General features: G+C 41.1%; 52 protein-coding genes, 5 tRNA genes and 1 riboswitch (2 of these 58 cut by a window edge). Of the genes, 40 read left to right on the top strand and 17 right to left on the bottom strand.

From position 1 onward, the window contains the following. The 3 genes in view from blhA to F2A31_RS14480 are tightly spaced (at most 35 nt apart) and all read right to left on the bottom strand, a layout consistent with a single transcriptional unit that may run on beyond the window. A protein-coding gene (gene blhA / locus F2A31_RS14490) for a cell division protein BlhA (RefSeq protein ID WP_150027199.1) crosses the window boundary here: on the bottom strand, nt 1-548 show its 5' portion. It extends 79 nt beyond the left edge of the window; 548 of the gene's 627 nt are visible here — the first part of the coding sequence; it begins with the start codon at nt 546-548; its stop codon lies beyond the left edge, outside the window. Between the two features lie 35 nt (nt 549-583). Beyond that, complete coding sequence (locus F2A31_RS14485; protein ID WP_150027197.1) at nt 584-991, bottom strand: DNA polymerase III subunit chi; 408 nt, start codon at nt 989-991, stop codon at nt 584-586. 3 nt (nt 992-994) lie between these two features. Continuing rightward, complete coding sequence (locus tag F2A31_RS14480) at nt 995-2,443, bottom strand: leucyl aminopeptidase (RefSeq protein WP_150027195.1); 1,449 nt, start codon at nt 2,441-2,443, stop codon at nt 995-997. Between the two features lie 154 nt (nt 2,444-2,597). On the opposite strand from F2A31_RS14480, the gene lptF reads away from it, so the two are divergent. The 4 genes from lptF to F2A31_RS14460 all read left to right on the top strand — a co-directional run bounded on the left by lptF (nt 2,598) and on the right by F2A31_RS14460 (nt 7,613). Then, the gene (gene lptF / locus F2A31_RS14475; RefSeq protein ID WP_150027193.1) at nt 2,598-3,698 is read left to right on the top strand and encodes an LPS export ABC transporter permease LptF; all 1,101 of its coding nucleotides are present in this window, start codon (nt 2,598-2,600) and stop codon (nt 3,696-3,698) included. Beyond that, nucleotides 3,698-4,768, top strand: a complete 1,071-nt coding sequence (gene lptG, locus F2A31_RS14470) for an LPS export ABC transporter permease LptG (RefSeq protein ID WP_150027191.1) — start codon at nt 3,698-3,700, stop codon at nt 4,766-4,768. Before lptF ends, lptG begins: the two co-directional genes overlap by 1 nt. 124 nt (nt 4,769-4,892) lie before the next feature. Next, a complete protein-coding gene (gene gpmI / locus F2A31_RS14465) occupies nt 4,893-6,437 on the top strand; it encodes a 2,3-bisphosphoglycerate-independent phosphoglycerate mutase (protein ID WP_150027189.1) in 1,545 nt (514 codons plus the stop codon). Nucleotides 6,438-6,446: 9 nt separating this feature from the next. Then, complete coding sequence (locus tag F2A31_RS14460; RefSeq protein ID WP_150027187.1) at nt 6,447-7,613, top strand: S41 family peptidase; 1,167 nt, start codon at nt 6,447-6,449, stop codon at nt 7,611-7,613. Between the two features lie 51 nt (nt 7,614-7,664). On the opposite strand, the gene F2A31_RS14455 is transcribed toward F2A31_RS14460, so the two are convergent. From F2A31_RS14455 to gacA, 3 genes are read right to left on the bottom strand one after another with little or no spacing between them, the layout of a single operon-like run. Further along, complete coding sequence (locus tag F2A31_RS14455; RefSeq protein WP_150027185.1) at nt 7,665-9,092, bottom strand: sigma-54-dependent transcriptional regulator; 1,428 nt, start codon at nt 9,090-9,092, stop codon at nt 7,665-7,667. A 22-nt stretch (nt 9,093-9,114) separates the two neighbouring features. Continuing rightward, nucleotides 9,115-10,680, bottom strand: coding sequence for a sensor histidine kinase (locus F2A31_RS14450; RefSeq protein ID WP_150027183.1), 1,566 nt, complete (start codon nt 10,678-10,680; stop codon nt 9,115-9,117). 18 nt (nt 10,681-10,698) lie between these two features. Then, nucleotides 10,699-11,334: a response regulator transcription factor GacA gene (gene gacA / locus F2A31_RS14445; protein ID WP_150027181.1), complete on the bottom strand. Its 636-nt coding sequence runs from the start codon at nt 11,332-11,334 to the stop codon at nt 10,699-10,701. Between the two features lie 210 nt (nt 11,335-11,544). On the opposite strand from gacA, the gene pbpG reads away from it, so the two are divergent. Next, nucleotides 11,545-12,609: a D-alanyl-D-alanine endopeptidase PBP7/8 gene (gene pbpG, locus F2A31_RS14440; protein WP_150027179.1), complete on the top strand. Its 1,065-nt coding sequence runs from the start codon at nt 11,545-11,547 to the stop codon at nt 12,607-12,609. Nucleotides 12,610-12,668: 59 nt separating this feature from the next. On the opposite strand, the gene thrC is transcribed toward pbpG, so the two are convergent. The 4 genes from thrC to xerD form a co-directional block, all read right to left on the bottom strand. After that, complete coding sequence (gene thrC / locus F2A31_RS14435; RefSeq protein ID WP_150027177.1) at nt 12,669-13,808, bottom strand: threonine synthase; 1,140 nt, start codon at nt 13,806-13,808, stop codon at nt 12,669-12,671. 58 nt (nt 13,809-13,866) lie between these two features. After that, complete coding sequence (locus F2A31_RS14430; RefSeq protein ID WP_026056262.1) at nt 13,867-15,168, bottom strand: homoserine dehydrogenase; 1,302 nt, start codon at nt 15,166-15,168, stop codon at nt 13,867-13,869. A 396-nt stretch (nt 15,169-15,564) separates the two neighbouring features. Continuing rightward, nucleotides 15,565-16,380, bottom strand: coding sequence for a DsbC family protein (locus F2A31_RS14425; protein WP_150027176.1), 816 nt, complete (start codon nt 16,378-16,380; stop codon nt 15,565-15,567). A 129-nt stretch (nt 16,381-16,509) separates the two neighbouring features. Beyond that, nucleotides 16,510-17,430, bottom strand: a complete 921-nt coding sequence (gene xerD, locus F2A31_RS14420) for a site-specific tyrosine recombinase XerD (RefSeq protein ID WP_150027174.1) — start codon at nt 17,428-17,430, stop codon at nt 16,510-16,512. Nucleotides 17,431-17,580: 150 nt separating this feature from the next. Between xerD and F2A31_RS14415 the strand changes: the two genes are divergently transcribed. The 5 genes from F2A31_RS14415 to ftsW all read left to right on the top strand — a co-directional run bounded on the left by F2A31_RS14415 (nt 17,581) and on the right by ftsW (nt 22,690). After that, nucleotides 17,581-17,841, top strand: coding sequence for a FeoA family protein (locus F2A31_RS14415; protein WP_017394530.1), 261 nt, complete (start codon nt 17,581-17,583; stop codon nt 17,839-17,841). Next, complete coding sequence (feoB, locus tag F2A31_RS14410) at nt 17,838-19,691, top strand: ferrous iron transporter B (protein ID WP_150027172.1); 1,854 nt, start codon at nt 17,838-17,840, stop codon at nt 19,689-19,691. Before F2A31_RS14415 ends, feoB begins: the two co-directional genes overlap by 4 nt. A gap of 12 nt (nt 19,692-19,703) precedes the next feature. Next, nucleotides 19,704-19,955 (top strand): DUF6587 family protein, encoded by a 252-nt coding sequence (locus F2A31_RS14405; RefSeq protein ID WP_150027170.1) that lies wholly within the window; start codon nt 19,704-19,706, stop codon nt 19,953-19,955. Between the two features lie 172 nt (nt 19,956-20,127). Next, entirely contained in the window at nt 20,128-21,486 is a 1,359-nt protein-coding gene (murD, locus tag F2A31_RS14400; protein WP_150027168.1) for a UDP-N-acetylmuramoyl-L-alanine--D-glutamate ligase, read from the top strand. 10 nt (nt 21,487-21,496) lie between these two features. Continuing rightward, nucleotides 21,497-22,690 (top strand): putative lipid II flippase FtsW, encoded by a 1,194-nt coding sequence (ftsW, locus tag F2A31_RS14395; RefSeq protein ID WP_150027166.1) that lies wholly within the window; start codon nt 21,497-21,499, stop codon nt 22,688-22,690. Between the two features lie 60 nt (nt 22,691-22,750). Here ftsW and gluQRS read toward each other — a convergent pair whose 3' ends face one another. The 5 genes from gluQRS to thiC form a co-directional block, all read right to left on the bottom strand. After that, the gene (gene gluQRS, locus F2A31_RS14390) at nt 22,751-23,614 is read right to left on the bottom strand and encodes a tRNA glutamyl-Q(34) synthetase GluQRS (protein ID WP_150027164.1); all 864 of its coding nucleotides are present in this window, start codon (nt 23,612-23,614) and stop codon (nt 22,751-22,753) included. A 137-nt stretch (nt 23,615-23,751) separates the two neighbouring features. Next, nucleotides 23,752-24,285 (bottom strand): RNA polymerase-binding protein DksA, encoded by a 534-nt coding sequence (gene dksA / locus F2A31_RS14385; protein ID WP_005083939.1) that lies wholly within the window; start codon nt 24,283-24,285, stop codon nt 23,752-23,754. A gap of 203 nt (nt 24,286-24,488) precedes the next feature. Then, on the bottom strand, nt 24,489-25,304 hold the full coding sequence (gene cpdA, locus F2A31_RS14380) for a 3',5'-cyclic-AMP phosphodiesterase (protein ID WP_150027163.1): 816 nt from the start codon (nt 25,302-25,304) through the stop codon (nt 24,489-24,491). 22 nt (nt 25,305-25,326) lie between these two features. Next, the gene (locus F2A31_RS14375; RefSeq protein ID WP_150027161.1) at nt 25,327-25,938 is read right to left on the bottom strand and encodes an NUDIX domain-containing protein; all 612 of its coding nucleotides are present in this window, start codon (nt 25,936-25,938) and stop codon (nt 25,327-25,329) included. A gap of 75 nt (nt 25,939-26,013) precedes the next feature. Further along, the gene (thiC, locus tag F2A31_RS14370) at nt 26,014-27,909 is read right to left on the bottom strand and encodes a phosphomethylpyrimidine synthase ThiC (RefSeq protein ID WP_150027159.1); all 1,896 of its coding nucleotides are present in this window, start codon (nt 27,907-27,909) and stop codon (nt 26,014-26,016) included. A gap of 92 nt (nt 27,910-28,001) precedes the next feature. Continuing rightward, nucleotides 28,002-28,122, bottom strand: a riboswitch (TPP riboswitch). A gap of 189 nt (nt 28,123-28,311) precedes the next feature. Here thiC and phoU point away from each other — a divergent pair. Together phoU and F2A31_RS15930 are read left to right on the top strand one after the other, a co-directional pair. Beyond that, nucleotides 28,312-29,034 (top strand): phosphate signaling complex protein PhoU, encoded by a 723-nt coding sequence (gene phoU, locus F2A31_RS14365; protein ID WP_150027157.1) that lies wholly within the window; start codon nt 28,312-28,314, stop codon nt 29,032-29,034. A gap of 163 nt (nt 29,035-29,197) precedes the next feature. After that, nucleotides 29,198-29,314 carry a hypothetical protein gene (locus F2A31_RS15930; protein WP_100222740.1) on the top strand — a complete coding sequence of 39 codons (117 nt, stop codon included), beginning with the start codon at nt 29,198-29,200 and terminating at the stop codon, nt 29,312-29,314. Nucleotides 29,315-29,681: 367 nt separating this feature from the next. Here the strand turns inward: F2A31_RS15930 and F2A31_RS14360 are convergent, their stop codons facing one another. Both F2A31_RS14360 and argH read right to left on the bottom strand, forming a co-directional pair. After that, nucleotides 29,682-29,957, bottom strand: a complete 276-nt coding sequence (locus tag F2A31_RS14360; protein ID WP_005083932.1) for an oxidative damage protection protein — start codon at nt 29,955-29,957, stop codon at nt 29,682-29,684. Between the two features lie 10 nt (nt 29,958-29,967). Next, complete coding sequence (argH, locus tag F2A31_RS14355; RefSeq protein WP_150027155.1) at nt 29,968-31,401, bottom strand: argininosuccinate lyase; 1,434 nt, start codon at nt 31,399-31,401, stop codon at nt 29,968-29,970. Between argH and F2A31_RS14350 the strand changes: the two genes are divergently transcribed. The 28 genes from F2A31_RS14350 to rpoC form a co-directional block, all read left to right on the top strand. After that, a complete protein-coding gene (locus F2A31_RS14350) occupies nt 31,392-32,534 on the top strand; it encodes a sensor histidine kinase (RefSeq protein WP_150027153.1) in 1,143 nt (380 codons plus the stop codon). The genes argH and F2A31_RS14350 overlap by 10 nt on opposite strands. A 57-nt stretch (nt 32,535-32,591) precedes the next feature. Further along, nucleotides 32,592-33,329 carry a LytR/AlgR family response regulator transcription factor gene (locus F2A31_RS14345; RefSeq protein ID WP_150027151.1) on the top strand — a complete coding sequence of 246 codons (738 nt, stop codon included), beginning with the start codon at nt 32,592-32,594 and terminating at the stop codon, nt 33,327-33,329. 107 nt (nt 33,330-33,436) lie between these two features. Then, nucleotides 33,437-34,354 (top strand): hydroxymethylbilane synthase, encoded by a 918-nt coding sequence (gene hemC / locus F2A31_RS14340; RefSeq protein WP_150027149.1) that lies wholly within the window; start codon nt 33,437-33,439, stop codon nt 34,352-34,354. After that, a complete protein-coding gene (locus F2A31_RS14335) occupies nt 34,354-35,130 on the top strand; it encodes a uroporphyrinogen-III synthase (RefSeq protein ID WP_150027147.1) in 777 nt (258 codons plus the stop codon). The genes hemC and F2A31_RS14335 overlap by 1 nt, the downstream gene beginning before the upstream one ends. Further along, a complete protein-coding gene (locus tag F2A31_RS14330; RefSeq protein ID WP_150027145.1) occupies nt 35,127-35,951 on the top strand; it encodes a hypothetical protein in 825 nt (274 codons plus the stop codon). Before F2A31_RS14335 ends, F2A31_RS14330 begins: the two co-directional genes overlap by 4 nt. A 5-nt stretch (nt 35,952-35,956) precedes the next feature. Beyond that, the gene (locus tag F2A31_RS14325; protein WP_150027143.1) at nt 35,957-37,150 is read left to right on the top strand and encodes a heme biosynthesis protein HemY; all 1,194 of its coding nucleotides are present in this window, start codon (nt 35,957-35,959) and stop codon (nt 37,148-37,150) included. An 8-nt stretch (nt 37,151-37,158) separates the two neighbouring features. Then, on the top strand, nt 37,159-37,596 hold the full coding sequence (locus tag F2A31_RS14320) for an acyl-CoA thioesterase (protein WP_150027141.1): 438 nt from the start codon (nt 37,159-37,161) through the stop codon (nt 37,594-37,596). A 426-nt stretch (nt 37,597-38,022) separates the two neighbouring features. Continuing rightward, nucleotides 38,023-38,349, top strand: coding sequence for an H-NS histone family protein (locus tag F2A31_RS14315; RefSeq protein ID WP_150027139.1), 327 nt, complete (start codon nt 38,023-38,025; stop codon nt 38,347-38,349). Nucleotides 38,350-38,523: 174 nt separating this feature from the next. Further along, nucleotides 38,524-39,267 (top strand): type II secretion system protein N, encoded by a 744-nt coding sequence (gene gspN, locus F2A31_RS14310; RefSeq protein ID WP_150027824.1) that lies wholly within the window; start codon nt 38,524-38,526, stop codon nt 39,265-39,267. After that, a complete protein-coding gene (locus F2A31_RS14305; RefSeq protein WP_150027138.1) occupies nt 39,267-40,106 on the top strand; it encodes a type II secretion system protein N in 840 nt (279 codons plus the stop codon). Before gspN ends, F2A31_RS14305 begins: the two co-directional genes overlap by 1 nt. A gap of 41 nt (nt 40,107-40,147) precedes the next feature. Further along, nucleotides 40,148-42,358 carry a type II secretion system secretin GspD gene (gene gspD, locus F2A31_RS14300; RefSeq protein ID WP_150027136.1) on the top strand — a complete coding sequence of 737 codons (2,211 nt, stop codon included), beginning with the start codon at nt 40,148-40,150 and terminating at the stop codon, nt 42,356-42,358. A gap of 78 nt (nt 42,359-42,436) precedes the next feature. Further along, entirely contained in the window at nt 42,437-43,045 is a 609-nt protein-coding gene (locus F2A31_RS14295) for an FHA domain-containing protein (RefSeq protein ID WP_150027134.1), read from the top strand. A gap of 110 nt (nt 43,046-43,155) precedes the next feature. Continuing rightward, a complete protein-coding gene (locus tag F2A31_RS14290; protein ID WP_150027132.1) occupies nt 43,156-43,848 on the top strand; it encodes a phosphoglycolate phosphatase in 693 nt (230 codons plus the stop codon). 82 nt (nt 43,849-43,930) lie between these two features. After that, the gene (gene trpE / locus F2A31_RS14285) at nt 43,931-45,424 is read left to right on the top strand and encodes an anthranilate synthase component I (protein WP_150027130.1); all 1,494 of its coding nucleotides are present in this window, start codon (nt 43,931-43,933) and stop codon (nt 45,422-45,424) included. Between the two features lie 99 nt (nt 45,425-45,523). Continuing rightward, nucleotides 45,524-45,599: transfer RNA gene (locus F2A31_RS14280), tRNA-Thr, on the top strand. 52 nt (nt 45,600-45,651) lie between these two features. Then, nucleotides 45,652-45,735: transfer RNA gene (locus F2A31_RS14275), tRNA-Tyr, on the top strand. 33 nt (nt 45,736-45,768) lie between these two features. Then, nucleotides 45,769-45,844 (top strand) — tRNA-Gly (locus tag F2A31_RS14270). A gap of 11 nt (nt 45,845-45,855) precedes the next feature. Continuing rightward, a tRNA-Thr gene (locus F2A31_RS14265) sits at nt 45,856-45,930 on the top strand. A 163-nt stretch (nt 45,931-46,093) separates the two neighbouring features. Then, complete coding sequence (gene tuf, locus F2A31_RS14260) at nt 46,094-47,284, top strand: elongation factor Tu (RefSeq protein WP_150026484.1); 1,191 nt, start codon at nt 46,094-46,096, stop codon at nt 47,282-47,284. Between the two features lie 54 nt (nt 47,285-47,338). Then, nucleotides 47,339-47,414 (top strand) — tRNA-Trp (locus F2A31_RS14255). Nucleotides 47,415-47,490: 76 nt separating this feature from the next. Further along, a complete protein-coding gene (gene secE / locus F2A31_RS14250; protein ID WP_150027128.1) occupies nt 47,491-47,931 on the top strand; it encodes a preprotein translocase subunit SecE in 441 nt (146 codons plus the stop codon). Between the two features lie 6 nt (nt 47,932-47,937). Next, the gene (nusG, locus tag F2A31_RS14245; RefSeq protein WP_004637638.1) at nt 47,938-48,471 is read left to right on the top strand and encodes a transcription termination/antitermination protein NusG; all 534 of its coding nucleotides are present in this window, start codon (nt 47,938-47,940) and stop codon (nt 48,469-48,471) included. Between the two features lie 111 nt (nt 48,472-48,582). After that, on the top strand, nt 48,583-49,011 hold the full coding sequence (gene rplK / locus F2A31_RS14240) for a 50S ribosomal protein L11 (RefSeq protein ID WP_004637639.1): 429 nt from the start codon (nt 48,583-48,585) through the stop codon (nt 49,009-49,011). Nucleotides 49,012-49,014: 3 nt separating this feature from the next. Then, entirely contained in the window at nt 49,015-49,710 is a 696-nt protein-coding gene (rplA, locus tag F2A31_RS14235; protein ID WP_150027126.1) for a 50S ribosomal protein L1, read from the top strand. A 250-nt stretch (nt 49,711-49,960) separates the two neighbouring features. Then, nucleotides 49,961-50,467, top strand: a complete 507-nt coding sequence (rplJ, locus tag F2A31_RS14230) for a 50S ribosomal protein L10 (protein WP_150027124.1) — start codon at nt 49,961-49,963, stop codon at nt 50,465-50,467. 42 nt (nt 50,468-50,509) lie between these two features. Beyond that, a complete protein-coding gene (gene rplL / locus F2A31_RS14225; RefSeq protein ID WP_004637642.1) occupies nt 50,510-50,881 on the top strand; it encodes a 50S ribosomal protein L7/L12 in 372 nt (123 codons plus the stop codon). Nucleotides 50,882-51,190: 309 nt separating this feature from the next. Next, nucleotides 51,191-55,279 carry a DNA-directed RNA polymerase subunit beta gene (rpoB, locus tag F2A31_RS14215; RefSeq protein WP_150027120.1) on the top strand — a complete coding sequence of 1,363 codons (4,089 nt, stop codon included), beginning with the start codon at nt 51,191-51,193 and terminating at the stop codon, nt 55,277-55,279. Nucleotides 55,280-55,435: 156 nt separating this feature from the next. Continuing rightward, nucleotides 55,436-57,671, top strand: partial view of a DNA-directed RNA polymerase subunit beta' gene (gene rpoC / locus F2A31_RS14210; protein ID WP_150027118.1) — the 5' portion only. Its footprint extends 1,958 nt past the window's final position; only the first 2,236 of its 4,194 coding nucleotides appear in the window; its start codon is at nt 55,436-55,438; its stop codon lies beyond the right edge, outside the window.

Raw genomic sequence — 57,671 nt, 5'->3', positions numbered from 1 at the left:
AATACAGTCACGGCTTGTTCAATTAAACTTTCGGCTTCTAATTCGAGTCGAACACGAACACTTTCTAATTCTGAAAGAATTTGCTGGTCATCAATTGTGAGGCGTTGTCCTTGAGCATAATCAATACTTGGTTGTTCAGGATTGCTTTGATAACGTTCGGTTTGTGCATTGATTTCCTGATCAATGTGCTCACGTAATGCCAAGAGATTTTCAGTTTGTTGTTGAAATTGTCGTACTTCATCGGCTTGAAGTTGGGCGGCGTAGGCTGCTTCAGCAGCACGTTTTTCAGCTAAGGCTTTTTCTAAGGCAAGTTGTTTGCGAATACGAGCTTGTTCAATCAGTTCTGCTTTAAGATCTGCATAGGCTTGATCAATGCGTTGCTGAGAGTGCTTTTCTGCCTGTTCTTCTTGCTGACGCCAAGTTTGAATAGAGGTTTGTGGTAATAGCAGATCACAAATTCGTGCTAAATCATCCTGATAGGTTTGACGTACAGCCTCAGGTGTATTTAACCAGCGTTTTTTAAAATCTTGACCTACATTTAATGCCACACCATACTCCTCAAATAATACGCTTGATTGTTGATCTATAATTTAAAAGTTCGAGGTTCGATACCTAAACGACGATACATTTTAAATTTTTCTCGTCCAAGTTGTTTCGCGGTTTCATTATTCTCGATAATTTCGATAATGTGGCGAAAATCTTGAATTTGTTCAAGTGCATGATTGTTAAAATTAAACACGATCCAGTCGTTGGAAGGTGGTAAATGTTCCGAAATACAGACTGGGCTATGACTTTGATTGACGCCATGGGGGATAAAGCTATTGGGATCAAAACTCCATAATTTGTCATCAAGCTCATTTTGGAGCTCTGAATCCGTACAATACCACCAAATTTGTGGATGTTGATTCAGGATCTTTCGGCATAAACGGCAAGCACTTTCGACTTGCCGTTCGGTACTCTTTTCAAAGAGATAAAAGCTGACTTGTGTCATTTTTTAGTTTTTCGCTTCAACACGATTTGCTAAAAACTGCATCAGTAAAGGGACTGGTCGTCCTGTTGCACCTTTGGCGGCACCTGATAACCATGCGGTACCAGCGACGTCCAAATGCGCCCAGCGATAGTCACGGGTAAAACGCTCAAGGAAACATGCTGCTGTGATTGCACCACCATGAGGACCACCAATATTGGCAATGTCGGCAAACGGAGAGTCTAGTAATTCTTGATAGTCTTCCATGACTGGCATCCGCCATACACGATCGAGTGACTGTTCACCAGCTTGTTGTAATGCTTGGGCAAGCTCATCATCTGGTGTAAATAAGCCACTCACGACTTTACCTAATGCAACAACACATGCACCTGTGAGTGTCGCAATATCAATCACCAGTGCAGGATTAAAACGTTTTACATAGGTCAGGGTATCACATAGAATTAAACGGCCCTCTGCATCGGTATTGAGGATTTCAACCGTTTGACCACTCATCGTCGTGACAATGTCTCCAGGGCGAGTTGCACCACCTGAAGGCATATTTTCTGCTGCTGCAATTGCACCCACCACATGAATTGGCAATTGTGCTTCACAAAGTGCTTGCATGGTCCCTAGTACGGATGCTGCACCGCACATATCGAATTTCATTTCGTCCATACCTAAGCCGGGCTTCAATGAAATACCGCCTGTATCAAACGTCACACCTTTACCAACAAGGACGACAGGTGCTTGTTCTGTTTTAGCATTGTATTCAAGCGTGATGATTCGCCCTGGGCGGTCCGAACCTTTGCTAACAGCAAGAAATGCATTCATGCCTAAGTCAGCCATCTGTTGTTCATCCAGTACCGTCACTTTTAATCGGTCTGGATATTGTGCTGCAAGAGAAAGTGCTTGATCTGCTAGATATTCAGGAAAACAAATATTACCAGGGCGATTGCCTAAGTCTCGAGCATAGCTTTGGCCAGATTGAACTGCATGAATCAGATTGAGTTGGGCATCATCTAAAGTCGTCTGGCTCGCAATCAGGTGGATAGTTTCGAGTACAAACTCATTCTTTTTAGATTTAAACTCGTCATAGCCATAAGCAGCTTGAGTTAAACTTAAAGCAAATAGAGCATGAAGTTCTGATGGTAGTGCGGATAAATCAACACAGATTTGTTTAAATTTATTTTGTGATGATTTGATAATCGTTTGTGCAAGTTTTGCTAATTTGGTTGCTTTGAGCTCTGTAGCATTTCCAATTCCGAGTAATTGGGTATTGCTTTGCTCAGCAACTTTTGCAATCAAAGCTAAGCTTTCATTAAAACTCGCTTTAAATTGAGTTGCAGTTAAGACCTCTTCTAATTGACTGATTTGGTAGGAGTTTAGGTTGGTTTGTAGTTGTTCTGAATCCACCAAAATCCATAAAGATTCACTTGCTGTTTGTGTTGGAAAGGCATGATCAAGAGTAAATTTCATTGTTTGTTTAGAACCTAATCGGTAAAAAATAAAGATAATCTCATTAAACACTTTCAGATATGAGGTTGCAATCCGCAACATGCGATAGGTTTTATATTTTTAACATTCGGGTAAACTAGCGATACCCCTCGATTGGTTTTTTGGAAGCATTACTTTGATTATTCGACGTTACCTCGTCAAACAAGTGGTGTCCACCTCTTTGGTTGTGACGGCCTTGCTCACTTTGATTATTATGGGTGGGCAGCTCATCAAAATTTTTGGGCGCGCAGCACAAGGTCGTCTCGATGGTGGCGTACTACTCAGTATTATTGCTTATCGTTTACCTGAATTTTTAACGCTGATTTTACCATTAGGTTTTTTCATTGGTTTAATGTTGGTGTTTGGTCGTTTGTATGTCGATCATGAAATGGCGGTATTGAATGGCAGTGGGGTGAGTCGTAATCAGTTGACACGCTTATTATTGCCGATGACGGTTATATTCCTGATTGTGCAAGCAGTTCTCATGTGTTGGGGGGCTTCAGCGGGTATAAGAGGTTATCAAAGCTTGATGCAAACCCAAGCCGTTAGAGCTGGCTTTGACTTGGTACGGCCTAAAGAATTTATTTCTTCTGGTTCCTATACCATTTATGCAGGTTCGTTGTCTGAGGACCGAAAAAACTTAAAAGATATTTTTTATTACTATAAATCTGATCGTGAAGATAAGCCGGACCAAATGATTCTGGCTAAAGAAGCTACACGTGTTGAAATTGAAAATGATACCGCGAGTGTTGTCGATTTAGTGCAAGGTCGCCGTTACGAGATTTATCCGAATCAGCCAAGATACACGCAAGCCGAATTTCAATCTTATCGTCTACGTTTAGAAAATGACAAAGATGTCAATTTTGAGAGTGAAGATGTTGAAGCTTTATCAATGTCGAAGTTATGGCAAAAACGTGATGATTTCGTGGTAAGAGGAGAGCTAGGATGGCGTATCTTTGGTCCTTTTGTGATGGTCGTGGCGTTATTTCTTGCAGTAGCGCTCTCTGAAGTGAGTCCACGTCAAGGGCGATATTATCGTTTAATTCCGGCTATTTTCATTTTTGCTAGTTTAATCGTATTAATGATTGCCATTAGAACGCGTATCAGTAAAGAGGAACTAGATATTTGGGCTTATCCAGCGGTGCTGTTGATTTATGGTATTGCAGCCGCACTGTTCACGCGTAAACAGAAATTAGCACCTAAAATTAAGAAAAGTATTCAACGAGTGGGGTTGTGATGTTAGCACGTCGAATAGTCGCCAAACATGTAACAAAAACCACGGTACTGGCAATGCTCGGTACGACGTTGGTGCTGTCTTTTTTACAAGTCCTATTTACCTATCTGGGGGAGTTGGGCTCATTAAAGTCAAATTATAATGCGTGGCAAGCATTCTTGTATGTGTTATGGGGAGCACCTCGCTATTTATATGAAATTTTACCTGTCGCTGCTTTGATTGGCTCTGTTTTAGGATTAGGTGCACTGGCTTCTAATAGTGAGTTGATCGTCATGCGTTCGGTTGGGATTAGTCTCTGGCGAATCGTGGGCTGGGTGATGCGGTCGGCTTTATTGCTGATTGTTTTATCCTTTACATTGAGTGAGTGGGTGATCCCCTATACCAATGAAAAAGCACAAAGTATTAAAAAGCAACGTAGCGCAGCAGCATTGGGTGAAGTTAAAGGTTATTGGTCGAGAGAAGGGCAGCGTTTTACCTATATTGATTATGCTAACTCTCAAGGTCAGTTACGTAATATCCAATCCATTGATTTTGATGAAAACTATCGACTACAGTCTTTTGTTACGGCTGAAGAAGGGAATTTTGTTAAAGATGGACAGTGGGCACTTGAACAGTCTCATCAGATTGATTTACTGCCCCAAGGGAATGCCATAAAAACAGATCATGCCAACCAAGCATTAGCATTGGCATTACAGCCAAAATATGTCCATATGGTGACGATAGATCCTGAAGATTTGTCTCCAAGTCAGTTGATCAGTTTTATGCGTTATATGGAAGAGTATAGCCAAGTGCCTAAAACCTATGAATTGGCTTTTTGGCAGAAAGTTGCTTCACCATTTGCCTTGATTGCTTTGGTATTGATTGCGTGTTCATTTATTTTTGGTCCTTTACGTCAACAATCTATGGGATTTAGATTGGTTATTGCACTTTTTACGGGACTCGGTTTCTTCTATTTACAAGATTTCATGGGATACGCGAGTTTAGTTTATGCGCCGTCACCTGCATGGTTCGTACTATTACCGGTAGTGTTGATGTTCATGATCGGAAGTTATTTATTGTATCGAGCAAGATAACCAATTGATCGATGTGCTTGCTCTATCGCGAACATTGGTGAAAGCCATCGTTAAGATCATGGAGAATTGATGTAAATTTCGGTAAACTATGCCGATCAAATGATAGACAAACAGAGAGTCCATTATGACGGATGCAAATGCTGGCAAAATTCCTCACGTTCTTGTAATTATGGATGGTGTAGGACATCGTGAAGCAGTTGAAGATAATGCGTATTTAGCTGCGCAAACCCCAAATTTGACTGCGATGAAAGCCAAGCATCCGAATAGTTTAATTTCTGGCTCAGGAGAAGATGTTGGTCTTCCTGATGGGCAAATGGGTAACTCTGAAGTGGGGCATATGAATCTTGGTGCGGGTCGCGTGCTATATCAAGATTTTACCCGTATTACTAAAGATATCCGTACTGGGGATTTCTTTGAGCATGAAGTATTGGTGGATGCGGTTGAGAAAGCCAAGGCCGCCAATGGTGCAGTTCATGTGATGGGTCTACTCTCAGAGGGTGGTGTACATTCACATGAAGATCATATCGTTGCGATGTGTGAGCTTGCACTAAAACGTGGGGCAACAGTGTATTTACATGCATTCCTTGATGGGCGTGATACACCGCCACGTAGTGCTCAACCCTCATTAGAAAAATTAGATGCTTTATTTGCTCAATACCCAAATCAAGGACGTATTGTGTCAATGATTGGTCGCTATTTTGCGATGGATCGTGACAATCGTTGGAATCGTGTCGAAGAAGCTTACCGTTTAATGACGGAAGGTGAGGCTGTTCGTGTGGCAAATTCAGCAGTTGAAGGTCTAGAGCAGGCCTATGCTGCTGAAGAAAATGATGAGTTTGTCAAAGCAACACGTATTGGCGAGATTGTTAAAGTACAGGATGGCGATAGCCTCGTATTTATGAATTTCCGAGCTGATCGCGCACGAGAAATTACACGTGCCTTTGTGGAAAAAGATTTTGCTGGTTTTGAACGTAAGGTCGTGCCAAATTTATCAAAATTTGTCATGTTGACTCGTTATCAAGCAAGTATTGATGCGCCAGTCGCTTATATGCCAGAAGAGTTAAAAAATTCGATTGGTGAATATTTATCAAGCTTAGGTAAGACACAATTACGTATTGCTGAAACAGAAAAATATGCACATGTGACTTTCTTCTTTAGCGGTGGGCGAGAGGATGAATATGTGGGTGAGAAACGTATTTTGATTCCATCACCGAATGTTGCAACCTATGATTTAAAACCTGAAATGAGTGCCTATGAAGTCACAGATGAATTGGTCAATGCGATTAACTCGGGTGAATTTGATCTATTGGTGGTGAATTATGCCAATGGAGATATGGTCGGGCATACGGGGGTATTCGATGCAGCAGTTAAAGCAGTAGAAACGGTCGATACCTGTTTAGGACGTGTTTATGATGCGGTGATGGCACACAAAGGACATATGTTAATTACGGCAGATCATGGTAATGTAGAACAAATGCAAGACTATGATAGTGGTCAAGTTCATACTCAGCATACAACTGAACTTGTTCCTTTTATCTATGTTGGCCCTACTCAAGCAACCATTGCTGAAGGGGGGGTGCTGGCAGATGTTGCACCAACATTATTACATTTGATGAATATCCCTGTACCACAAGAGATGCAAGGTAAAAATCTAATTACTTTACAATAAGGTGAGAGAATGACCCCACACAACAACATTTATCGCGCTATATTTGCCAGTTTGTTGATGTGTTGGGGGCATACACTTGTTGCAGCACCATTGTCTGGATGGGGGGAGAATCCACCATCACGAAGTGCTGAAGTACCAATAGAGTCGATTCAGCAATTTGTGCAGATTTATGGCATTGTTCGAGACAATTATGTTGAGAAAAAATCAGATGATGCTTTATTTCAGCAATCGATCAAAGGTTTAGTAGGGGGCTTAGATCCATATTCTCGCTATTTATCTGCAGAAGAATATCGTCAACTCATCCAATACACGGAAGGTGATTTAGCTTCAGTTGATTTTAATCTAGGCTTTGATCAACACAGCAAGTTATGGAAAATTCAGGATTTAAAAACTGGGTCTGATTCGAATAAGCTTGGACTGAGAAATGGTCAAGTCATCCTTAAAGTTGATAATCAAGAATTAAAAAATTTAAATCAAGATCAAGTGCAAGGTTTGTTATATGGTTCGATTGGCAGTACGGTACAAATACTACCAGAGAACACTACGAGCACAGTGATTTTAGTGCGAAACAAGAAGGTAGAAACGGATATTGAGCCTGTTTTACTATCCAACCAAGTATTAGTGTTAAAAGTCAAAGTTTTCCAGCAAGATACAGCTAATGAAATCAAGCGTTTGATTGAAGAGTTTAGTTCACCTAAATTAAAAGCAGTTGTTTTGGATTTAAGAAATAACCCTGGAGGACTTCTATCTGCCGCAGTTGAATCTGCGGACTTGTTTTTAAATCAAGGATTAATTGTGACCACAAAGAGTCGCTCAGAAGGTGATCAACAATTTCAAGCTTTGCCATCGAAAGAGTTTCAAAATCTGAAGCTAGGCGTGCTGATTAATCGACGTTCAGCATCGGCAGCAGAAGTCTTTGCCGCAGCTTTAAAAGAGCATAAACGTGCATGGCTTGTTGGAGAAACCAGTTATGGCAAGGGGGTGGTACAAAAGCTATTTCCGTTGCCTAATGGTGCTGCTTTGCAAATGACAGTTTCACATTATTACACTCCCAACGGATTGATGATTGAGGGGCAAGGAATTCAACCCAACCAAGCCTATGCTTTACAGCCTGAAATGAAAGAGGAATACTACTTAGACCATATCACTGATTTGGTACTAAAAAGCAGACTGTAAATTAACAATGCCTCAATCTATAGATCGAGGCGTTGTTTTATGTATGATCAATTATTCATCTTCTTCGGTGTCTAGCCCGAATTTTTTCAAACGATAGCGCAAGGAACGGAAAGTCATTCCAAGTTTTTTTGCGGCGAGCGTCCGATTCCAATGGGTTAGATTCAATGCATTGAGTAGAACTTCTTTTTCAATATTTTCTAAATAACGCTCTAAGCCTTCAGGTGGTAGTTTTTTCGAGCTTGTGTTTGGACTGGTGTATTGTGGTTGCTCAGCCTCCTCTTGAGAATAAGAGTGCGGTGATGGCGTTGGAATTGGATTGCGTAATGGTGCTGTTTGTAAGTGCGCCAAATCAATCGTTTCATCATCACTGAGCGTTATTGCTCGTTCGATAATATTGCGTAGTTCGCGCACGTTACCAGGGAAATATTGCTGTAATAAGAATTGCTCTGCACGAGACGATAATGTCTTGGCAGGCAGCTCCCATTCCTGGCTAATTTTCTGAATAAAGTGATTCGCCAATAACAAGATATCCTGTCCACGTTCACGTAATGGCGGTAGGACGATATCCATGACATGGATGCGGAAAAATAAATCTTGTCGGAATTTTCCTTGTTGGACCAGTAACTCAAGATCTTGATGGCTGGCGCTAATCACTCGGAAATCGACATCAATTTCTTGATCTGAGCCGACAGGCCTGATTTTCTTTTCTTGCACTGCTCGCAATAACTTCACTTGCATGTTTAAGGGTAGCTCTGCGATTTCATCGAGAAATAAACTACCGCCATGTGCAGATAAAATGAGACCTTGTTTATCTTGAGTGGCACCGGTGAAACTGCCTTTTTTATGCCCAAAAAGTTCACTTTCCATCAGTTCTGCTGGAATAGCACCACAGTTAATCGCAATAAAAGGCCCTTCACTACGATTACTTAACCGGTGCACCAAGTTGGCAACAACTTCTTTTCCAGTTCCTGATTCTCCAGTAATAAAGACTGGTGCTTGAGATCGTGCGATTTTCTTTAATGCAATGCGTAGTTGTTGAATCGGTGCAGAGCGTCCAATCAGTAGTTTATTTTCTAAGGCTGTTTCAGCCGCTTCTTGTTCAGGTCGTGGTCTATTCAAAGCCTTTTGAATCAATTGATCCAAATGCACTTGATTGACTGGTTTGCTAACGAAGTCAAATGCCCCTGCTTTTAATGCTGCAATCGCAATGTCCATATTGCCATACGCAGTCAACACAGCGATCGGGGTGTTTGGATAGTTTTGGGTGACATGTTGGACGAGATCTAAACCGTTGCCATCAGGAAGGTTTAAATCCGTTAAACATGCATCATATTGAAATTCGGTAAAGAATTTTTTTGCTTGCTCTACACGATAAGCCAGATGTGTCTTAATCCCCATTCGAGCGAGTGTCATTTGCATGAGGAGACACAAGTCCTCTTCATCGTCTACAAGCAAGACGAGTGGTTGTTTAGTTGCCATTTCCCCGAAAAACCTAATTTAATCAATTAATTATTGAGCATTCAATCCTGAAGCATGCTCCTTGTTGTCGCTCTACATAAGTGAGCTTTGCATGATTTGCCTCACAGAAACTATGAGACAAATACAATCCTAAACCAGTTCCTTTGATTTCGGTACTAAAAAATGGTTTAAAAAGCTGAGAAAGGTCTCTTTTTGCTACCCCTAAACCAAAATCGATAACATCAATCCAAACTCGTGTTTCTTCAGTATGTACCTTGATTTCAATATATGGCATATTCGAAGCATTGTGCCGTAATGCATTTCTCACTAAATTAATCAGCACTTGGCGTAACTGTTTATCATCAAATAAGATTTGAATTTCCTCTGAAAGCTCAAGCTGAATCATGTGTTTTACGTCTGCTAGATCTTCATCAAATAAACTTTCAAAGAACTCAGTAAGATGAATGTTTTGTGGTTCAGTTGGCTTATTGCGTGCCATTGCCAAAGTATCTTCTACAATGCGATCGATGCGTTTGGTCTGTTTCCGGATCATGCGAGACAGCATTTGTTGTTGATGTGGGTCACTTTCACTGAAAAGTTCATTGGCTTGCACAATTGCAGCTAAAGGATTACGGATTTCATGTGCGATACTCGCTGAGAGTTGCCCTAGAGCCGCTAGTTTGAGTTGTTGTACGCGTTGGGTTAGCTTTTGGGCATCTTTGAGAATAAGCAATATAAGTGCTTGTTCTGGAACAATTAAATGTTTGACGCATACATGTATCGTATACAAACTTTGCTGTGACTCAAAAGTAAACTCCTCGCCATCTTCTAAATCACTAAATTTGATCAATTCAAATAGATCGGGTTGCCATTTGATTAAAGGAGTTTTTTCATGAGAAACGGGTAAGTGAATGCCAAGTAAGGTATTTGCAGCAGGATTAGTCAAAACAATATGATTACTTTCGTCTAAAACCAGATATCCATCTTCAATTTGATCTAATATATAGCGATTAATGTTTTGCAGTTGATGAATTTCAATGGATTGATGGAAAGTAAGCGCTTCTAAAATTTTAAAGCGTTGTACTGCGATTCGGCCAATCACATAAACGACGAAAAATAAAAAAACCAAAAGTAAGCTATTACTTAAATGGCTTAAGTTATTGTAGTCTAATAAATTTCCAATGAATCGCTGATATACAATCATGATGACTGCGAGTAGGGTCACCACCAGTGAAAGTTGGGCGTTTAATAGGATTGCTGAGGCAAAAATAATAATGACATAGAGTAGGCTAAGTTGTAAGTTTGGACCACCTGTTGCAAAGGTAATGATACTTAAGCAGATGACATCAATAAGAAAGATAGCAATTAATTGTTTATTGACATGTATAGAAAAGATTTTAAGAAAAAAAAGCTGACTGATATTAAATCCGATATAAGCAATCAGCGTATATAAATATAAGAGTGGATAGATATAATTGTTTGTGAGTTGTTCTGCAGTTAAAAGAAAGATAAGTAATAAGCAAATCGAAACAATGAGGCGATATCCACTGTACCACATGCCAAGTTGGTAAATGGTTTGTGATATGGAAGGCGCAACTTTTCCCAACATAGGCAATTCACAAAAGTTTTAAGGTTTAATAAGCCCATAACGAATCGCAAGGTGGGTCAGTTTGACATCACTATCAATTCCCAATTTCTCAAAAATACGATAACGGTAGGTATTTACGGTCTTTACACTGACAAAAAGTTTATCGGCAATCTCCTGCGCACTTATACAGTTTACAACCATCATTGCCACTTGCATTTCTCGTTCTGATAGTGCATCAAAAGGGGATTGCTGTGTATCGGATAAATATGAACTGGCAAGTTGTTCCGCAATATCGGCACTAAAATATTTGCCACCGAGCATGACTTTATTAATGGCTCGCACCATTTCAGCAATCGGTGCACCCTTGGTGATATAACCTTTTGCACCTGCTTTTAAAAGTAATGATGGATAAGGCTCTTCAGCTAAACCGCTCACAGCGATTACTTTGGTATCCGGCGCACTTTGTAACAAACGTCTAGTGGTTTCAACCCCACCAATACCCGGCATGTTGACATCAAGCAGAACAACTTGAGGATGTTTCTGACGAACTAAAGCAATTGCTTCTTCCCCAGACTCAGCTTGTCCTACAACCTCAACATCGGGGTGGTCTTCTAACATACGACAAATACCAGTGCGTACGAGTTCATGATCATCAACAACGAGAACAGTGATCAAGAAGACCTCCTTTTTATCAAAAAATTGGTTTTTTGTTACATAAAGCAAAATTAGCTTGCAATGAAATGACAAAATTAGCAATGCTATTCTTCATTTTTAGAGAATAGTTGTACACAATTGTGTCTATAAAAGCTTTACCCAATATGCTCAAATGTAAGGCATAATGATAGTAAGCGCAAATGTGCAGCACCTTGAGTTGAGTATTGTGTCGTGAAAAATGCTAAAAAATCTGTCATGCATGTATTAGGCATGTCAATCTTGTTGGCGTGGAGTTCAACAAGTTTTGCTGAGTTAGTAGTCAATAATAATTCAGCAATTTCGGGTAATAATGGTTCAGCCTCAATGAGCTGGTCGGCGAATGACGCCAGTCAATTGATGAATGATGATGAGCCATTAGATTTGAGCCCAGTAGGTTCGACCTCGGTGACCACAACGTTACGTAGTGGTGGTTCAGCGGCGATTACCTCTTCGACCTCACCTCAACAAAGCGTGCAGATCCGTGATACGGTGGGCTATAGTAGTCAACCTTCAGTCAATGCACGTGCAGCATTGGTGATGGATGCTCAGACAGGTGAAGTATTATTTAGTAAAAATACCAACACAGCGCTACCAATTGCTTCGATTACTAAAGTAATGACTGCTGTCGTCACTGCAGATGCTCGTTTAAATATGTCTGAAGAAGTGACTTTACAACAGATCGATTTTGCAGGGGCGGGTGGCAAGAACTCTAGTTCTACATTACGTGCTGGCGATAGTATGAATCGCGCCGAACTTTTGTTATTTGCTTTGATGAAGTCTGAAAATCCAGCAGCTGCTGCATTGGCTCGTACATACCCAGGTGGGCGTACGGCTTTCTATGCAGCAATGAACAGTAAAGCTAAACAACTGGGTATGACTGCGACACATTTTATTGAGTCTACGGGTTTGCATCCAGGCAATGTTTCTTCGGCACGTGACTTGGGCATTTTAGTCAGTGCAGCTTCGCAGTATGGTTTGATTCGTCAGTTCTCAACCACACCGACCTATGATTTCAATTTAGGTTATCGTGTATTGAAATCAAATAACACCAATGCTTTGGTTCGTAACGGTGGATGGAATATTAACCTTTCTAAAACAGGTTATATCAACGAAGCTGGACGTTGTGTCGTGATGCATACCACAGTCAATTCGCGTCCTGCAGTTGTGGTGCTATTGGGTGCACCAAGCACTCAAGCACGTAATAGCGATGCAACTAACTTATTGACCTGGTTAAATACTCTACCAAAACGCGTTTAAGCTTTTTCAACGCATAAAAAAACCAGTTGCTTGCAACTGGTTTTTTTATCAACTTAATTTTACATATTTGAAAGGATAGAGTCTTTAACTTGATCCATTGTTGCATCGATTGACAACATAACGGCATCAGCACACTGCTTGATTGCTGTGTCAGGATCTTTTAGACCATTACCTGTCACTGTGCATACGATCACAGAACCTTCAGCAATTTTACCTGCTTTTATATCACGAATCGCACCACCGATAGACGCTGCTGAAGCTGGTTCTACAAACACACCTTCATACATAGAAAGTAGGCGTTGAGCTTCTAAGATTTCTGTATCGCTAAGTTCATCAAACCAACCTTTAGAGTCACGTACGACGGCTTTGGCATGGTTCCAGCTTTGAGGATTACCAATACGAATTGCTGTTGCTACTGTTTCAGGACTTTCAACTGGCGCGCCACGAAGGAATGGTGCAGCACCTGATGCTTGGTAACCCACCATCGTTGGTAAGCCTTCTGGTTTAGGGCCAGTAAATTGATCTGTTGCAGCATCATAGACGACTTGTTCAAACTGATCAGCCGGTTGGTTTGCTACCGCTTCCGTATAACCCATCCAGTGTGCAGTGATATTGCCAGCATTGCCAACAGGAAGGCAGTGGTAATCAGGTGCGCGACCTAAGGCTTCAACAATTTCATAAGCAATGGTTTTTTGACCTTGCAAACGGTATGGATTGATCGAGTTTACAATCGTTACAGGTGCTTGATCTGCCACTTCTTTTACTAGACGCATACCATCATCGAAGTTGCCGCGGATTTGCATGGTAATTGCACCATACATCATCGCTTGAGCCATTTTACCCATTGCGATTTTACCTTCAGGAATCAAAACAAATGCTTTAATTCCTGCTCGTGCTGCATAGGCCGCTGCTGCTGCTGAAGTATTCCCTGTTGATGCACAGATAATCGCTTTTGAGCCTTCTTCAACAGCTTTGGTCACAGCCATCGTCATACCACGGTCTTTAAATGAACCTGTTGGGTTAAGACCTTCATACTTCACATAAATTTCTACGTTTTTGCCAATAAGACGTGGAATATTCTCTAATTTAATTAGAGGCGTGTTTCCTTCACCTAGAGAAATAGCACGTGTAGTTGCAGACACAGGTAAACGGTCACGATAACGATCAACAAGACCAGTATAACGATTGGCATTCGACATGATGGTGTTCCAATATGAGGTAGAGCGGGGTGAGGGAAGGCATTTCCCCTCAACCTGATTAACTATCGAGCGATTCTAAACGAATTCTCACAATTTCGCCATGAATTGCAGGCAAAGCTTGAATTTGCGCGAGTGCTTCATCCATTTTTGATTCAACAATTGGATCGGTTAAAATCACAATTGGGATGAGATCTTTAAGACGAGACTGTTGCATGATGGCATCAATACTAATCCCTGCACGACTTAAGATTGCCGTAACATCAGCCAAGACACCTGTTTGATCTTCGGCATTCAAACGAATGTAATATCCAGTTGTCATTTCTTCGCGACTGAGAATCGGCATATCGGTGAGTGCTTCAAATGCAAGTTGTGGAATTGTTCCAGCGCCATCTTCTGTGTAAGAAATATCACGTACAATATCAATGACATCTGCAACTACAGCAGAAGCTGTAGGACCTGCGCCCGCGCCCGCGCCATAATACAAGGTTGGACCGACAGCATTGGCTTGAACCAGAACAGCATTTTTAACGCCATTGACGTTAGCAATCAGTTCTTCTGCTGGAATTAGAGTTGGGTGTACGCGTAACTCAATACCTTTTTCAGCGCGACGTGCAATTCCCAAGTGTTTGATGCGGAAACCCAATTCTTCAGCATACTTCACATCTTGTGCTGTAATTTTGCTGATACCTTCAGTATAAACCTTGTCAAACTGAAGGGGGATACCAAATGCACATGACGCTAAGATAGTAAGCTTATGTGCTGCATCGATACCTTCGACATCAAAGGTTGGATCTGCTTCTGCATAACCAAGTTGTTGGGCTTCAGCAAGGACATCTGCAAAGGCACGACCTTTCTCACGCATTTCTGTGAGAATAAAGTTACCTGTGCCGTTAATAATTCCTGCCAGCCATTCGATATGGTTTGCTGCTAGACCTTCACGAATAACTTTAATAATTGGGATACCGCCAGCAACAGCGGCTTCATAAGCGATTTGTACGGCGTTATCTTCAGCAGCTTTAAAAAGTTCATTACCATGTTCTGCCAGTAATGCTTTATTTGCTGTTACCACCTGCTTGCCATGTTTGATGGCTTCCATGATGATTTCATAAGCAGGATGAATTCCACCCATCACTTCAACAACGACATCCACATCAGGTTGGCGTACGATAGCCATAAGGTCATCGCTTTGCTGAATTCCTTCAAGTTGTAGATCTGGACGTGGACGGCGAGTGCCTACGTGTGTAATTTGAATTTCTCGACCGGTACGGCGTTTAATTTCAGCAGCATTTTCTTGTAGTAGTTTAAGGGCTCCACCACCTACAGTACCAAGACCGAGTATCGCCAGACGAACTGGTTTCACGTCACACTCCATTTTATTCAATCATTTTAATGAAGCTTGATCATAGCTAAAAAAATGCGCAGACACTAGGGTCTGTTGTCACTTTATAAATGAATTGCGTTGAAAGCTAAAACCCTCTCAGACAAGGCATGAAACGCTGGGAATGGCGACTCCCTTACCAAGTTTCATAACGCAGTATGAGGGAGTTTTAGCTACAACCCTGCGGGACAGGGAGATTTTTGACGCTACTGCGTTATGTCTTGTGCATTTAGAATGACTAAATTTCACAATCCATGCCTTGTATCGCCTAAAAATCTCCTCTGTCGCAACCATAGATAAAGTAATAACAGACCCTGATTAAGATCATCTTTAATCTGTCGCCCGAGTCGTTCAAATTTTGAATGCAAAAAGCATCGATTATTTGTTTAAACGTTGAACGATTTCATCTGCAGTCATATAACCACCTAAGTATTCACCTTCAACGTTATAAATTGCTGGTGTACCATTCACGCCCATATTAAGACCCAGTTGATATTGGTCACGGACAGGGTTCTTACATTCAGCTGAGGCGACAGGTTGATCTTGAATTGCTTGTTCAAACGCTGCTTTGCGATCGTCACTACACCAAATTGCTTGCATGGTCGGCATAAATTGTTCACCACGAGGCCACGCGATATAACGGACTTCAATGCCTTTGGCTGTAATCTCTGGAATGTGTTCATGCAAGCGGTGGCAATAAGGGCAACTTGAATCGGTAAAGACGTAAATTACATGTTTGGCTTTGCCACTTTTAGCAGGATATACAATCAAGTCTTCAGTTTTGAGAGTTGCTAAATGTTTTTTATTCTCTATAGCTTGTAATGCATCACCGACATTATGCAGTTGTTTGTCACCTAGGCGAATGACATCGCCTTGGATAATGTATTGACCATCACTTGTTGCATAGACTGAACCCATACCATCGAGATTGACCCAGAATAGGTTAGGGACATCTGTTTTTTGTACTGCGATGATTTTGGCATTAATTTTTGCTGTTTTAAAATGTTTTTCTAAAGTCGAGATTAACCGTTGTTGTGCATTACGTTCATTTAATGTTGACGCTTCACCCGTTGCTGGTGTGCTTGCTGTCAGCGTATCTTGTTTTGGTGCAGCATTTTCCTTTGAGCAAGCACCTAGTATTAAAGTCGATGCTAATGTACAAGCCAGTACTAATCTAGACTGAGTAAACACCATAAATAACCTTTTTTCATACTGTATTTATAAACTTGCTCAAGCATACCAAAAAAACACAATAACTTCGTTAAATCTTGCATCAGCTCTGTGAACATCTTGCGATTTGTTTTTGCTGCTTTGTAGTATGCATTAACCTCTCGGATGATATTGGCTATGTAAGGCTTGCATTCGATGTTGGGCAACATGCGTATAAATTTGTGTGGTTGATAGGTCACTATGCCCAAGTAGCATTTGAACGACACGTAGATCAGCCCCATGATTAAGTAAATGTGTTGCAAATGCATGTCGTAAGGTATGTGGTGAGAGTTCAGCTTGAATATTGGCTTGTAGTGCGTAGCGTTTAATTGCATACCAAAAATTTTGGCGGCTCATAATTCCGCCATGCTGAGTTAAAAACAAATAATCCGTATTGCTCTTATACAATTGTGGTCGAGACTCAGCTAAATATTTTTCGATCCAATCACAAGCATATTGTCCCAATGGAACAAGACGCTCTTTATTACCTTTGCCTGTAATACGTAAAAAACCTTGTTTCAAGTTAATCAACTCTAAACGTAGATTGAGTAACTCTGATACTCGTAATCCACACGCATAAAGAACTTCCAACATAGCACGATCACGTAAGCCTAACGCAGTATTAATATCGGGCGCATTGATTAGAGCTTCCACATCTTGTTCCGATAGATCTTTGGGTAATGCACGACCAATTTTAGGCGAGTGATGTGAGGCAACAGGGTTATCTTCTCTTAATTTTTGTTCGCGTAAGAATTTATAAAATTGGCGTAGGGCAGAGAGGCAACGTGCGATTGAACGAGGGCTTTTCCCTGCTTTGGTTAATCCAATTAGGACATCTCCGATATCCTCACTGGACCACTTTGGCAAAGATGTAGTTTGATGTAACTCGCTGCATTGAATCAAATCAGATAAATAAGCATTACGCGTATGGGGGCTTACAGTTTGTGCAACTAAATAATCACGAAAACCCTGCAAAAAACTTAAATGTTCTGGGATAGAAACTGCGGCGGGAATACGTGGTTTTTTATTTAACATGACTGAATAAACTGAGATTCTTTGTTGGCACTGTAAAAGAAAATATAAGTCTTGTCGATCTGCAAGTCGGGTAAATGCCATTGAGATTGGTTTTGGTAATTATTCTCATTTGCCTGTATACTTGGTGAAAACGGTTTATGGTGAAATGTGGTGCGTTTATCAGCATTGAAAGTCAAGCAAACAGCGATGATTACTAAAGTTAATCGCTTAGTCGATGATACGGAACAGACAGATCTTGTGGCTGTTCGTTTAGAGAGTCTAGGCTTTGTGCCAGGTACACAAGTACAGGTGATTACCAAAGGTATTTTTGGTGGTGACCCGATCCTGATCCAGATAGGTTTTACGCGATTTGCATTACGTAAAGCTGAAGCCGATAAAATAGAAATTCAACTTGAAGGAGCACCTGCATGAGTGATGCGTTACGTGTTGCCCTTGTGGGAAATCCGAACTGTGGTAAAACTTCATTATTCAACCATTTAACAGGAACACGCCAAAAAGTTGCTAACTATGCGGGAGTAACGGTTGAGCGTAAGGTTGGACATTTCCAACTTCCATCAGGTAAAGCTGTGCGTGTTCTGGATTTGCCCGGCACTTATAGCTTAAAAGCAACCAGCCCAGATGAAGAAATTACCCGTGATGTTTGCCAAGGTAAAATTGCAGAAGAAGGTCATCAAGATGCTTTCTTATGTGTTGTAGATGCGACCAACCTAAAATTGCATTTGGGTTTGGTCTTAGAAGTGATTGAGCTTGGACGTCCTGTTTTAGTGGTATTGAATATGATGGATGAAGCGCGTCGTCGTGGCATTCAAATCAATACACAAAAACTATCGGAACGTTTGGGTGTTCCTGTGGTGGAAACTGTAGCTGTTCGTCGTGCAGGCGTCGAAAATCTATTGCACGCACTTGATCAAGGTAACTACAGCATTCCAAAAACTGAATTGAGCGGTTTGACGGGCGATCATCATCAAAAGATCGAAGTGATTTTTAACGATGTGGTTAAGTTTGTTGATCAGGAAGATCAGCGTACCAATTTCCTCGACAAAATTTTCCTACATCCAGTGCTTGGTTTGTTGAGCTTAGCAGTCATGATGTTTGTGGTTTTCCAAGCAGTTTTTGCTTGGGCCGCACCATTCATGGATGGGATTGAAGAATTTTTTGCTTGGGCAGGTGAGATTTTAGGCGAACATATTAGTCAACCTTTGCTCAATAGTTTAGTGGTTGATGGGATTATTGCTGGAGCTGGGAGTGTTCTGGTTTTCTTGCCACAAATTCTGATTCTGTTTTTCTTTATTTTAGTGTTGGAAGAATCGGGTTATTTACCACGCGCAGCCTTCTTGTTAGATAAACTGATGTTTAAAGCAGGGCTGAGTGGACGTGCATTTATTCCCTTACTGTCAAGTTTTGCTTGTGCGGTGCCAGGCATTATGGCGACACGTAGTATTAGTGATCCACGAGATCGTTTTACCACGATTATGGTTGCGCCATTGATGACTTGTTCGGCGCGTTTACCTGTGTATGCGTTATTGATTGCTGCCTTTATCCCAAGTCAAACCGTGTGGGGGATTTTTAACCTGCAAGGTTTAGTGTTATTTGGTTTATATATGGCAGGGATCATTAGTGCTTTATGCGTTGCCTTTGTGACAAAATTTTTGCAAAAAGATAAGTCGCAACATGCATTATTGTTAGAGCTACCAAGCTATCGAATTCCTAACTTCAAAAGTGTAGCGATTGGTCTGTTAGATCGCGCCAAAATTTTCTTAAAGCGTGTGGGTGGAATTATTTTCGCTCTTTCGATTCTATTGTGGTTCTTATGTACTTTCCCTCAAGCACCTGAGGACGCAACGCGTGCTGCAATTGATTATAGCTTTGCGGGAATGATTGGGCATTTGTTACAACCAATTTTTGCTCCACTTGGCTTTAACTGGCAAATCGTCGTTGCATTGATTCCTGCAATGGCGGCACGCGAAGTTGTGGTGGCTGCGTTGGGAACGGTATATGCATTGTCTGGTGTGGATGATGATGCGATTGCTGATGGTTTGGCGAATTTAATTAGTGCCGATGGTTCAGGTTGGTCACTTGCAACAGGATTATCATTATTGGTTTGGTTTATCTATGCCCCACATTGCTTAGCTACTCTTGCGACAGTGCGTCGTGAAACGGGTTCTTGGAAACATGTGGGTGTAATGACCGCTTATCTGTTTGGGTTGGCTTATTTGATGTCTTTCTTTACCTATCAAATTGCATCTCGCATTTGGGGTTGATTGGAGTGCCTTATGTTTGAATACCTGATTGTCGCTGTATTGGTACTGTGGAGCGCTATCGTTGTGTTTAAGAAAGTGTTTCCTCAAACAGCAAATTCAGCGTTTGATGCTTTATCAAGCTTGTGTCAACGCTTAGGTTGGCAACGTTTAGCAACATGGTTAAAGCCTAAGATGGTTGCCGGCTGTGGTGGAGGTTGTGGTTGTTCAACTGATGAAGCAGACAGTAAAAAGGCAGAGCTGATACAAACTGTCAAATGGCGTTGAAAATAAGGATTGCCCATATCAAGATATGGGCAATTTTTTTTCAACTTTAAAGCGTTTAGCTTTTACGCACTGACACAAAAAAGAGTGAATAAAACTAAAACTGAAAAAGCATTTAAAACAGTAAAGTGCTAACATTTTTGCCATTCCGTGATCCGTAACAAATGGGGCAAAAATGTTAATACAACGTGGTGGATTAAAAGTTGTGGCTGGCTTGGGTATTTCAGGCGTATCAGCAGTAAACTTTCTGCATGAACAAGGCTACCAAGTTGCAGTCACGGACTCCCGAGCAACACCGCCAGGATGTGATCAAATTCCTGAAAATATTAAAAAAAGCTTTGGAAAGCTAGATCTAGATCTATTGCTACAAGCCGAAGAAATTATTTTAAGTCCAGGATTGGCACCCCAACTACCAGAGATCCAACAAGCACTTGAAAAGGGTATTCCCGTTATCAGTGATATCCAATTATTACATCGTGCAACAGATGTTCCAATTGTTGCAATTACTGGATCTAATGCCAAAAGTACAGTTACAACTTTATTTGGCTTGATGGCAAAGGATGCAGGAAAAAAAGTGGCTGTAGGTGGTAATTTAGGTCGCCCAGCACTAGATTTACTCAAAGATCAGCCTGAACTCATTGTGTTGGAGTTATCCAGCTTTCAGTTAGAAACGACCTCTCATTTGAATGCGGAAGTGGCCGTGTTGCTGAATATGAGTGAGGATCATCTAGATCGTCATGGCGATATGCTCGGCTACCATAAAGCAAAACATCGTATCTTCCAAGGTGTGAAAAAGGTGGTATATAACCGTGATGACAGTTTAAGTCGTCCACTCGTTCCTGATGTCACACCGATGCAGAGTTTTGGTTTAAATGCACCTGACATGAATCAATATGGTGTACTTCGTGAAGCTGATGGGAGCATGTGGCTAGCCCGTGGTCGTGAACGTTTAATCAAAACCTCAGATTTGTATATTCAAGGAATGCACAATGTTGCAAATGCCTTGGCATGTTTAGCGCTAGGTGAGGCAATTGGTCTACCGATGCAATCAATGTTGGAAACATTGCGACAATTCAAAGGGCTGGAGCATCGTTGTGAATATGTACAGACGATTGATCAAGTGCGTTATTACAATGATTCTAAAGGTACCAATGTCGGTGCAACACTTGCCGCAATAGATGGGTTGGGTGCCGCAATTGAAGCAAAGCATGGCAAATTGGCATTGATTTTAGGCGGTCAGGGCAAAGGTCAAGATTTTAAGCCTTTGCGTAATGCGATACAGAAATACGTTAAAATTGTTATTTTGATTGGTGAGGATGCTGCCATGATTGAGCAAGCCTTACACAATACAACCCAGATTCAGCATGCAACTAGCTTAAAGCAGGCTGTCGATATTGCCCATCAGTCAACACAAGCTGAAGATATTGTTTTGCTTTCACCTGCATGTGCAAGTTTTGATATGTTTAAAAGTTATAATGACCGTGGTCATCAATTCGTGGCATGTGTGCATGCCTTGAATGGTAATAAAAATTAGGAATAGAATTATGGCGGATTTAGCCCAAAATACGGCGCAAAAAATTTCGCAATTATTGAGTCGTTTACCAAAACTTCCAGCAGAAATGACGGCGCGTAATATTCTTATTTTTTGCGTGATTTGTTTACTATGCTTTGGTTCTGTGATGGTGGCATCGGCTTCAATGCCCTATGCGGAGTATATCCATGAGAATCCATTTTATTTCTTGATTCGCCATGGCATCTCGATTTGTGTTGCAGGTATCGTGGCATTTCTAACTTATCGCGTTTCGCTTAATTTGTGGTTCAAAAATGTGTTCTTATTATGGCTGATTACTATCTTATTATTGTTGGCCGTATTAGTGGTTGGGACCGAGGTCAACGGTGCCCATCGCTGGATTAAAGTCGGTGGTTTTACATTGCAACCAACTGAAATTGCTAAGATTGTTATGGCAATTTTTACCGCAGATTATGTGGTTCGCCGTGCTAAAGAAGTGCGTACTCACTGGAAAGGATTACTGCGTTTAAGTGGGGTAATGGCACTAACAGTGGGCTTTATTGTAGCAGAACCTGATTTGGGAGCTACGGTTGTAATTGTTCTGATGATGGTTGGAGTCTTCTTTTTGGCAGGTGCCCCAGCAACGCAGTTTTTGATCATGTTAGGTGCGATTCTCGCTGGTGTGAGTGCATTAATTATCTTTGAACCCTTCCGCTTTCAGCGCCTGATTTCGTTTACTAATCCTTGGGCTGATCCTTTAGGCGTTGGATATCAACTATCTAATGCTTTGATGGCTTTTGGGCGTGGGGAGTGGTTTGGAACAGGTCTAGGGCATAGTGTTCAAAAATTGTCTTATTTACCCGAAGCACATACGGACTTCATGCTAGCGGTGTTAGGTGAAGAGTTTGGTTTTGTTGGTGTGACTTCAGTGATGATTTTATCTTTCACGATGCTTGCATGTTGTATCAAAATTGGACACCGTGCATTGCAGCACAATTATTTGCGTGCTGGTTACCTTGCGTATGGAATTAGCATTATTTTCTTGCTGCAAATTTTGGTTAATGCTGGCATGAATATGGGCTTAATGCCTACCAAAGGTTTGACGTTGCCTTTCATTAGTTATGGTGGAACATCATTGATGATGTGTGCAGCGATGATTAGTTTGATTTTAAAAATTGATGCTTCAACTCAAGAGCATAATCCGGTTAAGGAAGAGTCAAACTTCTAGTTGTTCTGAACTAAAATTGAATTGGAAAGCCCTTGATTCTAACAAGGGCTTTTTTATTGTCTATTGATATACACCAGAAAGATAAATGCCTTGTGGGATGAGATTCACATCCCATTGTTGTATTGCTTGCTGAAGCATAATATTTGGTTGGTCGAGATCGACATGGGGTTGACCGAGTGCCAAAATGGCATGCTGTAATAGTTCAGGCGCTTTTGAAAGTTCAAGCGGTTGTGCCATATTCTGCTTTGATAGTTTTTGGCCTTGATCATTCATTGCTAATGGCAGATGCATATACTGTAAAACAGGATAATTCAGCACCGAAGCTAACCAGATTTGTCGTGCTGTGTTATCTAGTAAATCTGCACCTCGAACAACATGGGTAATGCCTTGTAAAAAATCATCAACGACGACAGCAAGTTGATAACTAATAATGCCATCACGGCGTTTTAATATGAAATCGCCTAAATCATGTTGAAGGTTGGAGCATTGTTGACCTTGTAGGCGGTCTTCAAAACAGATGCGTTGATCAGAGACTTTTAGGCGAATAGCTTGTTGGGCAAAATCTAAGTTAAGCTCTCGACATGTACCTGCATAAATATGGTTCGAGCCGAGAACTTTACGTGTACATTGGCAAGCATAAATTGCTTGAGCTGCTTTGAGTTGCTCTAGCACCTGTTCATAGCACGCTAAGCGATCTTTTTGGAAAATAATTTCGGCATCTGGCTCAAACTGAAAAGTATCAATACACCTAAGAATATGTGTTTCACTATTTGGATAGATGCGCGGAATGTCTGTATCTTCAATTCGAACCAACCATTGACCTTGATTGGCTTTGGCATCGCAATAACTCGCGACAGCCGTAAGTAAAGACCCAAAATGTAAAGGGCCTGTAGGGGACGGAGCAAATCGACCGATATAAGACATAGGGAAACTTATTGCAGTATATTTACATCTTCCCTTACCCCCTCCTTTCTAAAAGGAGGGGATCATGAATTTTCAAAGATGTATCGAATTGGTGAATTACAAAGCGCTGTTGCACACCCTTTGGAAAAGGAGAGGGGTTAACCGTTGTTTTGCTTTTCTTTGATTTCAGCCAAAGTTTTGCAATCAATACATTGAGTTGCTGTTGGACGTGCTTCTAAGCGACGTAGACCAATTTCAATACCGCAAGTTTCACAAAAGCCATAATCGCCAGCTTGAATTGCTTCAAGTGATTGTTCGATTTTACGAATGAGTTTACGCTCACGGTCACGTGTACGTAATTCAATAGCAAACTCTTCTTCTTGCGTTGCTCGGTCATTGACATCAGGTAATGCGGTTGATTCATCTTGCATGGTATTCAAGGTGCGATCAACTTCAGACATTAACTCAGCTTTCCATGCATCTAAAATTTGACGGAAATGCTCAAGTTGCCCATCAGACATGTATTCTTCATTTTTCTTTGGCTGATAAGGTGCGATACCAAATAAACTTGCAGTTGTTCCACCTTCCGCAGCCTTAGCCTTGGTTTTACGCACACGTTTTACAGGCGCTTTTTGCTCATCAATCACTTCGGTTTGTTCATCCAAGACTTGATTTTGGTTGTCATTCGCCATATAGGGCATTCCTCATCTTACACGTATTATCTATACGCAAAAAATATGGTGCTATGCAAGTGTTTTTTATAGAAACCTGCGATGGTTTTTTCCATCAGGGGTCGTCATCATATAGACTTTTTTCGCAAGATGGTAGTCATTCATGTCTAGATTTAGTGAGAAATCATCGATGTGATTTGTAATCAAAAGTTTAAAAACCATGTTTAATCATACCCTAAGACTTCAGAGCTCGTCATGCGTTCTGATGTTTTGAGTCGATAGACCTTTGTTTCTAATTCGCCATTGGCTTTTAGGCAAATATAGCGATAACCAGGATGTTCTTCATCTAATGCAAACTTCTCACTTCTAGGCTTAAACTGAATACAGGTAGACGGAGTTGATAGTAAGTCGATACCTTGCCATTTATGAATCGCATCTTGGTGAACGTGCCCACAAACAATCGCTTTGATATTAGAAAAGGGTTGAATAGTTTCCAATAAATCAGAGGCATTTTTTAGCTTATGTTGATCAATCCAAGCAGATTGCATGGCAAATGGGTGATGGTGACAGGCAAGAATCACATAACGATCATGCAGTTGCGTTAGTAAGGTTTGAAGTTGACGAAGTTGTTTTTCGGTAATTCTTCCATCAATGCGTTGAGGCTGTGCGCTATTTAAAAGAATAATGACCCATTTCCCTAATTCAACCACCGTAATTTGAGTTTGGTCGACTTCATGAAAGGGAAAATGTGCGGCATCATCATGGTTGCCAGGTGTGTGGAAAAAAGGGATTTGCAAGCTTTGCATGTGCTGGATGTAACGATTGTAAGTCACAGGCGTTGGTGTTTGTGCTAAATCACCTGTATGTACAATCAGGTCGATTTGAGGATGTTGCTGGCGCATCAAGTCAATTACTGCATGAAAGCTTTGTTCGGGTTGCATACCAACGAACTCTAAATGCGGATACTCTAATAAATGTGTATCAGTAATCTGTATCATCACAAAATCTTGTTGAGATGAGGTTGAGACTTGGTAGGTCACCGTATTTAGCCCCTCAGACTTGTTATCGTTGTTGTATATGTTGAGCAAGCCATTGTAATGCCATGATTACAGGTGCATTTCTCAACCGCCCATTATTTAATAATGTGTGTAGTTGGGAATAATCAAATAAATGAAGTTGAATATTCTCTCCTTCATCTGATACCCCAAATACGCCTCCATTTTGTGGTAATTCAACTTCTGCTACATATAAATGATAAAGTTCAGAGCATGCGCCAACAGATGGGTAGAAGCTAAATAAATGTTTTAACGTTGTGATTTTACATCCAGATTCTTCGAGTGCTTCTCGACGAATACAGCATTCAGGAGATTCATTGCCATCAAGAACTCCTGCAATGACTTCAAGTTGCCATGGAGAGGTTTTATCGTTGATCGCACCAATTCGGAATTGCTCAATTAAGGCAAAGCGTTGCTGTACATCATTGTATAATAAAACGCCAGCTGCTTCAGGCCGATGAATTAATTCACGTTGAATAATAGGTGAGTACTCCAATCGATGAAATAATCGATGTTTGAGACACACTTTCTCTACTTGAATAAACCCTCGGTATAAGAACGTTCGAGATTCTATCGTAACGTCGGAGGCTGAATAGCTGGCGTGGTCAAGAATATTCATCTTCAATTAGGATGAGATTGTACATATCTCATCCTAACCGAGAATGTTTCGCAGGCAAATCTTTTTTTGGTAGATTTACACTTTGTGGTACAATTTTTGACCATGTTCCTGATAAGCGGTTTTCATTGCATTGAGACCTGCTTCAACTTCTGTATTGGCATCATCTGATTGTTTGGCATTGCTTTGATTTTGCGCATAATCTCGCACATTTTGCGTGATTTTCATCGAGCAGAACTTAGGGCCACACATTGAACAAAAGTGTGCTGATTTGTGTGCCTCTTTAGGTAATGTTTCATCATGCATACTGCGTGCAGTATCAGGATCTAAGCTAAGATTGAACTGATCATCCCAACGGAACTCAAAACGTGCTTTAGAGAGGGCATTATCACGGACTTGCGCACCTGGATGTCCCTTAGCTAGGTCTGCTGCATGCGCTGCAATTTTATAGGTAATAATACCGTCTTTAACGTCTTTTTTATTTGGCAAGCCCAAATGCTCTTTTGGTGTTACATAGCACAACATCGCCGTACCATACCAGCCAATCATTGCTGCACCAATTGCAGAGGTGATGTGGTCATAACCTGGGGCAATATCTGTGGTCAGCGGTCCAAGTGTATAGAATGGTGCTTCTTTGCAGACCTCAAGTTGTAGATCCATATTTTCTTTGATCATATGCATTGGCACATGCCCTGGCCCTTCGATCATTACTTGTACGTCATGTTCCCAAGCGCGGTGGGTGAGTTCACCCAAGGTTTTTAGTTCACTAAATTGTGCTTCATCGTTCGCATCCTGAATACAACCTGGACGTAAACCATCACCTAAGCTAAATGACACATCATATGCTTTCATGATTTCGCAGATTTCATCAAAATGCGTGTATAAAAAGTTTTCTTTATGGTGAGCTAAACACCATTGCGCCATAATTGAGCCGCCACGAGAGACGATTCCTGTTAAGCGATTGGCCGTCATTGGAACATAACGAAGTAATACACCTGCATGGATAGTGAAATAATCGACGCCTTGCTCGGCTTGTTCAATCAAAGTGTCTTTAAAGATTTCCCATGTCAAATCTTCGGCAACGCCATCGACCTTTTCTAGAGCTTGGTAAATTGGAACAGTACCAATTGGAACAGGGGAGTTGCGGATAATCCACTCACGCGTTTCATGGATATTTTTGCCTGTTGATAAGTCCATAATGGTGTCGGCACCCCAACGAGTTGCCCATGTCATTTTTGCAACTTCTTCATCAATCGATGAACCGAGTGCTGAGTTCCCAATATTGGCATTAATCTTTACCAAAAAATTGCGACCAATAATCATGGGTTCACATTCGGGATGGTTAATGTTGGCCGGAATAATGGCGCGTCCTGCTGCAACTTCTTGGCGTACAAATTCAGGGGTTATTTCTCTTAAATTTTGTGCCCCAAAGTTTTGGCCTGGATGTTGACGCATATCAACATCTTCACGTTGGCGCTGGTTTTCACGAATTGCAATATATTCCATTTCAGGCGTAATAATGCCTTGTTTGGCATAATGCATTTGCGTGACATTTTTACCTGCTTGTGCACGACGTGGATTTTGAATGTGGGCAAAACGAATTTCAGCAGTACGAATATCTTTTAAACGTGCTTGGCCAAATTCAGAACTCAGACCCGTCAGAACATCAGTATCGTTACGTTCTTCAATCCATTTTTGGCGAATCGAAGGTAAACCTTTGTTTAAATCAATTTGTACATTCGGATCAGTATAAACCCCAGATGTGTCGTATACCATGATCGGAGGATTGTATTCACCTCCTAAGCCAGTGGGTGTTTCTGTCAAGCTAATTTCACGGAATGGAACTTGAATGTCTGGACGAGAACCTTGGACATAAACTTTTTTAGATGCGGGTAAAATACGAGTTAAATCTTTAGCATCTTGCTCATGTTGAGCAGAGATATCAGCTGGAGAAAGATTCGTTAATTGGTTCATGGCATGATCCTTATGTTATGGCATTAACGAATCAAGCACGACCAAAAACAATGGCGGATTTATCCTTCGAAACGTGGATAAAACTGAGCTAGGTTTTTGCTGGGCTTGATTCCTACGCAGGTGTTAACCTGATCAGGTTCAACGGTACTCATATTTAAATCACGTGATTATTATGATCTCAGCAGTTGATTAACTGCGCTCCGTCAAGCAGCATTTAGCTTAGCATGATTCTGATTGTGTCTGTTGGCTGGAATGATCAGAATTGCACAATTTTTCTAACTTCTATGGTATGTTTAAGATATCCGAGTTGTTTAATCGGAAATAAGATGACTGTCATAAAAACTTCATCATTGTTATGTTTTAATCATGCATCATTTTCCATGTGTCTAATGGAGGCATTCTGTGAGTCCAAGTAATCCTGTGTTAAGTCATCATATTTCTTCACAATTTAATGAAGACTTACAAGATGTACATACCAAATTTATGAGCATGGGGGGCTTGGTAGAGCAACAGGTAGCCAATGCAATCCATTCTTTATTAGATACAGATGCCAATCTCGCGATTGATGTTCAGTTTAAAGATAATACTGTCAATCAGCTTGAGCGTGATATTGATGAAGGTCTAACCTTGATTTTGGCACGCCGTCATCCCGCTGCGATTGATTTACGTATGGTCATTGCAATGAGTAAGGCCAATACTGACTTGGAGCGTATTGGGGATGAGGCTGCAAAAATCGCACGTATTGCTCAAAACCTATGTGAAGAGGGTGAGTCTCCACGCGGTTATATGGAAACACGTCATATTGGTAACCAAGTACGTGTCATGATTCATGATGCCTTGGATGCTTTTGCACGTTTGGATGTTGATCAAGCGTTGAAAGTTGTGATGGCAGATGTTGATATTGATCGTGAATATCAGTCAGCAACACGGACATTGATGACTTATATGATTGAAGATCCACGTCATATTTCACGTGTGATGAATGTAATGTGGGTATTACGTTCTTTGGAGCGTATCGGTGATCACGCACGTAATATTTCTGAACAAGTGATTTATATGGCAAAAGGGACAGATGTTCGTCATACCAGTATTGAAGAAATAGAACAAAAAGTTCATCAAAAATAATTTTATTTGACCTGTCTGAACTCTATTGTTTACCAGTTTTGTAGGATGCCTCCACCTGATCGTAGAGGCATTTCTGTTATAGTTTTTTGAAAAATTCTGTGTCTATATTTTAGTGAGTGAGTCATTCAAAATGAGATTAATCTCATTTGAAGGTGTGACCGCGATGCGCTTTTTAAAAAAGAATAACTCAGCAAGTTTTGTTTTTTTAATTATTACGCTCTATGCTTTTCTTGGCTTTGCGATTGGATTCGTAATCTGGGAATATTTCTTAGTGAGCTAAATGATACATAAAAAAATCCCAGACTTCGGGGGAAAGTCTGGGAGAGAAATATCATACTTCGGTGAGATCTCTAAGGGTCTCTTTATCCTTCTGAATTAACTATAAGGGTGATCCGGAGTTGTGTCATGTAGACAAGTGTGTATGCTCTGTAAGACTTTATTGCTAATGTAAATATCACGTAAAAAAGAGAGCGAATTTGCTCTCTTTTTCAGTTGCTTACAGGTGTCTTCTTCGTGTCTTGCAGAAAACTAAAGCAACGCTTTCCTGTTTAACTCGAAGCATAGTTCTCCGTCTTGCGCAATAGATTCTTTTTGATTGTGGCCTACGCGGACTTCGTCCTTGTCTTGCAGAAAACCAAAGCGTTGCTTTAGTTTTCTTCAGGCTTCCAGCCTTCAGCTTTTTCTACGCTTTCATCATTGTTAAAGAACTTCTCACGTTGTTCTTCAAGAAACTTTTTAGCTTCAGGTTCAAACACATTTAAGCGCTTTTCATTAATCAATGTAGTTTGGTGCTGTAACCATTCTTGCCAAGCTTGTTTGGAAACATTTTCAAAGAACTCTTGACCTTTCGCACCAGGAAATGGAGCGAAATCTAGACCTTCAAGCTCTTTTTGATATTTACGGCAAAATACTTGTCGAGTCATTATGATGTCCTTAAGCGTAAAGCTGTTCTAAGCGAGTATGGGCACGAGTAATTGCTGCTTCGACCTGTTTTGGTGACGTACCACCGATATGATCACGCGCATTGACAGAGGCTTCTAGTGTTAATGCTTGATCAAACACGTCCGCATCAATTAAATCTGAGAATTGTTGAAGCTGTTCTAAGGTTAACTCAGATAGATCTTTTTCTTCAGCAACACCTAAAGCAACTGCTTTACCTACAATTTCATGTGCGTCACGGAAAGCAACACCTTTTTTAACTAAGTAATCGGCAAGATCTGTTGCTGTGGAAAAACCACGTAGTGCTGCTTCACGCATCATCTCAATATTTGGAACAAGTGCAGGGATCATATCTGCAAATGCCATCAATGAGCCACGAACTGTATCAATCGCATCAAACAAAGGTTCTTTGTCTTCTTGATTGTCTTTGTTATATGCCAAAGGTTGACCTTTCATCAGGGTTAATAGGCTAATAAGATCGCCAAACACACGACCTGATTTACCACGGATCAGTTCAGGAACATCTGGATTTTTCTTTTGTGGCATGATCGATGAGCCTGTACAGAAGCGATCAGGAATGTTTACGAATCTAAATTGCGCAGATGTCCATAAAATCAGTTCTTCTGACATACGAGATAAATGCATCATGATTAAAGATGCAGCGGCATTGAATTCAATCGCAAAATCACGATCCGAAACGGCATCTAATGAATTTTCTGAAACGGATTCAAATCCAAGTAGCTTTGCTGTATATGCACGATCAATTGGGTAAGTTGTTCCTGCTAATGCAGCTGAACCCAATGGCATACGATTAACACGCTTACGGCAGTCTTGTAGACGCTCTGTGTCGCGGATTAACATTTCAAACCAAGCCAGCAAATGATGACCAAAAGTCACGGGTTGAGCCGTCTGAAGATGAGTAAAACCAGGCATGATCGTGTTGGTATTCTTGCTTGCAAGTTGCAAAATACCTTGTTGTAGACGCTGTAAAATTGTCAAAATATCATCAATTTCATCACGCAAATATAAGCGGATGTCAGTTGCAACTTGGTCATTACGACTACGGCCAGTATGTAGTTTTTTACCTGTAATACCAATACGTTGAGTCAAGCGAGACTCAATGTTCATATGTACGTCTTCTAAATCAATACGCCATTCAAATTCACCCGCTTCAATTTCTGCTTGAATTGTGGTTAAACCTTGAATAATGTCATCACGTTCAGCTTCAGTGAGAACACCCACTTTAGCAAGCATAGTTGCGTGTGCGATTGAACCTGCAATATCTTGCTTATAAAAACGTTGGTCAAATTGCACAGATGCGGTAAATTCTGCAACAAAGGCATCTGTTGCTTCCGAGAAGCGACCGCCCCACATGCCAGAGGTTTGATGAGGGCTTGCTGAAGATGAGGATTGAGAAGATGTGGTCATGGCGGCTCAGTAAAATAAAAAAGAGTATAGCAAATCCAAACGCAGTTGCCGAAACTCATGCGAAGAAGTTATCGCAATCACGTTCATTGAATCCATCAGGCTCCTATTTTTTTACGAAAATTGGGCAATGGCAATACTTATTAGAACTAATTGTTGCAAGTAATGTTCTTGCAATGGTACTAGCTTTAGCTGAAGCGCAATCGTGGCATGCATTGCAAGGGGTTCGTCTCTTGCAATATATATTTTTTATTAATTGGGTGATTTTATCTTTTGCTGCATTTGTAGACTATTATCAAACTTTTTTTGCAAAATTTAGTCAAAAAACTGCGTTGATCTTGGGTTTTATTCTGTTGCAGCTCATTGTTTTTTCGACTACCTGCGTGGTGAATGTGATCCAGTTTTGGACTGTCCCATCAGGTAATTTTAATGGACAGATTCTATTTCAGGGAGTGGGGTTGCATCTAAGTTATGGTGTGTTGTTAGGTGCATTTTGTTTGCGATATCTATATATGCGTGAACAATGGCTGAATCAGCAATACAGCGAATTAAATGCTCGAATTCAAGCAATGCAGGCGCGTATCCATCCACATTTTTTATTTAATAGTTTAAATAGTGTAGTAAGCCTAATCACAATTGATCCTGATAAAGCTGAAAATATGTTAATTAATTTATCTCGTTTATTTCGGGCAAGTTTCCAAGAACTTAAATTGGTCAGTTTGGCTGAAGAAATAGATTTATGTCAGCAATATCTCAGTATCGAAAAAATACGTTTGGGTGATCGTTTAAAAGTCGAATGGAATATTCAAGCAACCCCAATTGAACTAAAACGGGTTACGATTCCTTTATTAACATTGCAACCTTTACTTGAGAATAGTATTTTTCATGGGGTCGAAAGAGTTCTGCAACAATCAACTATTACGGTATTGGTTGAAATATTGCAAAATCAAGTCAGTATAGTCATTACTAACCCTTATTCTCGCGATACAATAAAAACGCGGAAAGGGAATGGTATTGCGATAGAAAATGTTGAACAGCGTTTGAAAGCATATTACGGCCAAGCTGTAAAATTTCAAGTGTATGGGGGCGCATCGTTATATACCACAGTGGTGAACTACCACTACCGAGTAAAATAATAAGTCGAGTTAACCATAAAAAATATGGATGAAGTTAACGATGACAAGGAGGAAAGGATGAAAGTCCTAATTGCTGACGATGAACCTCTAGCAGTAGAGCGTTTATCACGTTTAGTTATTCAAATGGGACATGAGGTTGTCGCTACAGCGCATCATGGACAAGATGTATTAAGTTGCATTGAACAAAATTTGCCAGATGTTGTTTTGTTAGATATTCAAATGCCAGGTATGAATGGTCTAGAATGTGCGGAGCAATTGCGGCATCTAAATCCACGCCCTGCGATTATTTTTTGTACAGCTTATGATCAGCATGCGTTGGAAGCATTTAAATTTCAAGCACAAGGCTATTTGTTAAAGCCTATTGCTCAGCAAGATTTAGAACAAGTATTTCACCATTTAACCCAACTAACACAAGCACAAATGACGGGTTTACAACAAGAAAATATGGACGATTCCAAAAATCAGCGTCACCAAATTGCAGCTAAAACATATCGCGGCGTCGAGTTAATTCCATTAGAAAATGTATATTACTTTTTAGCGGATCAGAAATATGTCACGGTTCGTCACAAGAATGGCAGTGTATTAATTGATGAAACCTTAAAGGATTTGGAAAATGAATTTGCAGATCGCTTTATCCGAATTCATCGTAATGCGCTGGTATCTTTGGATTATTTAGAAGGTTTGGAATTGGTTGCGGCGGGACAATATCAAGTGCGTCTACGAGAGCTGGATGAGCGTTTGTCGGTAAGTCGTCGACATTTACCAAGTTTAAGAGAATGCATGCATCAACTTTAACGGCTTTTTTCTTAAGCGGAAAAGCAGTTTATGATTTTTTACTTGCAATTTTAGGTGATCAAGTTAAGTTGGGAACAATTGCTTTGATCAATGCTTGACGTACATTTATGAAAACCCTAAAAATTGCGACTCGACAAAGTCCTCTTGCACTTTGGCAAGCGGAGCATATTCGTTCTCGTTTAAACGCACTTTATCCAGATTTAACTGTTGAGTTAGTTAAATTTGTCACGCAAGGTGACAAAATTCTCGATACGCCATTGGCAAAAATTGGTGGTAAAGGTTTATTTGTTAAAGAGCTCGAAGCAGCATTATTGGATGGCCGTGCTGATTTAGCTGTACATTCTATGAAAGATGTACCGATGCATTTACCTGAAGGTTTAACTTTGGCAGTTATTTGTGAGCGTGAAGATCCTTTAGATGCCTTTGTGTCGAATCATTATGCGCGATTTGAGGATTTGCCACAGGGTGCAAAAGTTGGGACTTCCAGCTTACGCCGAAAATGCCAGATCTTACAGCAACGTCCAGATTTAGAGATTATTGATCTACGTGGCAATGTGGGAACGCGGTTGTCTAAGTTAGATGATGGTTTATATGATGCGATTATTCTAGCTAGTGCAGGCTTAAAGCGTTTAGGTTTGGCTGATCGTATTCGGCATTGTTTGGATCCTGTGCTTAGCTTGCCTGCGGTGGGGCAAGGGGCATTAGGTTTGGAATGTCGTGCAGATGATGAAAAGCTTTTGGCATTGATTCAACCCTTGCAACATGAAGAAACCTCGATTTGTGTGCGTGCGGAACGTGCGTTTAATGCTTATTTAGAGGGTGGTTGCCAAGTTCCAATTGCTGGGTATGCAACTTTAGTCAATCAACACATTCAGTTCGAAGGCCGTGTTGGAAGTGTGGATGGGAAAACTTTACTCAAACAGCAGCGGATTGGTGCGACGGATCAAGCCGAGCAGTTGGGTGAACAGCTTGCACAAGATTTATTGGATCAAGGTGCAGGTGAATTGTTGAAAGCTTTATATTAATGCGATTCATCAATACACGCCCAAAAGATCGTGCAGATCGCCTTACTCAAGCGATGCAGGGGGCGGGCTATGAAGTTGAATGCTTGCCATTACTGGAGCTAATTGCTGAGCCTTTTTCTGAGGCTCTACAGCAATTATATCAACAACTGGATCAGGTTCAGGTCATTGTTGCTGTTAGTCCAACAGCTGTTGATATTGGGATGCGTTATTTAGATTTGGCTGGTATTGCATTACATCAGCTTACCCATATTCGCTGGATTGCGGTAGGTCAGGCAACAGCCAAAGCGTTGGCCCAGTTTGGTATTCAAAGTGATGTGCCTGCGGTGGAAAGCTCTGAAGGTATGTTGGATCTTCCTCTTTTAAAACAACAGAAAAATTTACAGAAAATTGCTTTTTGGCGAGGATTAGGTGGGCGTCAATTTATGATGCAGCAATTGCAACAGAAAGGCGTTACGATTGCGAACTTTGTACTTTATCGTCGACAGTGTCCACAGGAAAGTTTTATCAAGTTTCCTCAATTATTAGAGAGAATGAAATCTGATCAGCCTGTAGCTGTACTGATTAGTAGTGAGGCGAGCTGGCAGAATTGGCTTCAACTCTGCGCACAAAATCCTTGTAAACGGACATGGATCTATTTGGTGCTAGGTGAGCGTTTAATGACGATTTTAAATCAGACACAGCATGATTTAGAGGGGGCAATTAACATTATTCAGCTTGAAAATTTATCTGCATCGGAGATTATTCAACGCATGAGTAATTGGCGGGGGGTGGTATGAGAAAAATTGTCTATTTAATATTATTACTTGGCTTAGTGTGGTTGGTTAAGCTTAGTTATGATATGGCTCAAAATGCCCAGACGATTCCTCAGCTACAACAACAGCTTGCGCAAACTGAACAACGATATGCTTTATTGAATGATCAGCTAGTTGCTTTACAACGTCAGTTACAAAGTAGTACCCCAGCACCTGCTGGTTTAAATATGACGCCAATGGTGATCACAGGTGTGGCACCTGTGATTTTGATCCAACAACAGTTGCAATTGGTTCAGTTTGCTTTAGACCAACAACAATTTATTTATGCCTTAGAGCATCTAACCCAAGTCCAGCAGCAAGTACTTCAATCAAGCTTGGCGCCTGCATTACAGCAAAGTTTGCTCAAAGCGATTGAGCAAGATAAACAGTCTATTCAGCAGTTTGTTTTGACTCAAACACAGCAGCAACAGCAATTTGAGGTTTTATTACAAGAAATCGATCAACGAATTCAAAATGAAATACAGAACCCTCGGTTAAAAGTTGAAAAAAGAGAGGGATCAATATGGCGCCATTGGTTTAATTTGGAAAAAGTTCAGCGTAATCCACCTGATCTGGTGCATCGTAATCTTACTTTAAAAGAGGCGCAGCTCAGAATGTTGCTTGCTTCAGATGCTTTACATCGAGGACAGCAAGCTGAATATCGAAAATCTATCCAAGAAGTGATTCAGTTATTGGGCGAATTGCCAGATCAAAATAGTCAACAGATGACTCGACGTCTAGATAAGATTTTGCATTTACCAACAGTCGCAACGCCAAAACTGATTACACTCGGTTTAGTGGGGTAGGCATAATGAAACATTTGTCGCTTCGTTATGTGTTGATTAGCTTGTTTTTATTCGCAATTTTTGCAGTATTGAGTTACGGCTATGGGCATGGTTATGTCTACATATATTGGCGTGATTGGCAATTGCAAAGTAGTGTTTGGGGCCTAATTGCATTTTTTATTATTGTGAGTTTTTTGGTTCAATTGCTTTGGTTGTTGAGTAAGCGTTATGTAGTGCGTGAACAACGAAAAAAAGAAATAGCACTCCATTTTAAGGATTTGCACCCTTATGAGCAGTTAGGTGTTGTTTGGTTGTTGGATGCGGCCACAGACCAACAAGTTTTTATTGAGCGTGTTTATACCCAATCAGGCTTGTTAAACCACATTGTTGCCGCCCAGTTTGATTATAAAAATGGGAATTATGACGCAGCTTTGCAGCACTTGGAGCAATCGGCGCCGGTCGCATTTGAATTGGCAGAATTGCAACGTATAGATATTTTTCTAGCGCAACAACAAGAAGAAAAAGCACTCACGCATTTAGAGTTTTTGACTCAACATCAACTATCTCCTTGGTTGCTTCAAATCGAAACGGCATATCAACAGCGTATCACGGCTTTATGGGGAAAATTGGCATTACAACGTCCGTGGTTATTTCTACAAGCAACCCAATATGGTTTGCTCGATGCTGAGCATCGAGACTTATGGTTGCAGCAATTGCTGATTAAGTTTGATCAGGCATCCGTGGATGATTTAGCGGCATTGCAACAGCGTTATTTAGCCTTGCAGAATGAAATACAGACTCGTCCATATACGAGTAAGGTGCTGTGGCTTAAATTATTGGCTCGGATGCCTGAGATGAGCATACAACATGAGCAGTTGGCTCTGCATTTGTTACAAGAGCATTTTGATCCAGAAGTATTTTATCTTTGGTTTCAGCAGCAATTGCTTAAACAGATTCCAGATTATGCTGATGTAGAGCAGCGTATTTTGCTATTTGAACAGCGTTATGCTGGCGTACCAATGTTAAGTTTTGCTAAATGGCATATTTATATGGCGACAGATCGCCAACAGGAAGCAGAGCAGTTATTAACTTTATATCCTGATAATATATTGATGAGCTATTTAAGAATTAAGTCAGTTCTTGGTGATAATCTGGATTTAATCAAACAGTTGAATTTAATATTTGAAAATGATGTTAATTTTCTGAACTTTAAGTTATGAGTGAAAATATGAATGAGTTGTCTGTCTATTCTGTCGTGCATAAGCAAAGCGTCGCTTGGGGGGATATGGATGCATTTGGCCATGTAAATAATGTGCAATATTATCGTTATATGGAAAGTGCTCGTATTGCATATTTGATGGCGTTAAATATATTCGAGCAAGATATATTGACCGTAGTCGCATCCAGTCAGTGTAAATATTTAAGTCCGGTATTTTACCCAGATGTGTTGCATGTTGGTGCACGTATTGAAGAGGTCCGAAATAGTGCATTTAGAATGCAATATGTGTTGTGGAGTGAACAGCAAAAACAAATTATTGCAACTGGGGATGCTGTGATGGTTTGTGTTGATAAGGCGAGCGCAAAGAAATCAAATATTCCTGAGAATATTAAAGAAAAGATCATTCAGTTAGAAAAGAATGTGGGACATGATTTAATGTTAGGTTAATCTCGTAAAGACAATTATGTCTGATATTCATATTTAAGAGACAGGCTTTAATTATTACTATTTTCTGTAATGCTTCCTTGTTTTGTGTAATGGAATATATTCATAAAAGAGGTCTGTTGTTTCTGGGGGTGTAAAGTTTCATTAGATAAAAAATGTCAAAAGTGTTTTTTCTGAAGCTGTCATCATTAGTGTTAGGCTCTGTTTTGAATTGATTAAAATTAAAATAGATAAATAAATATTTTATTCTGAGTTTATGTTTTAAGGTTTATTGTAAATAAAAAGCATTTTTTTTGTTATAGTACGATTAATTCAACTATTCTTATATTGATTAATGAATTGCATATAAATTAATATTGAGCTGAATTTAGAAGTTCATTTTTTTATTTTTTGCGTGAAATATTTTCTTATTGATTTGGAGTGGTTCGGATGAAACCAGACATTAGTGATTTATCAGTTGAAGATTTAAAGCGTTTGCAAGCAGAAGCAGAAGCTTTAATTGAAAGTAAAAAAGACCAAGCAATTGAAGATGCATATAATCAAATCATTGCAATTGCGGATGGTATTGGTTTAAGTGTTGAAGAATTATTGGCTATAGGTGAGCAAAAGCGTAAAAAGACAACGCGTAAAGCTGTAGAGCCACGTTACCGTAATAAAAATAATACTGCAGAAACTTGGACTGGTCGTGGTAAACAACCGCGTTGGTTAGTTGCGGAGTTGGAAAAAGGTGCAAAACTTGAAGATTTCTTAATCTAAGCAAGTTTAAAAGTCATCGTTTTGTCATACCATGACTTTATCCTTTATAAAAAACCAAGCTCAAAAGCTTGGTTTTTTTATATGAGAGAATTGGCGATGTTGAAAAATTATGCATAATGTCATTCAGAGAAAGAATTTTAAATGGATGATGTTAGCGATGTTGGTAAGGGTGGAATGAAGAAAAATACCAAACAATGGAGATGGTGGCTATTCGCCATTTTTGCATTTTTAATTTTTATTATTTTACAGATTCCAGCAACATGGCTTATTGCTAAATTTTCTAAAGATAATCAATTACTACATAATGTTAGTGGCAATATTTGGCAGGGACAAGCAGACTGGCAACGTGGGCAGTTGCGAGGTTCTGTGCATTGGAGGACACGACCTTTAGATTTGTTGCTGTTGCGTTTGGGGGCTGATTTAGATATTCATAGTGGTAATACACACTTTAATGGTGTGTTTGCTTATAGTTTTGGAAAGAAAATCATTGTTAAGGGGTTACAAGGTCAAGTTGCACCTGAGACCCTAAAGTATTTTGCTAATTGGCAATGGCCTGAAAATGCAATTCAACTCAAGGATGTACAGCTCCATTATCACGATGAAAAAGGTTTTAGTTCGGCAGATGGGCAATTAAATTGGGGTGGTGGCGAATTGACATATACCTTTGGTCAGCGTCAAGAACGCATGACAATGCCATCTTTAATTGCTGCATTAAAAGATGCCAATGGACAATTACAACTGGATATACGTGATCAGCGTAGTCAAAAAATGGCAAATATAAGTTTAGATGCCAATCTGATGCTTGATGTACAACTCACACAGCGAATGCTTTTAAACGTTCCATCTTATCAGGGTAAGGCAGGGCTGGACACTTATGTGATTAGTTCACGTCAGCCATTGCTACAAGGTGGAATGTGATGGACGCATTGATACAAAAAATACAACAGTTAGATTGGCAAAAGCTCGATAAGCTCAGTCCGTTGATTTTGGCAATCTTGCTGTTATGGCTGTGCTGGAAGCTCGCTTCGTTTTTTTGGTTGGTAGTTGCTCCCCCTCAAGCGATGCAATTTGATCGGGTTGAGCTAGGTTCACAACAGGCTCAAGTTCCTAATATCAGTTCATTTGCTTTATTTAATGAGCCAGCCGCGAGTGCAGTACAGGATAATGTTAATTTGGAGTTGCAGGGGGTATTACTTGGTTCGTCCAATTCATTATCTTCTGCTGTAATTAAATTAAATGATACTGCTGAGCGTTATCGAGTAGGTGAAACCTTAGGTTCAACCTCATATCAACTTGCGGAAGTGTATTGGGATCGTGTGGTGTTGAAACAAGGTAATGGTGCAACACGCGAAGTGACATTTAAGGGATTGGAAAAAGGTTTATATCAGCCTATAGAACCAATCAATAATCGTAATAATCAACCACCGCCGGCCCATATGCCAGAACCTGTTCAAAATTCACCTCAGTCTGCTTTGGGGCAGGCAATTCAACAAATGCAGGATAATCGTGAGCAATATCTGAAGAATATGGGAGTGAGTGGTGGTGCGGATGGCTATGAAATCACAGATCAAACACCCACTGGCCTTAAAAATACATTGGGTTTGCGCTCAGGTGATCGTATTCTATCGATCAATGGCCAAACGGTTGGGCAAGGATTGAGTGAAGTACAATTATTAGAGCAAGTGCGTCGTCAAGGGCATGCCAAAATAGAAATAAAACGTGGTGATCAAGTGATGACCATTCAACAGAGTTTTTAGTGATCACACATCATCACAATAGTTAGGAATAAGTGCAGGTTATGGCTTTTTTGAATCATCAGCGTCCACTTTGGGCATTACTTGCCGCAGCACCAATAGTTGCGACAATCAGTACCCATGTACAAGCACAGACATGGAAGATCAATCTACGTGATGCCGATTTAGCAGCATTTATTAATGAAGTTGCTGATATTACGGGTAAGAATTTTGCGGTTGACCCTCGGGTCCGCGGTAATGTGACCGTTATTTCAAACAAACCGCTGAATAAAGATGAGGTCTATGATCTCTTTTTAGGTGTTTTAAGTGTGAATGGTGTAGTGGCATTGCCATCAGGAAATACGATTCGCTTGGTGCCTGATAGTAATGTGAAAAATGCAGGCATTCCTTATGATGCGCGAAATCGTGCGGGTGGAGATCAAATCGTAACCCGTGTTATTTGGCTGCAAAATACCAATCCAAATGATCTTGTACCTGCTTTACGTCCATTGATGCCACAGTTTGCACATCTGGCAGCAGTGGCAGGGACCAATGCACTTATTGTTTCTGACCGAGCAGCAAATATCTATCAGCTTGAGAATATTGTCCGTAATTTGGATGGGACAGGGCAGAATGATATTGAAGCGATTACGTTGCAGTCGAGTCAAGCTGAGGAAGTGATTACATTACTTGAGACAATGAGTGGGACGGGATCATCTAAAGATTTGATGGGGTCTCGTGTACGTATTGTTGCGGATAATCGTACCAATCGTATTTTGATCAAAGGTGATCCTGATTCACGTAAGCGGTTACGTCAAATCATCGAAATGGTGGATGTGCCGTCAGCAGATCGTCTGGGGGGATTAAAAGTATTTCGCTTGAAATATGCAAGTGCAAAAAATTTAGCTGAAATTTTACAAGGTTTAGTGACTGGCCAATCAGTTACATCTTCATCAACATCTAATAACAATAGTTCCAATGCGATTAGCAATCTTATTTCAAATAATCAAAACAGTAGTAGCTCATCCAATAGTGCATCAGGAAACTCAGCGATTAGCCTAAATAGTGGTTTTAATAATCGCCAAAATGATGTGACCAGCTTTAATGGCGGTGGTGTGAGTATCATTGCTGATGGTGCGCAGAATGCCTTGGTGGTTAAAGCTGATCCACAATTAATGCGTGAGATTGAATCAGCAATACAACAACTGGATACGCGTCGTCAGCAAGTGTTGATTGAGGCAGCGATTATCGAGGTCGTTGGGGGGGATGCAGAGCAACTTGGTGTGCAATGGGTGTTAGGTGATCTAAATAGTGGTGTTGGACTGGTTAATTTTTCAAATCTTGGTTCTGGACTGTCCAAAATTGCAGCTGGTTATCTAACTGGTGGGGCTGCAGGAGCTGCAGGGGCTTTAGGGGATGGCGCTTCAATTGGTGTTGGGAATTTTGAAAACCCACGCAGGGCGTATGGTGCGTTGATACAAGCACTGAAAGCAAATACGAAATCCAACTTTTTATCGACCCCATCCATTGTCACAATGGACAACGAAGAAGCTTATATTGTGGTGGGCCAAAATGTCCCTTTTGTTACAGGATCTGTTGCAACACAGGGGAATAGTACTGTAAACCCGTACACGACGGTTGAACGAAAGGATGTAGGGATAACCTTGAAAGTTGTCCCGCATATTGGTGAGGGGGGATCGATTCGCCTTGAGGTTGAGCAAGAGGTTTCAAATGTTCAGCCTAATCGAGGGCAGGCAACGGATTTGGTGACCAGTAAGCGGGCGATAAAGACTTCGGTATTGGCTGATCATGGGCAAACCGTGATTTTGGGTGGTTTGATTTCTGATGATACAAGTCTAACTCGTCAGAGTATCCCAGTGTTGGGGGATATTCCCTATTTAGGGCGTTTATTCCGTGCTGATACGCGTAGTAATGATAAGCGCAATCTTTTGGTATTTATTCATCCAACGATTGTTGGGGATTCAGATGATATTCGTCGTATATCACAGCAACGCTACAATCAATTATATAGCTTGCAACTTTCGATGGATAAAAACGGAAATTTTGCCAAGCTGCCTCAAAATGTCTCGGATATTTACACCCAGCCAGTGGTAAATAATTCACCATACCAGAATGTTCCAACGGCGACACAGCAAAAGACCTCTGCAGTGACGACGCCAGTAGCAACAGCACAACCACCTTTGCAAAAGAAAGCGGTTGAAAGAAGTAAGAATACGGTGACCACGACGACGTTGCATCCCGCGTCTTCACAGTAGAAGCACACACGCACTTCTGTCACAATGTTATGATTGCAAGAGCCGATAATCAATAAATCAGGATAAGGGTTGATGTTTATGACTTGGAAACTACAAGCCATTACAGGTGAATTTACGGGGAAAGAACTCACGATTGAACGTGATATGTTGGTGGGCCGTCATCAAGAGGCTGATATTTTATTGCAATCTGCTGATATTTCGCGTCGTCATGCTGCTCTTTTGCTTAAAGAACACCAATTGTGGGTGCAGGATCTGAACTCATCAAATGGTACTTTTGTGAATGATGTGCGTATCACTCAAGATACAGAATTGCATGACGGTGATGTTTTGCAATTTGCGAGTTTTGTATTTAGCGTTCTTGCTCCAGAAACTGAATTGCCAGAAATTGAAGTGGAACCTGTAAATACAATTACACAAGATCAAGGGATGCCGAGTATTGCAGAAAGGGCAGCTGAAACTCCAATTAGTCGAGATGGTATGCCTCAGCAAGTGGGTATTCCTAAGCCTGCACCAATCCCTGAAGGGGTGAAGGTTGAGGTTTCTGCTGAACCAAAATCAGTGCCTATGCCAGAGCCTGTGTCACGAGTTGCGCAGGAAAAAGAGCAACAAAAAAATGCTTCAGTGGGTATGATTTCTCTCATTGTATTGATCATTTTAGCAGTGATCGCTTGGTTGTTCTTTAAATAATTACACTAAGCTTTTACAATCAAGGCATGCTTCGAGTTTCATTAACACTTTAGTCAGATGGTGTTGGTGTTTATTGAGGGATGCCTTTTCATTTTATAGGTGGAAATTTAATGTCCATTGCACAGTTACAACGTCGTGATCTTATCTTGTTTGATTTGGATGGAACACTTGTAGATTCTGCTGCTGACTTATATCGTGCAATGAATATTAGTTTGGAAAAATTGCACTTTCCTGTAGTTACTGAAGATCAGATACGAGCATGGGTTGGAAAGGGCGCCGCAAAACTTTGTGAAACAGTCCTTAAATATTTATTTGAGGATGCAAGCCCTCAGCAACATACGCTCTTGTTAAACACATTCGTTGATGTCTATGCACAAGAGTTATGTGTCAATACTCAGGTATATGAAGGTGTTTTACCTTTCTTGGATTATTGTCAAGCGCATGGGATTATCATGGCATGTGTGACCAATAAACCAGAGCAGTTGGCGAGAGGTATTTTGGATATTTTATCACTTTCATCTTATTTTAAGATGGTGGTTGGTGGTGATACCTTGCCTGAGCGTAAACCTCATCCCTTGCCATTATTGCACTGTATGCAGAGCCAAAATGTTGCTGCCGCACAAACACTAATGATTGGTGATTCAAGTAATGATGTTGAAGCTGCACGACGTGCAGGTATAGATTGTATTGTGGTCAGCTATGGCTATAATCATGGGGAGAATATTTACGATTGCCAACCGCAACAGGTGGTGGATCGTTTGGTGGAACTCGTTGAAGAAGATCAGATCAGGAGACAGGCATGAAAGTAGTTATGGTTTTTCGATGGCGGGCTTGAAAGAGCACTAAAGAAAAAACGCACAGAAATTAAAACCATAGAGAATATCCATGACTACCTTAGTACAATTTGAGCAATTAAAATCAGCCGGTTATAACACCATTCCTGTTTACCGCCAACGTTTAGCCGATACCGAAACCCCACTTTCCGTTTTTGCTCGATTTAAAACACATGAACATGCCTATCTTTTTGAGTCTGTTGAAGGTGGTGAAAATTGGGCGAGATACTCAATGATCGGTTTGGGTGAATCCACGGTTTTCTCATGCAATGCAGGTGTACTTACTGTTCAACAAACTGATGGTACGGTTACCCAACAAAATTGTACTGACCCATTTCAATATATTCGTGACTTCCAGCATCAATTTAAAGTACCAAGCAAAAAAGAATTGCCTGAACTACCGAGCTTTACAGGCGGTTTGGTGGGTTATTTGGGTTACGATGCTGTACGCTATATCGAACCAAAATTAAAAAATGTTCCAGCAGACGATCCAGTGACATTGCCAGACTTATGGTTAATGCTGTCAAAAACAGTGATCGTATTTGATAATTTAAAAGATACTTTATTTTTAATTCATCATGCTGATGCAAATCAAGATGATGCTTACACGCAAGCACAACAAAAATTGGATCAATTAGAACAACTGCTTGCAACACCTGTGAGTTTGCAGGCAAAACCGCATACAACGCCGCACTTTGAGTCGATCACGGGGAAAGAAAAGTTTCTTGAAACGGTGGAAACGGTGAAAGAGTACATTCGTGCTGGTGATGTCATGCAAGTGGTGCCAGGACAGCGAATGGTGTCTGATTTTGATGGTGAGGCATTACAGGTTTATCGTGCGTTGCGTCATCTTAATCCATCACCGTATTTGTTTTTAGTACAAGGGCGAACAATCGTTGATGACAAACCATTTCATATTGTGGGTTCATCACCAGAAATTCTGTCACGTTTAGAAGATGGGATTGCGACAGTGCGTCCGTTAGCGGGCACGCGACCACGTGGTAAAACCAAAGAAGAAGATTTGGCTTTAGAAAAAGATTTGCTTTCTGATGAAAAAGAGATTGCTGAACATTTAATGTTGATCGATCTTGGTCGAAACGATGTTGGGCGCGTATCAAAAATTGGTAAAGTTCAAGTAACTGACCAAATGGTAATCGAACGTTATTCACATGTGATGCATATTGTGTCAAATGTACAAGGTGAAGTGCGTGATGATGTCGATGCTTTGGATGTGTTTAAGGCAACATTTCCCGCAGGAACGCTTTCAGGTGCTCCTAAAATTCGTGCGATGGAAATCATTGATGAAGTTGAGCCTGTAAAACGTGGCGTATTTGGTGGTGCTGTTGGCTATTTAGGTTGGCATGGGGAAATGGACATGTCGATTGCGATTCGTACTTGTGTGATTCGTGATAAAAAGGTTTACGTGCAAGCGGGAGCAGGGTTGGTTGCAGACTCAAATCCTGAATCAGAGTGGAATGAAACCCAAATAAAAGCTCGCGCAGTGATCAAAGCGGTTGAATTATCGTCAAACGGATTGATTTTATGAGTTTTTAGTGGTTTTTTTTAAAAAATCACTTGCATCGATTCAGAGTTTTGCTAAACTGCACACCGTTCCGATACGAAACGTACGAAACATTAAGAAAGAGCCGGCATAGCTCAGTTGGTAGAGCAACTGACTTGTAATCAGTAGGTCCACAGTTCGAATCCGTGTGCCGGCACCATCTTAAGTTTTTGAGTTTAAAGTAAAAGAGCTGCACTGTGCAAGTGTGATTTGGTGGGATTCCCGAGCGGTCAAAGGGGGCAGACTGTAACTCTGTTGCGAAAGCTTCGAAGGTTCGAATCCTTCTCCCACCACCATATAACTTCGATTGAAGTGGTTAGTACCAACATGCGGGAGTAACTCAGTTGGTAGAGTGGCAGCCTTCCAAGCTGCATGTCGCGAGTTCGATCCTCGTCTCCCGCTCCATCGAAGAGGTCGCTCTTATAGCTCAGTGGTAGAGCACTCCCTTGGTAAGGGAGAGGTCTCGAGTTCAAATCTCGATAAGAGCTCCAGATATACAGCTTAGTAGAATTTCTACAAGATTTTAAAGAAGCAGGCTATTATAGTCTGCTTTTCAAGTATTAGGTGTCTAGTTTTTTAGGCGAATGTCGATAAAGAAGGTTTCTCAGGGTTGTTTTTCTCTAAACTGGTGTCGACGTAAACGAGGAAATCAAAATGGCTAAGGCTAAGTTTGAACGTAATAAACCACACGTAAACGTGGGTACAATTGGTCACGTTGACCATGGTAAAACAACTTTAACTGCTGCGATTGCAACAATCTGTGCGAAAACTTACGGCGGTGAAGCAAAAGATTACGCAGCGATCGACTCTGCACCTGAAGAAAAGGCGCGTGGTATTACCATTAATACTTCACACGTAGAATACGATTCTCCAACTCGTCACTACGCTCACGTAGACTGCCCAGGCCACGCCGATTATGTTAAAAACATGATTACTGGTGCTGCTCAGATGGACGGTGCAATCCTTGTATGTGCAGCGACTGATGGTCCAATGCCACAAACTCGTGAACACATCCTTCTTTCTCGTCAGGTAGGTGTACCTTATATTCTTGTATTCTTGAACAAGTGTGACCTTGTTGATGATGAAGAATTACTTGAATTAGTAGAAATGGAAGTTCGTGAACTTCTTTCTACTTATGACTTCCCAGGTGATGACACTCCAGTAATCCGTGGTTCTGCGCTTAAAGCGTTAGAAGGTGATGCAGGTCAATACGGTGAGTCAGCAGTTCTTGCGCTTGTAGAAGCACTTGACTCTTACATTCCAGAGCCAGAGCGTGCAATTGACAAAGCATTCTTGATGCCAATCGAAGACGTATTCTCAATTTCTGGTCGTGGTACAGTAGTAACAGGCCGTGTTGAAGCTGGTATCATCAAAGTTGGTGAAGAAGTTGAAATCGTAGGTATCAAAGACACAGTTAAAACAACTGTAACTGGTGTTGAGATGTTCCGTAAACTTCTTGACGAAGGTCGTGCAGGTGAGAACTGTGGTATCTTACTTCGTGGTACAAAGCGTGAAGAAGTACAACGTGGTCAAGTACTTGCTAAGCCAGGTACAATCAAGCCGCACACTAAATTTGATGCAGAAGTATACGTACTATCTAAAGAAGAAGGTGGTCGTCATACTCCATTCCTTAACGGTTACCGTCCACAGTTCTACTTCCGTACAACTGACGTAACTGGCGCGATCAAATTACAAGATGGCGTAGAAATGGTAATGCCTGGTGACAACGTAGAGATGTCAGTAGAATTGATCCACCCAATCGCAATGGACCCAGGTCTACGTTTTGCGATCCGTGAAGGTGGTCGTACTGTAGGTGCTGGTGTTGTTGCGAAAGTAACTGCATAAGCCGAATACTGTGTTACACTCAAATCGGAAGCTTCGGCTTTCGATTTGCGTAATAGGTCAGTAGTTCAATTGGTAGAGCGTCGGTCTCCAAAACCGAATGTTGGGGGTTCGAGTCCCTCCTGACCTGCCACTTTTTTTTAATAAAACCGCTTGATTCTGGCTAAGTTGTCATATAATAAGTCGCGAATTCTACGACGAGTAAAAAAATGTCGAATGATAAATCGCGTGACGCATCGAGCGACGCGCCAATCCCTCAAAGAAATAATGCTGCTGAAATTGTAGGCTCAAGTTCTCCATTAGATATAGTCTTGTGGTTGATTGCTTTGGCTTTATTAATCGGTTCAGCGATGGTAAATCAGCATTTACCTGCCTATTGGGCACCTGCAAATGATATTTGGGTGCGCATTGGGGTAATTTTGGCTTGTATCGTAGTCGCTTTAGGTTTATTATACGCCACCCATCAAGGTAAAGGCTTTGTGCGTTTATTGCTAGATGCGCGAATAGAACTACGTCGAGTGGCTTGGCCAACAAAACAAGAGACGATGACCACATCGTGGCAGGTTCTTTTGGTTGTAATTGTGACAGCAATTGTATTGTGGTGTTTTGATTACGGGTTAGGCTGGTTTATTAAGTTAATTATCGGGTAAGGTGCGATGAAACGTTGGTATATTATTCATGCCTATTCAGGCTTTGAAAAACAAGTGATGCGTTCGCTTAATGAACGAATTCAACGTAGCACGGTAGCTGATAGCTTTGGTGAAGTTCTAGTCCCTACTGAAGAAGTAGTGGAAATGAAGGACGGTAAAAAGCGCAAGTCTGAGCGTAAATTCTTTCCTGGCTATGTGTTAGTCGAAATGGAAATGAATGATGATACTTGGCATATCGTGAAAGAATGTCCAAAAGTTCTTGGTTTTATTGGTGGAACACCAGAGAAACCAGCGCCAATCACTCAGCGTGAAGCTGATGCGATTCTTGCTCGTGTGCGTAATCTTGGTGAAGCACCTCGTCCTAAGACGATGTTTGAACCAGGTGAAGAATTACTCGTTATTGATGGTCCGTTCACTGACTTTAAAGGAGTCGTGGAGGAAGTTCAATACGATAAGTCGCGTTTAACGTTGACAATTAATGTATTTAATCGACCTACTCAGGTTGAACTGGAATTTCGTCAAGTCGAAAAAACAGTTTAATTTGAACTGGTTGAGAAGCGCCCGATTTTATCGGGCATTGTTGTTCTAACACTTCGGTGTTGTTTAATTTTTGGGGAGCCTAACGGCGCTTGTACCCAGAGGTAATTTTCAATGGCTAAGAAGATTGACGGCTATATCAAGCTGCAAGTTCCAGCTGGTAAAGCAAATCCATCTCCACCAATTGGTCCTGCTTTAGGTCAACGTGGTGTAAACATCATGGCATTCTGTAAAGAATTCAATGCTGCTACACAAAAACTTGAAGTTGGTTTGCCAATTCCTGTCGTGATTACTGTGTACAACGATAAGTCGTTCACATTTATCATGAAAACTCCACCTGCATCTATTCTTCTTAAGAAAGCTGCAGGTATTCAAAAGGGTTCTTCTGTACCTAACAAAACTAAAGTTGGTAAGTTGACTCGTGCTCAATTAGAAGAAATTGCGACTACTAAAGAACCAGACTTAACTGGTGCTGATTTAGACGCTCGTGTGCGTACCATTGCTGGTTCTGCGCGTTCTATGGGCTTGGAAGTGGAGCTATAAGACATGGCAAAGTTAACTAAACGTCAAAAAGCCATTGCTGCAGCTGTAGAAGCAAACAAAGTTTACACTTTGGAAGAAGCAGTACAAGTTCTTAACAGCCTACCAGCTGCGAAGTTCAAAGAATCTTTAGATATCGCTGTAAACCTTGGTGTAGACCCGCGTAAATCTGATCAGGTTGTTCGTGGTGCGACGACTTTACCAGCAGGTACAGGTAAAACTGTACGTGTTGCAGTATTTGCTCAAGGCGCTGCTGCTGAAGCTGCGAAAGAAGCTGGTGCTGACGTTGTTGGTTTTGATGACCTAGCTGAAAGCATTCAAGGTGGAAACCTTGATTTTGACGTAGTCATTGCTGCTCCTGATGCAATGCGCGTTGTTGGTAAGCTTGGTACTATTCTTGGTCCACGTGGTTTAATGCCAAACCCGAAAGTGGGTACGGTTACTCCAGACGTTGCTAACGCGGTTAAGAATGCTAAGTCTGGTCAAGCACGTTACCGTGTAGACAAAGCAGGTATCATCCATGCTGCAATTGGTCAGATCGGTTTCAGCGAAGAAGCAGTACGTCAAAACGTTGAGACTTTAATTGCAGATTTAAAACGCTTAAAGCCTGCAACTTCTAAAGGTGTATACGTTAAAAAGATCACTTTGAGCTCAACTATGGGTCCTGGTTTGATCATTGATGTAAACAGCGTTTCTAGGTAATTAGACAGAATTTTAAAGCCTTAGATTTTTTCTTTGAAAAAATCTAAGCAAACTTTGAATTGATAAATGAATATTTATCAGCGTCAAAGACCTCAGGCGAGAAATGTCCTCGGATGTTTTTCTTAATCTTCCAGCCTGAGTAGACGCGGTGGTGTGATTTATTCCTCCTCCGCGTGCAAGTCTGAATTAGGCTTGCGAATTGGGAGTGCATCTGTTTGGGATGCATAAATCACCGTTAGGAGGTTTTACGATGGCTCTTCTTATCGAAGACAAAAAACAGATCGTTGCAGAAGTAAACGAAGTTGCTTCTAAAGCGTTCTCTGCCGTTGTTGCTGACTATCAAGGCTTAACTGTAGAGCAATTAACAACACTTCGTGTTGAAGCTCGTAAGTTAGGTGTTACTACACGTATCGTGCGTAACACTTTGGCTAAGCGTTCATTCGAAGGTACTCAATTCGATATCTTGAATGACGACCTTGTTGGTCCAACAATTCTCGGTTTCTCTACTTCTGAAGACGACATGGGTGCAGCTGCACGCTTGTTTGAAGAATTTGCGAAAACTAACAAAGCATTTGAGCTTAAAGCTGCTGCATTTGATGGCAAGCTTTATAAAGGTGCTGAAGTTAGCGTGATTGCAAACCTTCCGAACCAAGAGAAAGCACTTACTATGCTTGCCAATGTTCTTCAAGCTCCTATTTCGAAATTGGGTCGCCTTATTACAGCACTCAAAGAGAAAAACGAGTCAGAAGCGGCTTAATCCTATTTTCACACCATTCAATATCCATTTGGAGTTATTCTCATGGCTTTAACTAACGAAGAAATCTTAAACGCAGTTGCAGAAAAAACAGTTCTTGAACTTGTTGAATTAATTTCTGCTTTTGAAGAAAAATTTAACGTATCTGCTGCTGCTGTAGCTGTTGCTGCTGCTCCAGGTGCTGGCGCTGCTGCTGCTGAAGAACAAACTGAATTCAACGTTGAGTTGACTTCTTTCGGTGCTAACAAAGTTGCTGTAATTAAAGCAGTTCGTGAAGCTACTGGTCTTGGTCTTAAAGAAGCTAAAGATCTTGTTGAAGGCGCTCCTGCTGTTCTTAAAGAAGGCGTTTCTAAAGAAGAAGGCGAAGAACTTAAGAAGAAGCTTGAAGAAGCTGGTGCTACAGTTACACTTAAGTAATTCTGTAGGGAGTCGATTTTTTGAAAATCGGCTCCAAAAAATGGCTGATGGCTCTTGGGTCATCAGCCTTTTTGCGTTACAATAATCGGCTCGTTTTTTGTTAGTTTTGCGTTTTTTGCGCATATAATTAGAATAAACGGCTCAATATCAAACGCTTACCAATATTTTTTTGCTTATAAAAATATTGTTAAGCGTTTTAATACCACTAAAAATTGCAGCATTTGTAAACAGTGGTGGCCATATCGGCCTGCGTAATTCCTTCTAAGCCCGTTCTGCAGGCGGGTTTAGTTTACTTTCCGAGGACTCCAGATGGCATACTCATATACCGAAAAGAAACGGATCCGTAAGAATTTTGGTAAATTGCCCCAAGTAATGGATGCACCGTACTTGCTTTCGATTCAGGTCGATTCGTACCGTACATTCTTGCAAGGCGGTAAAACTCCAAAAAATCGCGAAGATATCGGTCTCCAAGCCGCATTTCGTTCAGTTTTTCCTATTGAAAGTTATTCTGGCAATGCTGCTTTAGAATTTGTTGAGTATAGCCTTGGTAAACCAGAGTTTGACGTACGTGAATGTATTTTACGTGGTTCGACTTATGCGGCACCAATGCGCGTAAAAATTCGTTTGATCATTAAAGATCGTGAAACGAAATCAATTAAAGACGTTCGTGAACAAGAAGTCTACATGGGTGAAATGCCGCTCATGACTGATAATGGTACCTTTGTTATTAATGGTACCGAGCGTGTAATCGTATCCCAATTACACCGTTCACCAGGCGTATTCTTTGATCACGATAAGGGTAAAACCCACTCAAGTGGTAAAGTGTTGTATTCAGCACGTATTATTCCTTACCGTGGTTCATGGTTAGACTTTGAGTTTGATGCTAAAGACTTAGTCTTTGTACGTATTGACCGTCGTCGTAAATTATTGGCGACCGTGATTCTACGTGCTTTGAATTATACCAATGAGCAAATTTTGAATTTGTTCTACGAAAAAGTACCTGTATATCTTGATATGGGTAGCTATCAAATTGACCTCGTTCCAGATCGTTTACGTGGCGAAATGGCGCAATTTGATATCTTGGACAATGATGGTAAAACCATTGTTGAACAGGGTAAACGTATTAATGCACGTCACGTACGTCAAATGGAAGCAGCGAACTTAGCTAAGCTTTCAGTGCCTGATGAATATTTGTACGAGCGTATTACAGCTGAAGATATTACGCTGAAAGATGGCGATGTCATTGCTGCAAATACAGTATTGAGCCATGAAATCATGGTGAAAATCGCTGAAGGCGGCGTGAAACAGTTTAATATTCTGTTTACAAATGATATTGATCGTGGTCCTTTTGTTGCAGATACATTGCGTGCAGATACAACAACAGGTCGTGAAGAAGCACTTGTTGAAATCTATAAAGTGATGCGTCCAGGTGAGCCGCCGACAAAAGAAGCGGCTGAAAACCTATTTAATAACTTATTCTTCTCTTCTGAGCGTTATGACCTGTCTCCAGTGGGTCGTATGAAGTTCAACCGTCGTTTGGGTCGTCCTTACGAAGTGGGTACTGATCAGAAGTCACGTGAAGTTGAAGGTATCTTATCGCACGACGATATCATTGATGTACTGCGTACATTGGTTGAAATCCGTAACGGTAAAGGTGAAGTCGATGATATCGATCACTTGGGTAACCGTCGTGTGCGTTCTGTTGGTGAAATGACTGAAAACCAATTCCGTGTTGGTTTGGTACGTGTTGAACGTGCAGTTAAAGAGCGTTTAAGCCAAGCAGAAACAGATAACTTGTCTCCACAAGATCTAATCAACGCAAAACCTGTTGCTGCAGCAATCAAAGAATTCTTTGGTTCAAGCCAGTTATCTCAGTTCATGGACCAAAACAACCCATTGTCTGAGATTACACACAAACGTCGTGTATCTGCGCTTGGTCCTGGTGGTTTGACACGTGAGCGTGCAGGCTTTGAGGTACGTGACGTACATCAAACTCACTATGGTCGTGTTTGTCCAATTGAAACACCTGAAGGTCCAAACATTGGTTTGATCAACTCGCTTTCTGTATATGCAAAAGCGAACGATTTCGGTTTCTTGGAAACCCCATATCGTAGAGTTGTCGATGGTCGTGTAACTGATGAGGTTGAATACTTATCTGCAATTGAGGAAGTGGGTACTGTTATTGCACAGGCTGACTCAGCAGTAGATAAAGATGGCAACCTGACCGAAGAAATGGTTTCTGTGCGTCACCAAGGTGAATTCGTACGTATGTCGCCTGAACGCGTAACCCATATGGACGTTTCAGCACAGCAGGTTGTTTCTGTTGCAGCATCATTGATTCCATTCCTTGAACACGATGATGCGAACCGTGCATTGATGGGTTCAAACATGCAACGTCAGGCTGTTCCTACACTACGTGCTGACAAGCCGCTTGTTGGTACAGGTATGGAAGCAAACGTAGCACGCGACTCAGGTGTCTGTGTGATCGCCGGTCGTGGTGGTGTGATTGAATATGTGGATGCATCTCGTATCGTTATTCGTGTAAACGAAGATGAAATGATTGCGGGTGAAGCAGGTGTAGATATTTATAACCTGATCAAATACACACGTTCTAACCAAAATACATGTATTAACCAAAATGTTATTGTGAACTTGGGCGACAAAGTTGCTCGCGGTGACATCTTGGCAGACGGTCCATCAACAGACATGGGTGAACTTGCGCTTGGTCAAAACATGCGTGTAGCGTTCATGACATGGAATGGTTACAACTACGAAGACTCGATCTTATTATCTGAGCGTGTACTTCAAGAAGACCGTTTAACATCGATTCATATCCAAGAATTGTCATGTGTAGCACGTGATACTAAGTTAGGTGCAGAAGAAATCACTGCTGATATTCCTAACGTAGGTGAAGCTGCGCTTTCTAAACTTGATGAATCAGGTATTGTTTATATCGGTGCTGAAGTTACTGCTGGTGACATCCTAGTTGGTAAAGTAACGCCTAAAGGTGAAACTCAGTTAACGCCTGAAGAGAAGTTGCTTCGTGCAATCTTCGGTGAAAAAGCGGCTGACGTTAAAGACTCTTCTTTACGTGTTCCATCTGGTACTAAAGGTACAGTGATCGACGTTCAAGTTTTCACTCGTGATGGCTTGGAAAAAGATGAACGTGCTCAAGCAATTGAGAAAGCTCAGCTTGATGCATATCGTAAAGACTTAAAAGAAGAATATAAAATCTTCGAAGAAGCAGCACGTGAACGTATTGTTCGCTTGTTGAAAGGTCAAGAGTCAAATGGTGGCGGTACAACCAAGCGTGGCGATAAACTCTCAGAAGATGTATTGTCTGGTTTAGAGCTTGTTGATTTACTTGAAATCCAACCAGCTGATGAAGCGATTGCTGAACGTTTAACGCAAATTCAAGTGTTCTTGAAAGAGAAGAGCATCGAAATCGATGAGAAATTTGCAGAGAAGAAGCGTAAGCTTTCTACAGGTGATGAGTTAACAACGGGTGTATTAAAAGTTGTTAAGGTTTACCTTGCGGTTAAGCGTCGTATTCAGCCTGGTGATAAGATGGCGGGTCGTCACGGTAACAAGGGTGTGGTATCAAACATCTTACCTGTAGAAGACATGCCGCATGATATTCACGGTGTGCCAGTTGATATCGTATTGAACCCATTGGGTGTACCATCACGTATGAACGTGGGTCAGATTCTTGAAACTCACTTGGGTATGGCGGCGAAAGGTCTGGGTGAGCAAATTGATAAGATGCTCCAACAGCAACGTACTATTGCTGAATTGCGTGCGTTCCTCGACAAGATCTACAACAAAGTTGGTGGCGAACAAGAAGATCTTGATAGCTTAACCGATGAAGAAGTTTTAAAACTTGCAGGTAACCTGCGTGCAGGTGTGCCTTTGGCAACACCAGTATTTGATGGTGCTGAAGAAAGTCAAATTAAAGAGTTACTTGAGCTTGCTGAATTGCCACGTACTGGTCAAACCGTATTGTTTGATGGTCGTACTGGTGAACAGTTTGACCGTCCTGTAACTGTAGGTTACATGTACATGCTCAAATTGAACCATTTGGTTGATGACAAGATGCATGCGCGTTCAACAGGTTCTTACTCGCTTGTGACACAACAACCGCTTGGTGGTAAAGCACAATTCGGTGGTCAGCGTTTCGGTGAGATGGAAGTATGGGCACTTGAAGCATACGGTGCAGCATATACCCTTCAAGAAATGCTTACTGTGAAGTCGGATGACGTCGAAGGTCGTACACGCATCTATAAGAATATTGTAGATGGTAACCATTATATGGATCCGGGTATGCCTGAATCGTTCAACGTATTGACCAAAGAGATCCGTTCTTTAGGTATCAACATTGAACTGAAAAATGGTGACTAAATCCCTTGAGGAGCTATAGCTACTCCTCACTCCCTTAAATAAAGAGGGAGTTTCTCTCTTTGAGAAGAGAGGCGAGGGAAGATTCCATATTTCAGTGAAAACAATATTTGTGACCCAGTCGGGTGAGCGTAGCTTCCCGACACACGGAGAAAAAAATTGAAAGACTTGCTCGATATCATGCGTAAGAAAACGGATTCAGAAGGTCATGCACCTGTTGAATTTGACCGTATCCGTATTGGTCTTGCGTCACCAGAGATGATTAAGTCATGGTCTCACGGTGAAGTTAAAAAGCCTGAAACCATTAACTACCGTACTTTTAAACCTGAACGTGACGGTTTATTCTGTGCCAAAATCTTTGGTCCAGTAAAAGATTATGAATGCTTGTGTGGTAAATACAAGCGTATGAAATACAAAGGCGTCATTTGTGAAAAATGTGGCGTTGAAGTAACAACTGCTAAAGTTCGTCGTGAACGTATGGGTCACATCGAGCTTGCTTCTCCAGTAGCACACATTTGGTTCTTGAAATCATTACCGAGCCGTATCGGTTTGCTGCTTGATATGACATTACGTGATATTGAACGTGTATTGTATTTCGAATCTTATGTTGTAACAGATCCTGGTATGACTCCGTTTGAAAAGTATCAACTTTTAACAGACGAAGAATACTACAATGCACTTGAAGAACACGGTGATGAATTCACTGCGAAAATGGGTGCAGAAGCAGTTCAGGATTTATTAAAAGATATCGATCTTGAAGCTGAGATTGCGCGTTTACGTGAAGAAATTCCACAAACAACCTCTGAGACGAAACTTAAAAAAGCGTCAAAACGTTTGAAATTGATGGAAGCATTCAAAGATTCGAACAACAAGCCTGAATGGATGGTGATGAATGTACTTCCAGTACTTCCACCAGATCTACGTCCGCTTGTACCACTTGAAGGTGGCCGTTTCGCGACTTCAGACTTGAACGATTTATATCGTCGTGTGATCAACCGTAACAACCGTTTGAAGCGTCTTCTTGACCTTGCTGCGCCAGATATCATCGTACGTAACGAAAAACGTATGTTACAAGAGTCTGTTGATGCGTTGCTTGATAACGGTCGTCGTGGTCGTGCAATTACAGGTTCGAACAAACGTCCATTAAAATCTTTGGCAGATATGATCAAAGGTAAACAAGGTCGTTTCCGTCAAAACCTACTTGGTAAACGTGTTGACTATTCTGGTCGTTCGGTAATTACGGTTGGCCCTACTTTACGTCTTCACCAATGTGGTCTTCCGAAGAAAATGGCTCTTGAATTATTCAAACCATTCATTTTCGCGAAACTACAAGCATCTGGCCAAGCAACAACCATTAAAGCTGCGAAGAAAATGGTTGAGCGTGAGACTCCAGAGGTTTGGGACGTTCTTGCTTCTGTAATTCGTCAACATCCAGTGATGTTGAACCGTGCACCAACACTTCACCGTTTAGGTCTTCAAGCATTTGAACCTATTCTTATTGAAGGTAAGGCAATCCGTCTTCACCCGCTCGTATGTGCTGCGTTTAACGCCGACTTCGATGGTGACCAAATGGCGGTACACGTTCCATTGACATTAGAAGCACAACTTGAAGCTCGTGCATTGATGATGTCTACCAACAACATCTTGTCACCTGCAAACGGTGAGCCAATCATCGTTCCTTCTCAGGACGTGGTCTTGGGTCTTTACTACATCACACGTGATGCGGTAAATGCCAAAGGTGAAGGTATGGTGTTTGCAGATACGCATGAAGTGAACCGTGCTTTGGCAACAGGGCAAGTTAATTTGCATGCGCGTGTAAAAGTACGTGTACACCAAACTGTGATCAATGAAAATGGTGAACGTGAACAACAAACGATTATTGTTGATACAACACCAGGTCGTTGCTTACTTTGGGAAGTCGTTCCTCAGGGTTTAAGCTTTGACATGATCAATCTTGAGATGACTAAGAAAAACATCTCGAAGTTAATCAACTCTTGCTACCGTAAGCTTGGTTTGAAAGATACCGTAATCTTCGCTGACCAATTGATGTATTTGGGCTTCCGTCAAGCGACGCGTTCAGGTGTATCTGTTGGTATGGAAGACATGCTTATCCCACCAACGAAACAGGTGATTATCGATAAGGCGGAAACTGAAGTTCGTGAAATTGAACAACAGTTTGAGCAAGGTTTCGTAACAGCTGGTGAACGTTATAACAAAGTGGTCGATATTTGGGCACGTACTAACGATCAAGTTGCGAAAGCGATGATGGATAACTTGTCTTATACACTTGTGAAAAACAAGCAAGGTGAAGACGAGAAGCAAAAGTCATTCAACTCAATTTATATGATGTCTGACTCGGGTGCCCGTGGTAGTGCAGCGCAGATCCGTCAGCTTG

It is taken from the genome of Acinetobacter suaedae, from assembly GCF_008630915.1.
GTDB lineage: Bacteria > Pseudomonadota > Gammaproteobacteria > Pseudomonadales > Moraxellaceae > Acinetobacter > Acinetobacter suaedae.
This window is presented reverse-complemented; position numbering and strand designations above follow the sequence as displayed.

What these genes read in the sequence shown, in the direction of transcription:
- F2A31_RS14485 (WP_150027197.1), bottom strand. Translation starts at nt 991, where the DNA reads ATGACACAAGTCAGCTTTTATCTCTTTGAAAAGAGTACCGAACGGCAA.
- F2A31_RS14480 (WP_150027195.1), bottom strand. Translation starts at nt 2,443, where the DNA reads ATGAAATTTACTCTTGATCATGCCTTTCCAACACAAACAGCAAGTGAA.
- lptG (WP_150027191.1), top strand. Translation starts at nt 3,698, where the DNA reads ATGTTAGCACGTCGAATAGTCGCCAAACATGTAACAAAAACCACGGTA.
- gpmI (WP_150027189.1), top strand. Translation starts at nt 4,893, where the DNA reads ATGACGGATGCAAATGCTGGCAAAATTCCTCACGTTCTTGTAATTATG.
- F2A31_RS14460 (WP_150027187.1), top strand. Translation starts at nt 6,447, where the DNA reads ATGACCCCACACAACAACATTTATCGCGCTATATTTGCCAGTTTGTTG.
- F2A31_RS14455 (WP_150027185.1), bottom strand. Translation starts at nt 9,092, where the DNA reads ATGGCAACTAAACAACCACTCGTCTTGCTTGTAGACGATGAAGAGGAC.
- F2A31_RS14450 (WP_150027183.1), bottom strand. Translation starts at nt 10,680, where the DNA reads ATGTTGGGAAAAGTTGCGCCTTCCATATCACAAACCATTTACCAACTT.
- thrC (WP_150027177.1), bottom strand. Translation starts at nt 13,808, where the DNA reads ATGTCGAATGCCAATCGTTATACTGGTCTTGTTGATCGTTATCGTGAC.
- F2A31_RS14425 (WP_150027176.1), bottom strand. Translation starts at nt 16,380, where the DNA reads ATGGTGTTTACTCAGTCTAGATTAGTACTGGCTTGTACATTAGCATCG.
- xerD (WP_150027174.1), bottom strand. Translation starts at nt 17,430, where the DNA reads ATGTTAAATAAAAAACCACGTATTCCCGCCGCAGTTTCTATCCCAGAA.
- feoB (WP_150027172.1), top strand. Translation starts at nt 17,838, where the DNA reads ATGAGTGATGCGTTACGTGTTGCCCTTGTGGGAAATCCGAACTGTGGT.
- F2A31_RS14405 (WP_150027170.1), top strand. Translation starts at nt 19,704, where the DNA reads ATGTTTGAATACCTGATTGTCGCTGTATTGGTACTGTGGAGCGCTATC.
- murD (WP_150027168.1), top strand. Translation starts at nt 20,128, where the DNA reads ATGTTAATACAACGTGGTGGATTAAAAGTTGTGGCTGGCTTGGGTATT.
- ftsW (WP_150027166.1), top strand. Translation starts at nt 21,497, where the DNA reads ATGGCGGATTTAGCCCAAAATACGGCGCAAAAAATTTCGCAATTATTG.
- gluQRS (WP_150027164.1), bottom strand. Translation starts at nt 23,614, where the DNA reads ATGTCTTATATCGGTCGATTTGCTCCGTCCCCTACAGGCCCTTTACAT.
- dksA (WP_005083939.1), bottom strand. Translation starts at nt 24,285, where the DNA reads ATGGCGAATGACAACCAAAATCAAGTCTTGGATGAACAAACCGAAGTG.
- F2A31_RS14375 (WP_150027161.1), bottom strand. Translation starts at nt 25,938, where the DNA reads ATGAATATTCTTGACCACGCCAGCTATTCAGCCTCCGACGTTACGATA.
- thiC (WP_150027159.1), bottom strand. Translation starts at nt 27,909, where the DNA reads ATGAACCAATTAACGAATCTTTCTCCAGCTGATATCTCTGCTCAACAT.
- F2A31_RS15930 (WP_100222740.1), top strand. Translation starts at nt 29,198, where the DNA reads ATGCGCTTTTTAAAAAAGAATAACTCAGCAAGTTTTGTTTTTTTAATT.
- F2A31_RS14360 (WP_005083932.1), bottom strand. Translation starts at nt 29,957, where the DNA reads ATGACTCGACAAGTATTTTGCCGTAAATATCAAAAAGAGCTTGAAGGT.
- F2A31_RS14350 (WP_150027153.1), top strand. Translation starts at nt 31,392, where the DNA reads ATGTGGTCATGGCGGCTCAGTAAAATAAAAAAGAGTATAGCAAATCCA.
- argH (WP_150027155.1), bottom strand. Translation starts at nt 31,401, where the DNA reads ATGACCACATCTTCTCAATCCTCATCTTCAGCAAGCCCTCATCAAACC.
- F2A31_RS14345 (WP_150027151.1), top strand. Translation starts at nt 32,592, where the DNA reads ATGAAAGTCCTAATTGCTGACGATGAACCTCTAGCAGTAGAGCGTTTA.
- hemC (WP_150027149.1), top strand. Translation starts at nt 33,437, where the DNA reads ATGAAAACCCTAAAAATTGCGACTCGACAAAGTCCTCTTGCACTTTGG.
- F2A31_RS14335 (WP_150027147.1), top strand. Translation starts at nt 34,354, where the DNA reads ATGCGATTCATCAATACACGCCCAAAAGATCGTGCAGATCGCCTTACT.
- F2A31_RS14330 (WP_150027145.1), top strand. Translation starts at nt 35,127, where the DNA reads ATGAGAAAAATTGTCTATTTAATATTATTACTTGGCTTAGTGTGGTTG.
- F2A31_RS14325 (WP_150027143.1), top strand. Translation starts at nt 35,957, where the DNA reads ATGAAACATTTGTCGCTTCGTTATGTGTTGATTAGCTTGTTTTTATTC.
- F2A31_RS14320 (WP_150027141.1), top strand. Translation starts at nt 37,159, where the DNA reads ATGAATGAGTTGTCTGTCTATTCTGTCGTGCATAAGCAAAGCGTCGCT.
- F2A31_RS14315 (WP_150027139.1), top strand. Translation starts at nt 38,023, where the DNA reads ATGAAACCAGACATTAGTGATTTATCAGTTGAAGATTTAAAGCGTTTG.
- gspN (WP_150027824.1), top strand. Translation starts at nt 38,524, where the DNA reads ATGAAGAAAAATACCAAACAATGGAGATGGTGGCTATTCGCCATTTTT.
- F2A31_RS14305 (WP_150027138.1), top strand. Translation starts at nt 39,267, where the DNA reads ATGGACGCATTGATACAAAAAATACAACAGTTAGATTGGCAAAAGCTC.
- gspD (WP_150027136.1), top strand. Translation starts at nt 40,148, where the DNA reads ATGGCTTTTTTGAATCATCAGCGTCCACTTTGGGCATTACTTGCCGCA.
- F2A31_RS14295 (WP_150027134.1), top strand. Translation starts at nt 42,437, where the DNA reads ATGACTTGGAAACTACAAGCCATTACAGGTGAATTTACGGGGAAAGAA.
- F2A31_RS14290 (WP_150027132.1), top strand. Translation starts at nt 43,156, where the DNA reads ATGTCCATTGCACAGTTACAACGTCGTGATCTTATCTTGTTTGATTTG.
- trpE (WP_150027130.1), top strand. Translation starts at nt 43,931, where the DNA reads ATGACTACCTTAGTACAATTTGAGCAATTAAAATCAGCCGGTTATAAC.
- tuf (WP_150026484.1), top strand. Translation starts at nt 46,094, where the DNA reads ATGGCTAAGGCTAAGTTTGAACGTAATAAACCACACGTAAACGTGGGT.
- secE (WP_150027128.1), top strand. Translation starts at nt 47,491, where the DNA reads ATGTCGAATGATAAATCGCGTGACGCATCGAGCGACGCGCCAATCCCT.
- nusG (WP_004637638.1), top strand. Translation starts at nt 47,938, where the DNA reads ATGAAACGTTGGTATATTATTCATGCCTATTCAGGCTTTGAAAAACAA.
- rplK (WP_004637639.1), top strand. Translation starts at nt 48,583, where the DNA reads ATGGCTAAGAAGATTGACGGCTATATCAAGCTGCAAGTTCCAGCTGGT.
- rplA (WP_150027126.1), top strand. Translation starts at nt 49,015, where the DNA reads ATGGCAAAGTTAACTAAACGTCAAAAAGCCATTGCTGCAGCTGTAGAA.
- rplJ (WP_150027124.1), top strand. Translation starts at nt 49,961, where the DNA reads ATGGCTCTTCTTATCGAAGACAAAAAACAGATCGTTGCAGAAGTAAAC.
- rplL (WP_004637642.1), top strand. Translation starts at nt 50,510, where the DNA reads ATGGCTTTAACTAACGAAGAAATCTTAAACGCAGTTGCAGAAAAAACA.
- rpoB (WP_150027120.1), top strand. Translation starts at nt 51,191, where the DNA reads ATGGCATACTCATATACCGAAAAGAAACGGATCCGTAAGAATTTTGGT.